Source organism: Syntrophorhabdus sp. (genome assembly GCA_012719415.1).
GTDB lineage: Bacteria > Desulfobacterota > Syntrophorhabdia > Syntrophorhabdales > Syntrophorhabdaceae > Delta-02.
The window spans coordinates 1-56,088 of sequence record JAAYAK010000210.1; the positions used below are offsets into that span (position 1 = coordinate 1).

The following is a 56,088-nucleotide window of genomic DNA, read 5'->3' on the forward strand; positions in this document are numbered from 1 at the left end:
TCTTTTATTGCCACAAAATTCATCTGCCGGGCGTTGCGGGCACCCCTGCGATAGGAGACGAAATCGCCGTCGCCGCAGTAGGTGCACAATCCCGTGTCACAGATGGAATGGACGCCCTCCTCGTGGACGAGGTGCGCGTTCGCGGCCGCAAGGTCGAGGTGCAGCGAGCCGTTGACAGAGGTGAGGACGTCTCCGGGGAAACCCGCGTCGAGGAACGCGTCCGCGACCTCTTTGCCGACCTCGTAGCAACAGCCGCGGATGCAGGGACCCATGAGGGCAAGCATGCGCTGCGTCGCCGCTCCCCGCTCCGTCATCATGCCGACCGCCCGGGAAGCTATCTTCCTGAGGGTACCGCGCCAGCCAGCGTGAACGATGGAGACCATGGGAAAGCCGGGATCGACGAGGATAATACAGAGGCAATCCGCGGTGTTGATCACCCCGGCGATACCCCGTTTGTACAGGAGGATCCCATCGCCCTTCACGGGTCTGTCACCGTTGCCGATCACGTGGATATCGGTTCCATGCTCCTGGCTGAGCCCGACGGCGTCACCCAGGGAAAAGGCGTCGAGGAACGCCTCCGCCTGATGTCCCTTAAGCGGGGACGCAGGCGAGCGCCGGGTAAAGAACCCGTGCACGATACCCGCCTTCGTCAACCCCGGGACATGGTAATACTCCCAATCGTTCCTGCTCTCGCGTACAAATTCCTTCACAGCCCCGTCCCTTCCCTGCAAAACATCGTTTATGTAGTAGTTTACGGGTTTTCTAGCGCCCTTGTCCACGATGTTTTTCGAGAAAATCGACCATGTCCGCGGGAACGGGAGCCTCGATGGTCACGGGTTTCGAGGTCACGGGATGGATGAACTCTATCCGGTACGCATGGAGAAGGGGTCGTAACGCCGACCTCTTCGCCTTTCTGCCGTATGTCTCGTCACCGGCAACGGGATAGCCGGCGTGACTCAGATGGACCCGTATCTGGTGTGTCCTGCCCGTCGCGGGATAGGCCTCGACGCAGGAAAAACCCTTGAGCCTCTCAAGGACCTTGAAGTCCGTCTTTGCCTGCCTTCCCCCGGAATGCAGCACGGCCATCTTCTTTCGCTCCACGGGATGGCGCCCGATATTTCCCTCCACCGTCCAGGAATCGAGGCCGGGCACCCCCTCGACGACCGCCCGATACGTCTTCCGGACCTTCCTGTCTTTGAAGAGCGCCGACAGCCTCTCCTGCGTCCTCTCGTCACGAGCGACGAGAATAACTCCCGTCGTCCCCTTGTCCAGCCGATGCACGATCCCCGCTCTCATCCCCACCACCGTCGTGGCGCCCTCCTCATTTCCCATGACCCATGACCCATCACCCATCACCCGCTTCTCGCCCAGGTATCCCAGCACCGCGTTCACCAGCGTCCCCGAGCTGTGACCGAAAGAGGGATGGACGACCATGCCCGCCGGCTTGTTTATGGCCAGGAAGTGATCGTCCTCGTAAAGGACATCGAGGGGTATCTCCTCCGGCGCCACATCAGGGACCGTCTCCCGCGGAACCTCCCCCTCTATTTGCATGTGCTCCTTCAGGCGCATCGCGGGCTTGGGCGTCCTGCCGTCCACGCGCACGTGGCCGCCGTCGATCATCTCTTTCACCTTCGTTCGTGTCAGGGACAGCCTTTCGGAGAGAAAAACATCAAGCCGCACATCACGTGCGTCGCAGACGATCCTGAAACTATCGGTCATTCTCAAAGGCAGCGGTCACAGCCGCGACGAGATCTCCCTCGTCCTCGGTGAGGACCGTTCTCACGTCGAGTATGAGCCTTTCCCTTTCGATCCGCGCGATGACGGGAAGAGGCAGGCGCCTGAGCTTCGCCTCCAGGGTCGCGATCGTCATCGTTCGGGGCTCGAGGGCGACACCGACGGAAGGGATGACCATATCGGGAAAGCTCCCGCCTCCCACCTCGGAATCGACGTCGATGGTGGAGACCCCTGCGTCGGGGCATTCCTTCCTCAACTGCGAGGCGATCCGCCTCGCCCTCTTCGCGACGGCCCCCTTGTCTTCAAGGATCATCCTGATGGTGGGAATTCCGCCGGCCGCTGAATCGACATCGAGACAGAGAAGCAGCGTCGCCTCGAGGCCGGCAAGGGTGAACTTGTCTGGGCGCAGGGCCCTTGTCATGGGATTCTTCTTCATGGCTTCGAGGCAACCTTCCCCGCCGATCACGATCCCCGCCTGGGGCGCTCCCAGCAGCTTGTCGCCGCTGAAGGATATGACATCGAAACCTTTCTTCAACTCGTCCGGTATCAGGGGCTCACCTGAGGCCCCGAGGCCTTCGAAGTTGTAGAAGAGTCCGCTGCCCGTGTCGTGATAGGTGGGAATATTGTACCTCTTCCCGAGCGCAACGAGCTCTTCCGACGGCACCTCGTGGGTGAAACCGCGGATGCGGTAGTTGCTCGTATGCGCCTTCATGATAAGGCCGGTGTTGTCGCAGATGGCCCGCTCAAAATCCTCGATGTAGGTCCTGTTCGTGGTCCCCACTTCCCTGAGCACGGCGCCGGACTTCTTCATCACGTCGGGTATCCTGAAGGAGCCGCCGATCTCGATGAGCTCGCCCCGGGAGATGATCACCTCTTTGCCCTCCGCCAGGGTATTGAGGATAAGGAAGACCGCGCCGGCATTGTTGTTGACGACAAGGGCATCCTCCGCGCCGGTAAGTCTCCTCAAGACGGACCGGCAATGGTCGTACCGGCTGCCCCGCACACCCTTCTCGATATCGTACTCGAGGTTGGAATAGCCTGTCGCGACACGCATGATGGCATTCACCGCGCGCCTCGCGAGGAGCGACCTTCCCAGGTTCGTGTGGATGATGACACCGGTGGCGTTGATGACCCTTTTCAGCCCCGGCTCGATGAGGGCAGCCGCTCTTATGCCCACGGCGGTCACGATCTCGTCTATGGAAGGCACGACGGCCGCCCGTCCTTCCCTTATGTCGAGACGCAGGGAATCGAGATGCTCGCGAAGGACATCCTTCGCTATGGACTCGGGACAAGCGGAGACAAGGGACGCCCAGCCGGCGCTCTCAAGTATGGAATCCACCTTCGGTATCTGTCGCAGAAGATTGTTTGGCATATCTCAGGTAGGTTGTATCACATGAAGCGATCTTTTACAAACCGTTTTGCCAGCCGGCGAACCGGAGGTCGTCTCAATCGGTCATTTCCACTTTGGCATCGACAATCACGCAACCTTCGCCCTCATCGTAGACGATCACCGGGTTGATGTCGAGATTGACGATGCCCGGGTTTCCCGCGAGAAGTCTCGACACCCGGACGATTACGTCCCTGAGGGCGGGTATGTCTGCCGGGTTTTTGCCACGGGCCCCTTCAAGGATCGCAGCGCCTTTCAATTCCGCGATCATCCTGCCGGCAGCCTCATCATTGACGGGCGCGACCCGAATGGACCTGTCGGCCAGGATCTCGACGTATATGCCGCCAAGTCCGCAGACGACAACGGGTCCGAACTCGTTGTCGAAGCGCCCCCCGATGATGACCTCTCGACCCGGGGGTGCCATCCTTTGGATCAGATATCGCTTTGCGTCCATCGAATTGAGGGCATTCAGGAGGTCTTCGGGGCGCATGATACCGAGCGCCACGCCTTTCGCCTCCGACTTGTGCAGGAGGCTGCCTTCACCCGCCTTCAGGGCCACAGGGTATCCCAGGCGCGCGGCGGCCGCCAGCGCTTCATCACGGCCTCGCGCGGCGGCGTGGTCCGCGATAGGCAGACCCCATTGCGAAAGCAGGGAAAAACACTCCTCGGGATCGAGGAAGCGTCTGCCGGACCCGTCACCGGCCGAAACCCCCGACGGCAGGCGCGCAAAGTCTTCCGGGAAAGCGCAGGATCCGCAGCTCTTCGCCAGATAATGCCCGTAAGACCAGGCAAGGGCCCTCATCGCCTGGTCCACATCGGTGAATACGGGAAGCTCGGCCGCCTCCTTGACGCCGAACCATTCCGCCCTGTTCGTCACGACACAAAGGGCGACCGGCTTGTCATACAGCGGTGTGATCCGCGAGGCGAAACGGAGAAAATCCCTCACCTTGCCGCCGTCACTCTCGGAACTGTAGGTGACAACGAAGACAACCCCGTCCACTCCGTTCTCCTGAAGGGCCATCTCGAGGATGGGGCCGTATTCGTTGAGATCGTAGACATCTCCGATGTCCAGCGGGTTCGTCGCCGCGATGACGTTGAGTTTTTTCTGCGCGATCCCTTCGTAGAAGCCATCGGAGAGGCTGGCAAACTCAAAGCCGTATCGTCTGGCCGCATCGGCGCTCAAAACACCGTGGCCGCCGGACCGCGAGATAAGGGCAAGCCTCCTGCCCTGAAGCACGGGCAGGCTGAATGCTTTGAAACAGTCCACCATCTCCTGAAAATTGGTCACCCTGATGACACCCGCCTGCCGCATGGCCGCGTCGGCCACATCATCGTCACCGGCGAGCGCGGTGGTGTGGAATTTCGCTATCTCACCACTCGACGGGCTCCTGTTGGCCTTGAGGACCACGATGGGTTTGTCCGACGAGGCGGCAAGGCCCATGAACCGTCTGCCGTCGGAGAAATTCTCCAGGTAGAGCCCCACGACACCCGTTCCCCCGTCCCCGAGGATGTACTCGAGTATGTCGTTCTCGTTCGACATGAGTTTGTTGCCGATGCTTACAAGCTTTCGCAGACCCACGTTCTCGACGGAGCAGAGCATGCAGGTATCGTAGAAAACACCGCCGCTCTGTGAGATGAGCGACACCGATCCTTCTTTCATGTATTCCGGGTCGATGATGAAGAAAGGCAGAACGACGCCGATCTCGAGATTGACAACCCCGAAGCAGTTGGGGCCGACGATAGTCATGCCATGCCGCTCTGCTATGGAAAGCACCTCAGCTTCCAGTGCCCGGCGGTCGCCGGAAAACTCGCTGAAGCCACCCGATTCAAGGACCACGTTACGTATCCCCTTCCTCCCGCATGCCTCCAGGGTCTGAGGGGCGTACCGGGCGGGCACGAGCACCACGGCGAGGTCGGGCGCAACCGCCACCTCATCGAGGCCCCCCATTATCCTTATCCCCGCTACCAGGCCGCTAGCCGTCCCGACGGGGTAGATGTCGCCCCGGAACCCGAAGCGGACAAGGTTCTCCACTATGACACGGGCAAGATTGGATTGTGCTTCGGAAACACCGAACACGGCGATACTTTCGGGGTAGAAGAACTTTTTCATCATGAATCCTTACAGAAAGGGTGATCTCAACGCGCCTTAGTATAACCTGCGAGAAGGATGAATACAAGGCCTGTCGGGGCTTGCCGTGTTGACAGCGAAGACCGCCCTCTGTTACCATGGTGCAAAGACCAACCGGGTAACGCCGCCGGCCATTCCACATCGGGAACCACGGTTGTGGATACGGCCGGATAGACCAGAACACACAGGAGCACGGAAGGGAGACATGTCATGACAAGAAAGGAAAACGCCCTTGAGGCATTTGCCAGCGGGCTCAATTGCGCGCAGTCGGTCCTCCTGGCCTTCGCGGAGGAACTGGGGCTCGACCCCGAGAAGGGCTTGAAAATGGCAAGCTCCTTTGGCGGCGGCATGGGGGCGATGGGTCTTACCTGTGGCGCGGTGACGGGCGCTTTCATGGTCATCGGCCTCGACCGCGGGTACGCGTCCAACGTCGACAGGCCCGCCAAGGAGGCCATGTACGGGGCGATACAGGGGTTTGCCCGCGAGTTCACAGAGGCCCACGGCTCCATCGCCTGCCGGGAACTCCTCGGGTGCGATATCTCAAGCCTGGCGGGATATCACGAGGCCCTCGAGAAGGACCTTTTCCATACCCTGTGCCCGAAATACGTGGAAACCGCCGTCCTCGTCCTCGAGAGAACGCTGGGACGGTGAGCATTGAATTACATTGGTATAAAAATGCTTACATTCCCGGCGAAGGGTGATATACTTACATGAGTGTTATGAGAAAGGTGGCTGCGATACTCACGATTATTGTTTGCCTTTCCCTCGTTGCGCCAACCATTGGAGAGGCACGGCGGTATTATCACGGACCGTACAGGGGATGCTGCGGGTGTTCCGGTGACTACTGGGTGCCGGCCGCGGTCCTCGCCGGCACGGTCCTCGCCGGCGCCCTGGTGATCGGTGCCATGAACCAGAGTTCGCGACAGCCGACGCAGCCCACGGTCTCTCAACCGGCATATCGGCCGATCGATAACCGCCAGCCTTACGCCTCCCCCGATCCTGACTTCCTTGCCCGGTACAGTAAGAAGGAGGCCTCCGGCCAGTGGACGATCATCCCCGCCCAGAAGGTGGGAGACACCTGGGTCCCCGCCCACCGCGTATTCGTTCCCGATCCCTGACAAAATGGCTGCATCCGCTTGAGCCGCTCGAACCGCTTGAACGCTAAGAGACGAAAATCACAGCACCGTGGGCATTTCAAGATCCTCGGATCTTTTCACGTTCAAGCAATTTAAACGGCTCAAGCGGTTTGAGCTGTTTTCTCTTTCCTACCGTTCCATGAACTTCATATAGCATTCGCTGTATCGTATGTTGTCGAAATCCTTTTCCCTGGCGACGATGCTCCTGTTCCGCAGCCCCCCTTTCCCGTAGGCCAGATTCAGCCACTCGCACGCTTCCGACACGTTCTTCCTGAGGGATTCCACCCTTGCGAGGAGCATTATCGCGGCAAGGTGGTCCGGTTTTAACTCCACCGCTTTCCGGAGGTCGGCGGCGGAATCGTCGAGACGCTTCATCTCCCTGTACAGGGCGGCCCGGGTCACATAAAGCACCGGACTTGCGGGACTCAGCGCTATGGCCTTTGTGAAATCCTGCTCCGCCCTGTCCGGCCGCCTGTAGAAAACATACGTTAACCCCCTCTGGGAATAGAGGATAACCTGTGTCGGGTCGATCTTTATCGCCTTCGTGAGGTCTTCGATCGCCCTGCCGTACTTCTTCGTCGCGGCATAGATGTCCGCCCTCCCCTGGTAGGCCTGCCAGAAATTCGGGGCAACCTTTATCAGCGCTTCGTAATCGGCCAACGCCTCCTCGTAACGCTTCATCTTCTTCTGCACAAGACCCCGACCGAGAAGGCTCAAAAAGTCCCCGGGGCTCAAGTCAAGCGCCCTCGTATAGTCATCGACCGCCTTCTCGTGCTCCTTCATTGCCGCGTATGTGTTCCCGCGAAAGCATAGCGCCCTGACGTTCTTCGGGTCGAGTTCGATCGACCTCCCCAGGTCTGCCAGGGCCTCGTCGTATCTCTTTTCCACGTAGGATATCATCCCCCTGTGTGCCAGGGCGGCCGAGTTGGTCGGATCGATCTCTATCGCTTTCGACAGATCCGCACGCGCGGCCCCGTAATCCTTCTTCAGCTCATGGATCTGTCCGCGGCCGAGATATGCCGTGTCGGTCTTCGGGTCCATGTCGATGGCGCTGTCGAAGTCGCCCATGGCCTTGCCAGCATCACCCATACCCATATACGCGAACCCCCGCCAGGCATGTTCGCCGGCCAGGGCCTCTTTCGAAAGCCTGCCGGACTCTATGCCTTTGGTGCATTCCTGCACCGCATCGCCGAACCGACCCTGCATAACAAGGTCCCGGCAGGTTCCGGAGGCGCACGCATCCAATGCGGGGAACAGGGCAACACAGACAGCGCAGAAAAACCCTATGACGGCAAACCTCATATCACCCTCCTGTCACGGGCATCGGTCGGGCCCGTTGTGGATACTTTACACCATTGTGCCGGAATATCAAGAAAGATGCCGCTCGCGTTCATTTGGAAGAACGCTTACCCAGGGGAGATATACCCGATCCGGCTGGAAACGAAACGGCTGCCCGTGAACAATAAACTCACGGCCAGCCGCGGAATATGCTGAACTACTTGCCTGTCGCCGATCTAGCTGAAGATACCGACTGCCTTCTGGGCCATAAGGAGAAAAGCCTTCGGGAAGATCCCCATATGCAGAAGGGCCCATATGCAGATGAGCATGACGAGCCCATATCCCGGAGCCTTGTCGGCCGTCCCCGGCTCGCCGATGGTCTCCCTGAAGTACATGTACATCATCACCCTGAGATAGTAGTATGCCGCCACAACGCTGTTGAGGAAACCGATGATGGCCAGCCAGTAATACTGGGCCTTCACCGCTGTGCTGAAGACATAGAACTTTCCCATGAAGCCGGCCAGTGGTGGTACCCCGGCAAGGGACAGGAGAAAGATGCTCATGCACAGCGCTACGAAGGGGTGTCGGGTACCGAGGCCCGCGTAACTGTCGAGGTCGCTGCTGTTCTCGCCCTTCTTCTGCAGAACGATGACCACCGTAAAGGCGCCGATATTCATGAAGGAGTAGGCCATGAGATAGTAGAGCATGCTTGACGCAAGCGTCCTGTCGCCCGTTATGAAAGCGACCAGTATGTATCCGGCGTGGGCGATGCTCGAATACGCCAGCATCCGCTTGATATCACGCTGGACAAGAGCGGTGATATTCCCGACACACATCGTCAGCACCGCCAGCACCCAGATAATCTCCGACCAGCCGAACTGGAAGGGAACGAAGGCGGTGAAGAAGACGCGTATCAGGGCCCCGAAGGCCGCAGCCTTCACACCCGTCGCCATGTAAGCGGTGATGGAGGTCGGAGCGCCCTGGTACACGTCGGGCGTCCACATATGAAAGGGCACCGAGGCTATCTTGAAACCGAAGCCGACGATGAGAAACCCCAGACCTATTATGAACATCGTCGCCGAAAAGGGCTGCTTCATGAGAAAGAACTTCTTGAGCTCGGCCACATCCACAAGCCCCGTGGACCCGTAGATCATTGCCATCCCGTAGAGCAGGAATGCCGTCGCGAAGGCGCCAAGGAGAAAATACTTCAGCGCCGCCTCCACGGACGACAGGTTGCCTCTCAGGAGCCCGCAGAGCACATAGATCGAAAGGGACATGACCTCGAGGCCGATGAAGATCGTGACGAAATGATGCGACGATGTCATGACCATCATGCCGAGAACCCCGAACATCAGGAGCGCGTAGTATTCCCCCGACCCTATCTCTTCCCGGTCAGCGTAGCTGAGGGAAACCACGGACACGAGGACAAGGATGGCTATGAAGAGACCCTTGAAGAAGGTCCCGTAATTATCGATGGTATAGAGCTGGTTGAACACCTCCTGGTTCGCACCCCAGAGGTTCACCGTGAAGTACAGGGCGCAAACGGACCCGACCACGGAAAGCACACCGCATGTCTTCGAGGCGACAGGTCCCCTCGTCAGGCCGCCGACGATAAGCAACAGAAGCCCCCACCCGGCCAGCATGATCTCGGGCATTATCCATCTAAACTCACAGGCAGGTATCATTGAAGCGTCCATTAACAGGCACCCCTATCTTGTCATATTCGTGTTCGTCACTTCCCGGGCCATCTTCGCCGGGACCGTGTTCCCTTCGAGAACCCGCGCCTGGGCACTCTTCTGCTTCACAAAGGCCAGATATTCTGTCACTGACGTGTCCATCTTCTTGAAGAACATCTTCGGGTACACACCCATCAGGATTATGAAGAACACCATGCACGTGAGTATGAGGATCTCGCGGCCGTCAAGGTCCTTCAGGTTCCTGTTCTCTTCCTTCGTCACCACCCCGAACATCACTCTCTGGAACATCCAGAGCATGTAGACCGCTCCCAATATGACGCCGGTGGTCGCGAGCGTACCGTAGACAACGTTATTCTTGAAAGCACCCATCAGGATCAGAAACTCGCCGACAAAACCGTTCGTTCCCGGCAATGCGACGGATGAAAGGGTGATTATCATGAAAAAGGTGGCGAATATGGGCATCACCTTCGAAAGGCCGCCGAAGTCGGCTATCATCCTCGTGTGCCTTCTCTCGTATATCATGCCGACGATAAGGAAGAGGCCGCCCGTTGATATGCCGTGGTTGAGCATCTGGTAGATACCGCCCTGAACCCCCTGCATGTTGAAGGCGAATATTCCGAGCATAACGTAGCCGAGGTGGCTTACGCTCGAGAAGGCGATCAGCCTCTTCAGGTCAGGCTGCATCATGCTGACGATGGCGCCGTAGATGATGCCGATAACCGCCAGTATCGACATGAGGGGAATCGCGTCGATCGCCGCGGCCGGGAAAAGAGGGATTGCGAACCGGATAAAACCGTAGGTCCCCATCTTCAGGAGAACCCCGGCGAGAATGACGCTGCCCGCCGTCGGCGCTTCCGTATGGGCGTCCGGCAGCCAGGTGTGCACCGGGAACATGGGAACCTTGATGGCAAAGGAAAGGGCAAAGGCCCCGAAGAGCCAGTACTGCTTCGCGATGGGAACACTTGCCTTGTAGAGCTCAAGGACGTTGAAGGTGTACACGCCGGTGCTGTTGTAGTAGAAGAAGTAGAGCGTCAGGATCGCAACGAGCATGAGGACGCTTCCCGCCATGGTGAAAAGGAAGAACTTTATGGCGGCGTATATCCTCCGCGGGCCGCCCCATACACCGATGAGGAGGTACATGGGGATCAGCATCAGTTCCCAGAACACGTAGAAAAGCACGAGATCCAGGGCGCAGAGTGTCCCTATCATCGCCGTTTCCAGGAAGAGGAAGGTTATGTAGTACTCCTTGACCTTGTCCTCGATGGCCTTCCAGGAACAGAGCACGCATATGACCGTAAGGAATGTCGTCAGGAGGACAAGCAGAAGACTGATCCCGTCTATGCCCAGAAAGTAGCTGATGCCCCATTCGGGAAACCAGTCCGCCTTTTCAACGAACTGCATCGTCTTCGCAGCGTCATCGAACTTCCAGAAGAGAGGGAGCGACACGGCGAGCTCTATCAGGGAGATGACAAGGGTGAAGACCTTGATGAACTGAGCATTCCTGCGATTGGCAAAAAGCAGGATCACTGCCCCGAGGAGCGGAAAGTATATGAGGAAGCTGAGTATTGGGACCGACATTACCGTCATGAACACACCTTCACAAGATTCTCGAAATAAGATAGCCGATAACGATGATCGCGCCGAATATTATCGCAAACGCATAGCCCTGAACGAATCCGCTCTGTATCTTCCGGATGAGACTGCCGATGCCCGACAGCGCCGCGGCTATCCCGTTTATGATGCCGTCGATGATCGTCTCGTCGAAAAAGTCCTTGCAGACCTTTCCGAGTTTGAACAGTCCCTTCACGAATATGAATCCGTACAGTTCATCCACGAAATACTTGTTGTGCACCAGCGTGAACAGGCCGTGGAACTTCTCCACGAACCTCTTCGGGATATTGGGGTTCTTCATGTAGAACAACCAGGCGATGAATATCCCCAACAGGCCGATGATGATGGCCCCGATCATGAGCTGCATCTCCGCGCTGGTTTCCGCCCCGTGGCCTTCGGCGGCCGAGGCGAACGCCGTGCTCACAATGCCGAAACCGCCTGAATGCGTTGCCGCGGCCGGGGCATGGTGACCGACGACCGGCTCAAGCCATTTCTCTATGTGGTTCGAACCCCCCAGCAGGTGGGGCACGCCGACATAGCCTCCGATGATGCTGAGAACCGCCAGGACCATGAGCGGTATCGTCATGACCTTCGGCGATTCGTGGATATGATGCTTCACCTCTTCTGACGCCCTGCATTCGCCGTGGAAGGTGTTAAAGAACATCCTGAACATGTAGAAGGCTGTGAGCCCAGCGGTGACCGCGCCCAGCGCCCAGAACCAGAAACTGTGGTACCTGCTGAAGGCCATCCAGAGTATCTCGTCCTTGCTGAAGAAACCCGACAGGCCCGGGACGCCGGCTATCGCCAGGCAGGCGATCAAGGTGGTCCAGTACGTGATGGGTATCTTCTTCCGCAGGCCGCCCATCTTCCTCATGTCGAGCTCCCCGCTCATCGCGTGCATCACGCTGCCCGCGGCGAGAAAGAGCAGGCCCTTGAAGAAGGCGTGGGTCATGAGGTGAAAGATGCCCGCGGCATAGGCCCCGGCACCGACGCCGACGAACATGTAGCCGAGCTGGCTCACCGTCGAGTAAGCAAGGACGCGCTTGATATCATACTGCGCGCAGCCTATGGTCGCCGCGAAGAACGCTGTCAAGAGACCCACGACGGTGACAACAAGCAGCGTCGTCGGAGCAAGGACATAGAGGAAGTTCAGCCGGGCGATCATGTAGACGCCGGCGGTAACCATCGTCGCGGCGTGGATCAGCGAGCTGACAGGCGTCGGGCCTTCCATGGCGTCGGGAAGCCACACATACAGAGGTATCTGTGCCGACTTGCCCGTGGCACCCACGAAGAAAAGAAGGGTTATTATCGTTGCCAGGCCAGGACCGAGAAGATGGGCGTTCGCCTGGAGCTCCGAGAATTTCAGAGTCCAGACCCCGGCGGCCCCGAGGGCTCCCACGAGGGTGAACACACCGAGGAGGAAGCCGAAGTCTCCGATCCTGTTCACGATGAAAGCCTTCTTGCCGGCATTGGAGGCGGAATCCTTCTCGTACCAGAAGCCGATGAGCAGGTACGAGCAGAGTCCCACACCCTCCCATCCGACGAACATGAGAAGGACATTGTCACCCGTCACGAGCGTGAGCATCATGAAGACAAAGAGGTTGAGATAACAGAAGAACCGCCTGAACCCCGGGTCGTCATGCATGTAACCCACCGAATATATGTGTATCAGGGACCCCACACCGGACACGACGAGGCACATGATTATCGACAGGGCGTCGATCCTGAAACCGATCTGTGTCTTGAAATCCCCGGACACGATCCAGTCGAAAACGGTCTTCTCGAAGACCCTGCTTTCAGGCGCAAGCTGCAGGAACTGGACGAAGATGGTTGCCGACACCGCGAAGGATGCTATGACCGAAAGGCAGGCAACCCAGGCGGTCAGTGTCTTCGGGAAACGAATCCCGACAAGGCCGTTTATGAGGAACCCGATTGCCGGAAACGCCGGTATAAGCCAGATAAGGTCAGCCATTTAAAACCCCTTCTTTACCCCTTGAGCAGATTAAAATCGTCAACGTGCACCGTGCCCTTCAGCCTGAATATGAGCACGAATATGGCGAGCCCCACCGCCGCCTCCGCTGCCGCAACGGCCATGATGAAGATGACGAAGATGGTCCCGTCCAGTGAATTGAGAAAATTCCCCGAGGTGATGAAGCTCAGGTTCACCGCGTTCAGCATGAGCTCTATGCACATGAAGATCACGATCGCGTTCCGCCGTGTAATGACACCCACCGCCCCCACGGTGAAGAGCACCGCCGAAAGCAGGTAATAGAGGGTCTGCGGTATCTCGGGCAACATTCTCTCCCTCCTAATCCTTTCTTTTCCTCGCAAGCAGTACGGCCCCGACGATGCCTACGAGGAGAAGTATCGAGGCGATCTCGAAGGCGAAGGCATACTTGCCGTAGAGGAGCGTACCCACGGCCCTGACATTGCCAACCTCGGCCATCTTCTGAACGCTCCAAACCCCTTTTTGTCCCGCGTCGCTATACGTGAACACCCCCGCCAGAACCTGCAGGAAAAGCATTATGGTAATGACCCCGCCTATAAGCTTGGCAAAGGAAAGCTTTCTCTTCCACTGCGCGCCCCATTCCAGGTGGATCAGCATTATGACGAAAAGGACGAGCATCATGATCGCCCCGGCATAGACCATGACCTGGGCCACGGCGATGAACGTCGCGTTGAGCAGCACATAGAGGATCGCGACGGAGAAGAAGGTCACGATCAGCCAGAGGGCGCTGTGGATGGGGTTTTTCCTTGTCACCATCATGAGCGACGATCCCGTCGCCACAAGGGCCGCAACAACAAAGATAAACCATTTGAATCCGATACCGATGCCGATCATTTTCTATCCTCATACATGGCAAGGAGTTTCTTCATGTCCAGTACAAAATCCTCTTTCCGGTAATGCGCCTGTTCGTAGTCTTTGCCGAGATTGATGGCGTTCACCGGGCAGGCGTCCTGGCAGAAGCCGCAGTAGATGCATCGCCACGGATCGATCTCGTATCGTATCGGATAGCGTTTGCCATCGAATCTCTCGCCTATCTCCAGCGTGATGCACTGGTTGGGGCAGACCTTGACGCAGAGGCCGCAGGCGACACAGGCCGTTTCCCCGGCCTCGTTCTTCTTGAAGTAGTGTATACCACGCCATCTTTCGGGGACTTCGTGTTTCTTCTCCGGATACTGATAGGTTATGGGCTTTGTGAAGACCCGCGTGAACGTCAGCCTGAGACCTTTGAGAAGGGGCAGTATCTGTTTCATCACAGCACCCCCATTGCCACGAGGGCCGCGGTAACGACAACGTTGGCCAGGGTGAGGGGCAGGAGAACCTTCCATCCGAACTGCATGATGTGGTCGTATCTCAACCTGGGGTATGTCCCCCTCTCCCAGATGAAGAAGAAGATGACACAGAAGACCTTTATCAGGAACCAGATCGGACCGGGCAGCCAGGGCCCCATCCATCCGCCAAGGAACAGGGTGGTAACGATGGCGGCCACGGTGAACATGTGGGCGTACTCGGCGATCATGAACGTCGCGAACTTCATACTGCTGTACTCGATGTTGAAACCGCATGCCAGCTCGCTCTCCGACTCGGGCATATCGAAAGGCGTCCTGTTTATCTCCGCGAGTCCGGCCACGAGGTAGAAAAGGAAGCCTGCCGGGTACTTGATCACGAACCACATCCCTTCCTGCGCCGTAACGATGTCACGGAGATTGAGGGACCCGGCGAGGATGATGGTACCGATGACCGCAAGGCCCAGAGCCACTTCGTAGCTGATCATCTGCGCCGCGGCACGCAGGGCCCCAAGCACACCGTACTTGTTCCCCGATGCCCACCCGCCGAGAACGACGCCGTATTCACCCAGGGTCGCGAGAGCGAGGAGATACAGAAGGCCCGTATCCAGGTCAGCCACGACCAGCTTGATCTGCCTGCCCAGGAAGGTCACGGTGTCTCCGAAAGGGATGACCGCGAACATGGAGAGAGCCGCGAAGAGGGATATTCCCGGTGCAAGCACGTAAAGGGTCTTGTCCGCCTCATCGGGTATGATATCTTCCTTGAAGAAGGACTTGACGCCGTCCGCGATCGGCTGAAGAAGACCGAAAGGCCCCACCCTGTTGGGACCGGGCCTGACCTGCAGACGGCCGAGGAGCTTTCGCTCGAGGAGAGTGGTGTAGGCCACGCACCCCATGAGGACGAGCACCACGACGATGTTCTTGACCACCATTTCAATCAAAGTATAGAGCGATTCCATGCCTTAACCTTTTTTCACCGTCACTGCGATGTGTTTGCCGTATTCGTCGGCAAGTTTCAATATGTCCTGCCTGTTCTTCAGCATCCTGTATTCAAGCACGCCCTTGCCAAGGCCTTCTTTGACCGTGACAGGCTGCTGCAGTGTCCCGTGGTCCGATTCGACGATGACCTGACCACCGTCGGCTATGCCCAGTGCCGCGGCGTCTTCCGGTGATATGAAGAGCCTGTCTCCGGCAACCGCGGGATTCTGGAGGTATACCATCTTCGAGTAGACACCCTGTCCCGCCAGATGATGATGGAAGAAGACATTCCTCAGGACAAGGGTAAAGGGCCGCGCCGGCTTGTCCGCTTCGGCCCTGACCGCTGACGCGAGGCGCGCCTGACCGTTCGTGGGCCTGACCATCGCCCTGCCGCTGTCGTCCGCCACGAGGACCTCCTTCCCGAACAGGACCGTGGATGCCTCCTGTTCGTCCCTGTACAGACCGCCGCCCAGCCGGTCGAGGAGGAGTCTCAGGAAGTCGAATCCAGGTGACGATCCGCCTTCAGCACGCGCCACCTTGCGCATGAAACCGTCTTCCGCGACATAGCTGCCGTCCTTCTCAGCAAAGCTGCCGGAGGGGACGACAACATGCGCGTGCGCGGAGGCGCCCGTCGGGAACATGTCGCAAACCGCCACAAACGTCTTGTTCTTCAATGACTCTTCCACTCTCTTTCCGCCGAGGTAGTGGAAGGGATCGTCCTCATAGATAAAGAGGCCCTCCGCCTCACCCAGAACATCCCCGGAAGAGACGGCATCGGGCAGAACCGAAAGGACACCGACGGCGTTGGACTGGAGCGCGGTGGGCATCACGACCCCCGCCTTCTGAACACCCTTCACGAGGCAGAGGTTGAGGAGTGCTTCCATACTCTCCGTCCTGTCGCTCACACCCGTTCCGAATATGACGGCCACGCGGGAGGCCGCGGCGAAAAGAGCATAGAACTTGTCCACGCTCTTCTCGTCGGCCCCGGTCCGTACTGCATCCCCTTTACCTCCACCGGCACTACCCGGGAAACCTTCCAGACTCCCCGCCTCAGGGTCGTTCTTTTTGTCCGCGATCAGCTGCGACGCGACGGCGTTGAAAAACAATGCGTCGGAGCCCGGGGTGACCTTCACCCACACGTCACAGGCTCTCGTCAGTGCCGTGGGGGAAGGATCGACGACCGCTACCTTCGCACCCTTCATCTTGACCGCCTCCCGTACCTTATTGGCAAGGAGATGGTTGTTGCCGAGAAGATCGGCACCGGCAACGACCACAAGATCACAGCCATTGATCGCATCGTATTCGTAAGGATAGGGAATTCCCATGCGGCGCAGCGCTTCGAGCACCCTGCCCGTATGGTAGTACCCGGCGGTCCCGAACCGGGTCTTCGAGAACGTGCCCGCGATCTGTGAGATCATGTAGGCTTCCTCGTTGGTCGCCCGGGGGGACACGATGAAACCGATCGTCCTACCCTCCTTGTCGAGCTTCGCGAGGGCGGCCGCGGTTGCCTCGACTGCCTCGACAAGGGTGGCTTCTGATACCGCCGCGCCCTGTCTGACGGTCGGCGTCGCAAGCCGTGCCTCGTTGTTGGCGAAGTCGTACCCGAAGCGTCCCATCACACAGAGGGAACCCTTGTTGGGAAGACGCTCCGGACGGGTCACGACCTTCGTCACGAACCTGTCCTCGAACACGTCGAGATCTAGGGAGCAGCCGAAACCGCAGTGAGGACAGGTCGTCGTCTGCCGCTTCGTCTGCCACTTCCTGCTCTTCAGGGGGCTTTCCTGTTCGGTGAGGGCTCCGACAGGACATACGGAGAGACACTCGCCGCAGGATATACAGTCCTCGGGCGTCTTCGGGGCCATGGCCGCTTCTATGCCGCTCCCCGTCAGTTCCAGGACCCTGCGACCGGAGATCTCCCGGCACGCATGGACGCAACGCAGACAGAGCACGCATCTGTCCTCGGAATACCTGATCAGCGCCGTGGCGTAAGGTTTCGCTTTCTTGGGCTCCCGCCCGGCGGTAAGGTCGACGGATTCGATCTTGTGTTCGAAAACGAGGTCCTGCAGACGGCATTCCCCGCCGGAGTCACAGATGGGACAGTCAAGGGGGTGATTGATGAGAAGGAACTTGAGGTATTCCTGACGCATGGCGAAGAGTTTTTCCGACCGGGTCGTGACCGATATGCCCTCCACGGCGGCCGTGGTGCACGATGTCATCGGCTTTTCGTACCCCTCGATCTCAACTATGCAGAGCCTGCAGGAACCAATGGGGAGAAGGTTCTCGTGGTAGCACAGAGTGGGGATGTAGATGCCGTTCTCCCGTGCAGCTTCGAGTATCGTCTTGCCTTTCTCGGTCTTTATCTCTTTGCCGTCTATCTTGAGTGTTATCATTCCCGTTCCCTTCTCAACCAACCGCAATCATGCCTATCCTGTAACAGCGAAGACACCGTGAAGCCTCCGCGATCGCCTCATCGGTCCGGAAACCCTCTTCCACCTCGTCGAAGGTCCACTTCCTGACCTCGGGAGCCATCGGCCGCAGAAGATGTCTCGCACTGTCACCCAGAAGACCGACGTTCTCGTTCTTGTCGTAGACCTTGACATCGCCGAAGAACTTCACGAACTTCTCGCTCATGCGGGCCTTCGGTTTCTCGCCCTTCAAATACTCATCGATCTTCCAGGCGGCGCGCTTGCCGTTGCCGCAGGCGCGGACAAGGACGTCGGGGCCCGTTTCGCAGTCGCCGGCGGAGAACACGCCCGGCACGTTCGTCTCGAAGGTCTCCTGGTCGACCCCGAAGGTGTTCCATTTCGTTATGGTAAAGTCCTCCCTCTTTTCCAGGAAGGAGAAGTCGACGGCCTGACCGATCGCCGGTATGAGTATGTCCGTATCGATCACGAACTCGGAGCCCGGGACAGGGACCGGCCTTCTGCGCCCACTCGCGTCGGGTTCTCCCAGTTCCATGCGGATGCATTCGACGCCGACGACCTTGCCGTCCCTTTCAAGGATCCGTGTGGGGTTGCACAGGTAGTGGAACTCGACGCCCTCTTCCTCCGCTTCGTGGATCTCCACCGGGTCCGCGGGCATCTCTTTCTTCGTACGCCTGTACACCAGGTGAACGTCCGGTTTGCCGACGCGGAAGGATGACCTCACACAGTCCATGGCCACGTTGCCGCCGCCGACGACGACGACCTTCTTTCCCTCGGGATACGGGTCTTCCCCGTTGTTGATGTCGAGAAGATACTTCACGCCGGGGATGAAGCCGCGATACCCCATGTCCTCGCCCTTAACCCCCATGGGTGAAGAGCTGTGAGCACCGACACCGATGAAGACGGCATCGAAATCCTTCCGAATCTGGTCGATGGTTATGTCCTTGCCCAGGGTCACACCGTACCGCATGGTCACGCCGAAGGACTCCACAAAGGCGCCCTCGCTGCCGAGAATGACCCTCGGCAGACGATAATCGGGGATGCCCACCGCCGCCATGCCGCCCGGTTCCCCGAGCTTCTCGAAGACCGTCACGGGGTAACCCATCTGCGCGAGGTAGTAGGCGCAGGAAAGCCCGGCAGGACCGGCGCCGATGACGGCGACCTTCTTGTTCTTGTCTATCTTCGCTTCAACGTTGCGCTTCACGTTCTTTTCCAGCTCAAAGTCCGCCGCGAACCGCTTAAGGCTCTTAATGGAGATCGCCTCGTCGATGTTCGCGCGCCTGCAGTTGGACTCGCAGGGCCGGACACAGACCCTTCCCAGCGTCCCCGCAAGGCAGGTGTTCTCCCGTATCGTCACGAGGGATTCGGTGAACCGCCCTTCGCTTATCGCCTCCACGTACCTCGGGATATCGAGCTGGGTGGGGCAGACGCTCATGCAGGGGGCCGTGACGGACACCTTGTAGTCGCCCGCCTTCGCCTTGCGCCCTTCGGTTATCGACCGCTCGAACTCGGGGCCGAAGAACGAAAGGGCCTGAAGAAGGGGCACGAAACCCGTCTGGCCGATCTGGCACTTGGAGCCGTCCTTTATTCCGGCGGCGATGGCGGGGATCCTCTCAAGGTCCTCTTTCTTCCCCTGGCCATCGGCGATGCCCCTCAAAATGTCCAGAATGACCTTGCTGCCTATCCTGCAGGGCACGCACCGTCCGCAGGATTCTTTCTGGACCGCCTCGACGTACCTGACGGACATGTCGACGATATCCACGCTCTCATCACAGAGGATGATACCGTCCCATCCCATGAAGGCCTTGACGGGAAGACCCTTCTCGAACTCTCCGGGGAGCTTTACCTTGGGGGCTTCGAAAGACTCGCGGGCCTTACCCCTGTTGTCTATTATCTCACCCTGCCAGGAACTGAAGATCACGTCTGCCATAGTCAACCTTTATTTGTCTATTTCACCGAGAACTATGTCGATGCTTCCTATCGCGGCGACCACGTCGGCCACCAGCGATCCCTCGATCATCTTCGACACGGAACCGAGGTTGAGGAACGAGGGCGGACGGATCCTCACCCTGTAAGGCTTTTCCGAGCCGTCGCTGACGATGTAGAACCCGAGTTCGCCTTTTGAAGACTCTATCGACGCATATGCCTCACCCTTCGGCGGTTTGATGCCGTCGGCCATGATCTTGAAATGGCGGATGAGGGCGGCCATGTCCTTCGACACATCAGTCTTTTCCGGCGGCACGTATTCCGGCGCATCGGCCTTGATCGGCCCATCCGGGAGCTTCTGGATGGCCTGATCGACGATCCTCACGGACTGTCTCATCTCCTTGAGACGGACGAGGTACCGGTCATAGATATCGCCTGCCGTGCCGAGGGGTATCTCAAAGTCGAAATCCTCATAGCTCGTATAGGGATACGCTTTGCGGACATCGTAATTGACCCCCGACGCGCGAAGCACGGGACCCGTCACACCGTACCCTATTGCATCCTCGGCACTCAAGGGACAGACGTCTTTCAGTCGCCTCTTCCATATGACGTTCTCCGTGAGCAGTGTTTCGTACTCGTCGATCCTGCGGGGGAGATCGTCGATAAAGGCCTTCGCCTCCTTCAGGAACCCTTCCGGAAGCTCTTCCCTGAGCCCGCCGAAGCGTATGTAGTCGGGCATGAGCCTCGCGCCCGAGACCTTCTCCAGGACCTTGAGGCATGATTCCCTTTCCCGGAAGCCGTAGAAGAGAACCGTCATGGCACCCATGTCAAGGGCGTGCGTCGATACCCACAGAAGATGGGCGGCGATGCGCTGCAGTTCGCTCAGCATCACGCGAATGTACTGGGCCCGTTTCGGTATCTCTATGCCGAGCAGTTTCTCCACGGCAAGGCAGTAGGCCAGGTTGTTGGACATGCCGCTCGTGTAGTCGAGCCTGTCCGTGAGGGGCTGGCCCTGCCAGTAGGTCCTGTTCTCGAAGATCTTCTCAATACCGCGATGGAGATACCCGATGTCAGGGGTGCTTGACACGATGGTCTCGCCGTCAAGCTCGAGCACGACCCTCAGAACCCCGTGTGTGGCGGGATGCTGCGGCCCCATGTTGATCGTCATGTACTTGCTTTCAGCCATTTATGCCTTCTCCAGATCCACCACGAAGGGCTTGTCGAAATCCTTGCCTTCGAGGGGAAACTCCTTGCGCAGGGGATAGCCCTCGAAATCGTCGGGGTTGTATATCCTGCGCAGATCGGGATGGTTCGCGAAAGGCAGGCCGAACATGTCGTAGATCTCCCTTTCCAGGAAATTGGCCGCCTGCCACAGGTCGCTGGCCGTTTCGATGCCCTCGTCGCCCGTTCTCGTCTTCACCACTATCCTCGCGTTGTTCTTCGTCGAGCGAAGGATGTAGACAACCTCGAAGCGCGGCTCTTCCCCTGCGTAGTCCACCGCAAAAAGATCGACGAGCATGTCGAAGAGGAGATCACGGTCGTACCTGAGATGGTCAAGGGCCTCGTGAATGCTGTCCCTGTCGACCATCGCGCTCGGTTCGCCGGGGGGCGTCGGCACGATCTTCACGCCTGCCACCTTATCGGAGAGTATTTTCAGAAACTCGCTGTTATCGCTCATGCGCTCTTCCCGGGCAATGATATCAGAGGTCTGTCCTTGATGGACTCTTTCTGGATCTTCTTCTGAAGCTCTATGATGCCCTTCAGGAGGGCTTCCGGCCGGGGAGGACATCCGGGGATGTACACGTCCACGGGGATTATCTGGTCCACACCCTGTACGACACTGTAGGATTTGAAGATGCCGCCCGACGACGCGCAGGCCCCGTACGCGATGACCCACTTGGGATTCGGCATCTGTTCATAGATCCTGCGTACCACGGGGGCCATCTTCTTCGTCAGCGTTCCGGCCACTATCATGAGGTCCGACTGTCTCGGCGAGGGACGGAAGACCTCGGCGCCGAACCGGGCGATATCGTACTCCGCGGAGCTTGCCACCATCATCTCGAGGGCACAGCAGGCAAGGCCGAATGTGACAGGGAAGAGAGAATTCTTCCTGGACCAGTTGATGGCCCAGTCAAGCGTCGTTACAAGTACGTTCTTTTCTATTCCCATTCCAATGCACCTTTTTTCCAGATGTAGATGTACCCGATGAAGAGTATGAAAACGAAGACCAGCATCTCAATGAATCCGAAGAGCCCGAGGCGACGGGAGATGACTGCCCAGGGATAGAGAAAGATTATTTCGATGTCGAAGACGAGAAAGAGCATGGCCACGATGTAGTACCGGATGGTCATTATCCGGCGCGTCGGGCCGCTCGTCGTCATGCCGCATTCATAGGGGGCAAGTTTTGTTCTGCTTTTCGTTCTGTGCCCGAGAACATGTGAAGCTCCGATTATCACCGCCGCGATGATCCCGGCAAGGCACATCATGACAAAGATCGCTACGTACTCGAGCATGTCTCAGATCCTCTTCGAAGTATGATGCAAAAAAACTTAAAGGTGGAAAATGAAACTGTACGACCCCTTTGTTCACAATTTCACAATGGCAAACTTTACCCAATTGTGAAAGATTTGTCAATCATAAAATACCCCGTTATTCGCTTTTTCTCTGCCTGTCGAAGGGCTGCGAAAACAGGGGCTTATTGCTGTAGAACGTCCATGATATCAATTTGTTACAGATAGACCTCTCGAGGCTCACCGGATGTCGATGTAATCGTAACCTTTCATTTTCTTTATGAAGGTCTCCTTCTTTTCCGCGGGAACGTTGATCCGGTAAACGCCCCTGGGAAGGCTGTATCTTCTCAGATGAAGGTTATTGATCCTGAAGGTCCGGTAGGGAACGTCCATCGCCTTTGCCAGGATATAGGAGTGAAATTCCCGGGTCGCCTCGATGGTCACCTCCGAAAGGACAACGGGCCGGTAAAGGTCCTTGTCGTCTATCTTTATCCCGTAGCGCTCGCGGTTCGAAACGATCTCCTTCAGCGCAAGGACCCTGAAGACATATCGCTCCGTCTCTTCCGGCAGGTACATGTCGAAGAAATCCCTTGTTGCCTGATTTTCGATGACCTCACGGACGCGACCTGGGCCCGCGTTGTAGGCGGACATAGCGAGAAACCAGTCGTTGAACTCGGCATTGAGCTTCTTGAGGTGGGTAAGGGCCGAGCGCGTCGCCTTCTTCACGTTGAAGCGCTCGTCGATATGGTCGTTGACCAGGAGGCCCTCGCGTTTACCCGTTTCCTTTATGAACTGCCACATCCCGGCCGCGTTCGCCCGGGAGACGGCCCTGGGGTTGAGGTAACTCTCCGTCACGGCAAGATAGACGAGATCGGGAGGTACGCCCATCCGCTGGATCTCCTCGCTGATCATGGGAAGGTACTTGTAATAGCGCTTGATGACGACCGTCAGCAGCCCCTTGTTCTCCAGGAGCTGGAACAGCTCGCGCTCAAACCGTTCCCGAACGTCTCCCCTGTATATGGGAACCTTCTTGCCGCAAAGCGTCAGGTTGTCCGGCAGGGCGTCGAGATTGAAAATGTCGGCCTGTCTCTCAAGTCTCATAACGTCCTTTTCGAGATCGCCGACCCGTTTCTCCATCGGGGAGTTCGTCTTCTTCGGCAGGCCCTGGGCGGAAAGCACCGGTACGGCGAAAAGGCAAGCGACGGAAAAAAGGCAGACGAGGACGGAGGGGAGGGTGGCTGGATAACGTGTCTCTCTTCCGGTCTGCCCCATGATCCCTCTCTTCGGTATCACGACTCCTCCCTCACCATCTTCTTAAGGATGGAGACCCTGTTGACCATACGCTCGATGACACGCTTCATCTCCACCTGCACGGCGGCGAGATTGTCGTATTTCTTCCTGTAGACGGCCTCGATCTCAGTCTTCCAGTGATCGACGATCTCGATCTCCTTCCTGTTCATCTCGATGTCGAATCTCTTCCGGAGCTCGCGCATCATCTTCTCATTGATCTCCATAGGTCTCCCTCTCCTTCTTGTTCACGACATACCGGTATATGAGGATGAACAACACAACGAGACCGAGGACCACCGGCACTATTATGGTTTCATACTTCTTGATGTCATCGAGAAAGACAAAAACGACACTGCCGAAGAGATACCCCACAAGGCCCACGAGAATGCTCCAGCAGACGGAGTTGAGGATGCTGAACAGAAGGAACCTGCCTATCCTCATGTTCGTGCAGCCGAGGAGGATGAGGACCACGGCCCTTATGCCCACGAGGAACCGGATGATGAATATGATGAAATTCCCGTAGTGCTTGATGATCCTGTTGGCAAGGGGCACCTTGTTCCTGATGAAATCGAAGCGGTCTACGATGCTCCTTCCGAAACACCTTCCTATGGAGAAGAACGTGCAGTCTCCCGCCAGGGTCCCCGCGAAGGCATAGAACATGACCATGAGAATGTTCATGTATCCCAGCCGGGAAAAGATGCCGCCGAGAAGCACCGTCGTCTCTCCTTCAAGGAAGGTACCGACGAATATGCCTATGTAACCGTATTTTGCGATATACGCTTCCATGCCGTGAAGCGGTCAGCTCCCGCGAATGGTCCTCTGCGAGGCCTCCTCCCGGCGGGTGCGCCCTGTCCTCCTTGTGGTCCTTCATTTTATATAGATGTCATGCAATGGTCAACACAACATTTCGCGTGTCTTTCCGCAAAACGGCCAGGATCGCACCCTGACGCAGGGGCTCAGGAATCCCTGGCCCTCTGTTTTTCGACCATCTTTACAAGGATTATGCCGATCTCGTAGAAAATGTACATCGGTCCCGCAAGGAGGGAGAGGTTGTACACATCGGGGGTGGGAGTGATGAGAGCGGAGGCGACGACGATGCCCAGCAAGGCGTACCGCCGTGTACGCACGAGCATCCTCGCCTTGACGATCCCGAGCTTTCCCAGGGCGAGAAGGATCAGGGGAACTTCGAACGTGGTGCCGAAGGCGAAGACCATCGCCGTGGAAAAGAGGAGGTATCGCTCCACGGAGATCATGGCCTTGAGGGCCTCGCCCTCATAACCGGTGACAAGGAACTTGACCCCTGAGGGCAGCACGATCGTGAGACAGAAGAAGCTGCCCCCGTAAAAAAGGACTATCGCCGCGAAGACCAGGAGGTAACCATAGACACGCTTGATCCTGTAAAGGTCCTTCATCTCGTGCCAGGCAAGAAATATGATAACGGGAAGGGCAAAGAAGATGCCGGCGTAGAGAGCAAGCTGCACCGTGGCGAGAAAAACCTCCTGAATGGTGAGGTAATAGACCTTGATCCCCGTCGCCTTCACGAGAAGGAGGAGCATCTGCTTCGAATAGATGAAGCTGACGATCCCGGCGATGGCGATGAAGGCCAGCGACTTGAGAAATACTTTCCTTACCCCTGTCAGCGCGCCTATGATCTTTTCCCGTTCCATATGGATCCGCTCCGGGACGTACCCAGCGAGATAATGTACTTCAACGCGTCATCCGTTGCCATGTCGAGAAAGAGGAGCTCCTCCTCCCTCGCCATGATGATGTACCCCGATGTGGGGTTCGGCGTGGTGGGCACGAAAACGGCGCAATGCCTGATTCCCCTTATCTCCACCCTGTTCGTGACGAGTCCGATGGCGTACCTCCCCTGAAAAGGGAATTCGATAAGGACGACCTCCTTGAAGGACCTTATCTTGTCCGACGAGAAGGCCTCCATCATGTCCTTGACCGAGCCGTAGATGCTCTTCACGATGGGGATCCTCTTCACCAGCCTTTCTCCACGGGAGAAAAGGGTCTTTCCAAAGTAGTTGGAAACGAGAAGACCCGTCAGGTACGTGATGACGACAAAGATGATGCAGGCCATGCCCGTCACATACACCTCGCGCTGGAATACCTGGAAGAAGATATTCCTCAGGGCGGGGCCGATGAAGCCCTCGATGAAAGATACGACGAGATAGACGATATAGGCGGTGACGATGAGGGGAATAAGAACGAGAAGCCCGGTAATGAACTTCTTTTTCAGGTGCCTTGCCACGCTCATGGTGTCGACATACTATCGTCGGAAAGGAGGAAAGTCAATTAAAAGACCGTTTGGACCGCGTGAGCCGTTTGGACCGCGTGAGCCGTTTCAAGACAAAGAAAAAGGCAATACTTTACCTTAACTTTATATGCCGGGTTCCCTGGCCTCCAGGAACTCTTTCAATGCCTCGGCGGAGGTGAGGGGCTCGAAGCAGGTGGTGGCGATGCAGGGGATGATGACGTTTTCGCCGGGGTCGCCCCAGGTGACGCAGGTGCAAGGGTGATGGGCGAAGAGGGAGGCTTCGGCAAGTCCCGACCCTGCCCCGGCGCGGACCTCAAGCTTGACCATCCGGTAGAAGGCCTCCAGGGCGCAAAAATAATAGGCCCCATGGATCGCCATGGGGGAAGCCTCGGACGAGAAGGCCTCGAGGGCCGACCTCGCGTGATCGCGGTACCTGTCGTCACCTGATATCGCCGCGAGCTTGAGGAGCACAAGGATCGCAACCGCGTTCGCCGATGGTCTTGGTATGTCCTCGATGCCCTTGAGGCGGACCCCTATCACCTCCTCCTCGGTGTCGAAGAAGCCCGCGTCCCTGCCGTCCCGGAAACGTTCAATGCATCGGTCCATGAAAGCCTTTGCGTCGTCGAGATATTTCCTTTCACCCGTCGCCTCGTACGCGGCAATAAGAGCGTCGCAGAAGTACGCGTAGTCCTCGAGGAAGGCGTTCACGCCCTCGGAATGATAGAGCACCCCGTCCAGCACGTTCACGTCCCGGATCCTCTCAAGCGCCAGAAGCGCACGGTCGAGAACCGTTCTGTCGCCGAATGTCCTGTAGGCTTTACAGTAGGCCGATATCATCATGCCGTTGAGAGAGGTGTACAGGGCGGTATCGACAAAGGGTCTTTGCCTCTTCTCCCGCTCGGCGAGCAGCTTCTGTTTTCCTCTCTCTATGATCTCCGCCGTCGTCATGACAGTGAGACCCGTTTCGCCGGCGATGTCGTCGACGGTCCTGCGGACGGAGAGCACCACCTTCCGCGGGTCGTGGTGCACCGCGTTGCGGGCATCGAAAAGATGCGGGAACAGCACCCGGCACTCTTCATCGCCGAGTGTCCGCCTGAGGTCCTCCTCGGTCCACGTGAAGTATCCCCCTTCATCGTCAGGCGTCACGTCGGCGTCCATGCTTGCGTAGAAGCCGCCCCGGGGGTCCGAGAGCTCCTTATCGACAAAGGCGATGATGCCCCGGGCCGTTTCCTTGAGGTATGGGTCACCGAAGAGCCTGAAGGCGTCGCAATAGTTCCTGAGAAGCCAGGCATTGTCGTCGGTCATCTTCTCGAAATGAGGCACAGCCCAACCGCTGTCCGTCGAATAACGGTGAAAACCGCCGCCTATCTGGTCGTGAAAACCGCCTTCCGCCATGGCCGAAAGCGTCTTCTTCAGCATGAGGGCGAGGCCTTCGTCACCGGAGAAAAAAAACCTGCCCAGCAGGAATTCAATCGCACCGGGCATGGCGAATTTCGGGGCGCTTCCGAAGCCTCCGTTGGCCTTGTCGAAGGCAGCTAGCATCCGTTCCGCCGCCTCATCGACAAGCGCGAGCGAGAGAGGCCCCGCCGCTTTCCTCTCTCTCCTGATGGCGTCGAAGAGGATCCCTCCCTGCTCCTCGATCTCGTCCCTCTTCTCCTTGTAGTAACGGCTGATCGCGAGGAGAACCGTCCCGAAGGCGGGCATTCCGTAACGCTCGGTGGGCGGGAAGTAGGTCCCCCCGAAAAAAGGTTTCTTGTCGGGGGTCAGAAAAACGCTGAGAGGCCATCCTCCGCCCTGTCCCATGGCGGCCACCGCCTGCTGGTAACGGCGGTCGACGTCTGGCCGCTCGTCGCGATCGAGCTTGATGGCGATGTAGTGTTCGTTAAGGATCGCCGCCACAGTGTCATCTTCGAAGCTCTCCTTCGCCATGACGTGGCACCAGTGACACCAGATGGCCCCGGAGCTCAGAAAGACGGGTTTGTCTTCCCTCGCCGCCCTGTCAAAAGCCTCCTGCGACCAGGGGTGCCAGTCGATCCTCTGATGCGCTGCATGCCTGAGATACGCCGACCTTTCACGGGCAAGTCTGTTCATGTGTCCTCCATCAACCAGGAGCCGCGGATGCGTCATCGAATATGAGCACGAAAGGACGCAATGTCAATGACGAAGCGCCGGGCGTCATTGTTCCCTTGCCACCCGTTCTCGATCAGGGCATAATGGACAGGAGAAACAACACGACAGGGAGTGTGATCATGGGACAGGGCAAAGATCTTCGGGTGTGTTTCGCGCTTGCCTTTGCGGCGCTCATATTTGTTTCCGTGAGAGGTGAGGCCATGGACCTTATCTTCAAGGACACGCAGTATTCCTTCCAGACCTTGAGGGCGATAGCCGCGACGGCCGGCGGGGCCGCCGATATCGGTGAATGCCTCAAGACAGCGTACCGCATCACGGAAGGAGATGATGAAAGCTGGTACCGCGAGTGGCGTGCCACAGCCGATGAGCGCAGGAAGGCCGCCGACGGTTTCGCGGCACAGGGCAGGGAGATGAGCGCTCATCAGGAATACCTGAAGGCGGCCAATTATTACAGGACGGCCGAGTTCTTTCTCCACAGGAACCCCGAAGACCCCCGCATACTTGCCACCTGGCGCGAAGGACGCGAGAGCTTTATCAGGGCGGCACGGCTTTCCCGAGCGCCGATAGTCCCCGTGGAGATCCCTTTCGAGGGCACGACCCTTCCCGCGTATCGCTGTCTCGTGGATGACCGGAAGGTGAAGCGGCCGCTTCTCATCATCCAGACAGGTTTCGACGGAACCGCGGAGGAGCTCTATTATACCGTGGCCGTCTTCGCCCTCGCGAGAGGATACAACTGCCTGCTGTTCGAGGGGCCGGGTCAGGGACGCGTCATCCGTGAACAGAAGATACCATTCCGCCCGAACTGGGAGACCGTGATCACACCTGTCGTTGATTTCGCCCTGGGACAGGAGGAAACGGACCCCCGGCGCATCGCGATAATGGGGATCAGCTTCGGGGGGTATTTCGTGCCGCGGGCCATGGCCTTCGAGAAAAGGATCCCCTTCTGCATAGTGAACGGCGGCGTCTACGACTTTCACAAGACTGCCCGCCTCACCCCCGAGCTGGAGAAGATGCTCGACTCGGCGGAGGGCTCCGGGGCCATCGACAGGGAGGTTTACGAGAGGATGGAAAAGAGTCCTTCCCTCCGATGGGCGGTCGGCAACGGCATGTTCACCTTCCACGCGAAGACGCCGTCGGAGTGGTTCAGGATGACACGGGCCTACACGCTTGAAGGGGTGACGGACAGGATCACCTGCACGATGCTCGTCGTCGACTCCGAGGATGACAGGGACATGCCGGGCCAGTCACGAATGCTGTACAACGCGCTCAGGTCTCCCCGGGATTACATGCTCTTCACCAGGGAAGAAGGGGCGGAGGAACACTGCCAGGTGGGCGCCTCCCGTATATCGAACGCGCGCATCCTCGACTGGCTGGACAACGCAATGAAAGCAAAACCGATGATGGAGGGAAGCGGGAAATGAAGGCTCAATGAACAACTGCACCGTATCCTGCCGGATGGGAGCTTTGACGCTTTTCGTTCGACTGTCGATCTTCGGCCAATTCGCTCTTGTCTGGTTATTGGGATTTGATCATTGGTTATTCTTTTCCCTGTACGAACACAGCGGCTCTTCCTGGAGGTAATCTCCCGTCTCCTCGTAGGCGCGGGCGCGGCAGCCGCCGCAGATGCGGACATAGCGGCAGGTCGAGCATTTTCCACGATATAACGTGAGATCGCGCAGGCGCCGGAACACCTCGGAGCCCTCCCAGACAGTCCTCACACCGTCCCTTCGCACATCGCCCGAATCGATCTCAAGGTAACCGCAGGGCTGGGCGATGCCTCGGTGAGAGATGAACATGAAGCTCTTCCCGGCAAGGCACCCCGCGCTTTTCGGCGTCTCCCCATCTTCCTTCACGATGCGGTAATAGTGCGGGGCGCAGGTCACCTTCATCTCCAGTTCGCCCCTCTTTTCAATTGCCCGAAGCCGGTGGAGCACCTCCTCATAGGCCTCGGCGGAGAGCTCCTTTCCCTTGAGACCCGTTCCCCTGCCGACAGGCACGAGGAGAAAAACGTGCCAGGCGACAGCCCCGAGGGACCTGACCAACGCATAGATATCGTCGAGGTCATCGACATTGAGCCTCGTTACCGTGGTATTTATCTGGAAAGGCAGACCCGTCAGCTTGAGCATCCCTGCCGCCCCGGTCACGGCCCGGAAGGACCCGTCGACACCACGAAACTTGTCGTGACCGGTTTCGTCCCTTGCGTCGATGCTGAGGCTCACCCTCTTTATACCCGAGGCCTCGAGCCTTTTCGCCGCCCCTTCGTCGACAAGGGTACCGTTCACGGCGATGACCATTCTCAATCCCCTGTCATTGCCATATTCGATGATGTCGAAGATATCGGGCCTCATCAGCGGTTCCCCGCCGGTCAGGATGACCGTCGGCTCCGAGAAGGACAGGATACCATCGATAATGGCCCTGCATTCTTCCGTCGAGAGCTCGCCCTCGTAAGGGCCCGATGCCGCTGACGCGCGGCAGTGCATGCAGGAAAGGTTGCAGTTGCGGGTCAGCTCCCAGGCGACCATCCTCAAAGGGTATGTTCTTTCGCCCATGTACCGATCTCTTTCGCAAAGTAGGTAATGATGATGTCCGCGCCGGCGCGCCGGATGCTTGTCGTGGATTCGATGACCGCCCGCTTCAGATCGAAGGATCCCTTCGCGGCCGCGAACCTGATCATTGAATACTCGCCGCTCACGCTGTACGCCGCGAGAGGTATGTTGAACCTTTCTCTCGCCTGGCTCAAGACGTCGAGGTAAAAGAGCGCCGGCTTCACCATGATTATGTCCGCCCCCTCCTCGATATCGAGAGCGATCTCCCGCATGGCCTCGCGGCTGTTGGGCGGGTCCATCTGGTAGGACCTGCGGTCACCGAACTGTGGGGCCGATTCGGCCGCCTCCCGGAAGGGGCCGTAGAGACAGGACGCATACTTCGCGGCGTAGCTCATGACGGGCACATTGTAGTCTCCGTGAAGGTCGAGCATCTCCCTGATGGCCCGCACCCTGCCGTCCATCATGTCCGAGGGCGCAACAATGTCGGCGCCGGCCATGACGTGGCTGAGCGCGCTCTTTGCGAGGAGCTTCAGGGTCTCGTCGTTGTCGACGTAGCCGTCCTTCACGATACCACAGTGGCCGTGGCTCGTGTACTCGCACATGCAGACGTCGGTGATGATGAGAATGTCGTCGCCGAAGCGGCCCTTGATGGCCCGCACCGCCTGTTGGACGATACCGTTCCTGTCGTAAGCGCCGCTCCCCGTTTCATCCTTCTTCTCCGGTATGCCGAAGACGAGGACGGCAGGCACACCGGCATCAAGGGTCTTCTCCACCTCGCTGAGGACACCGTCGACGGAGAACTGGCTGATCCCGGGCATGGCATCGATGGGAACCTCTCGTTCACTCATCTCCTTCACGAACACGGGGTAGACGAGGCAGTCGCCTGAGAGCGTGGTTTCACGGACCATGCTCCTCAGTTTCTCGTTCTTTCTCATTCTCCTCGGCCGATACGTCGGATAACGCATGACACCTCCTTAACAGATAATCACCAATGACCAAATTCCAATAACCAGGGAAAGAAAAGCCACCAAGGGACCAGACACCAATAACCACGAACTGATAATGACAAATTTACCAGATTCCGATTTACCAGACAACAGTCGCGTCAATGGTCGACCGGCCTGACGGTGATCTGCGTCTTGCCTGGTCATTGATTATTGGTCAATTGGTTATTGTCTGGTTACTGGAATGTGATCATTGATCATTATCGTTTTATTTCTTCATCCGTCAGGTAGCACTGCGGGTCTTCGGACCAGAGGTTGCCCGTTGCCGCCTCCGCGCGGACGCGGAAGTTGCCGGCACAGACATCGAGCCATCTGCATGTCGCACAGCGGCCGCCCACGTACTTCTTCTTTTCCTTGAGCTTTGCCATGACCGGGTCCGTGAGATCCGTCCAGATAGCGCTGAAAGGCCGCTCACGAACGTTGCCGAAACTGTAGTGCCTCCAGAACTGGTCTGCGTGTACATTCCCCTTTTCGTCGACGCAGGCAATACCGAGGCCCGAAGAGTTCCCCTCGTTCATCCTGAGCAGCTCCAGCACCTCAGCCGCCCGGACCGGGTCCTCCTTAAGAAGCCTCAGGTAGACGTAAGGGCCATCTGCGTGATTGTCGACGGTGAGGACCTCCGGCGATCCCCCCTTATCGAAGAGCGCCTTCGTCCTGTCCATGATGAGGTCAACAACGCGGCGCGTCTCATCGTGGCGAAGGTCCTCTTCCATGAGCTTCGATCCTCGCCCGGCATAGACAAGATGGTAGAAGCAAACGCGCTGTATGCTCTCTTCCTCTATGAGGTCGAAGATCTTCGGGACCTCGTCGATATTCCTCTTATTTATGGTGAACCTGAGGCCCACCTTTATACCCGCGTCCCTCGCGTTCCTGATCCCGTCCATGGCACGCGCGAAGGCCCCCTCGACACCACGGAAAGCATCGTTTATCTCGCTCATGCCATCGAGGCTGACACCGATGTAGGACAGCGAGCACCGGGCGAACACCCGCGCCTTTTCCTTCGTGATGAGGGTACCGTTCGTCGATATGACGGCCCTGACGCCCTTTTTCACCGCGTGGTCGATAAGCTCCGGAAGGTCCTCCCTCAACACCGGCTCCCCTCCGGAGAAGAGGATGACGGGCACACGGAAACGAGCCAGGTCATCGATGAGCGCTTTGCCCTCCTGTGTCGACAACTCGTCTCCCCTGTAATCTTCGCCCTCGGCGAAGGCATAACAGTGAACGCACCTGAGATTGCAGCGCTTCGTCGTGTTCCAGACCACGACGGGCCTCTTGTCCTTTGAGAACTGCAGAAGGTGCGAGGGCAGAAGCGACGAATCCCTGCCGTACCTCAGGGGGTCGGAGGCCTCCACGGCCCCGCAGTAGAGTTTGGATATGCCGATCATGGTGCCCTTATTGTGAGCCGAAACGTGAAAAAAGTCAACGCCCTTGTCCCGCACGACAAAGAGCCCAACTTATTGAAAAGCGGCTTTTTCTGTGATATGCTGGTGGCTGATCGGGGCGTGGCGCAGTATGGTTCAGCGCGCTTGCCTTGGGCGCAAGAGGCCGCTGGTTCAAATCCAGTCGCCCCGACCAGAAAACTGGCTTGAACCGCTTGAACCGCTTGAACCGCTTGAACGTCCGAGGCGAATGGAAGCTTCTCACGCGGTATTCGTTTATATCCCGCGATTCTTTCCTTTTTCTTACCCTCAAACGCTCAAGCGGTTCAAGCCGCCTCTTAGTCTATCCACCTCACGAAGCTCTCCAGCTCCTCCCGGGGGGAGGTGAACTCGTTGATGGGGCTTGCCGGGTCGGCGTAGCCGAGGGCGGCGCCGATCACCACGTCCTTGTTGTCGGGAATGTTCAGTATCTCCTTGATATCATCCTCGTAGGCATTGATGAGGCCGATGGGACACGTGGACAGGCCGAAGCTGTGCGCGACAAGGAGAAAATAACCGAGAACAATGCCGATATCTACGAGACGGGCCTCGGAAAAGGCGTTGTCAAGGCAAAAGATGACCGCCGACGGGGCACCGTAGAAGTTGCAGCTTCCCTCGTTCACGAAACGGTTGAAATCCTGCCCCATTTTCTCAAGGTAGGGATTCATCAATATGAAAGACTCGGCTCCCCTCTTATGGAACTCGGCTGAAAGGGGCTTTACGTTCCCGGGGCTGCAGGAGATCTGTTTCTCACGATACAGCTTGACGAGCCTTCGGCTGAGCCTCGCCTTCTCTTCACCCATAACGACGACAAACTCCCAGGGTTGAAGGTTGATGGCCGACGGGGCATGGATGGCAAGCCGCAGTATCTCCTCTATCTGCTCTTTCGAGACTTCATCGGGCTTGAACGCGCGAACACTCTTTCTCACCTTGATGGCTTCGATCAGATCCATGGGGTAGGTCCTCCTTTCTTTGAATGCTAGAGACCTCAGACCGTGAACTCGGTCTGTTTCACCGACGACGAGACTATCGCACGATGAACGATCCTCCCATATTCGTTGACGAGGATGTTGTCGACAAGATCCCTGGCTGCCCTTTCGCAGAGCCAATCGGGAAGGCCTGACATTGCATGGATCAAAAGGCACGCCCTGGTGGTCTCGCTCTCGATCCTGTCCTTGTTCGACCTCTTCCAGAGCCACCGCCGCGTGAGTGCATCACTGTCATCCTTCACGATCACCTCGCCCTTTTCCACAGTCTCCTGCTCGCCCATATCCATGGGGATGAAGGTTTCCGTGCCGCTGGCGAAGGTAAGACTGATATTGCCGTCCACCCCGCTCACGGCGTGCCCGCTGATGGGAGCAAGGTACTTGAGGGCGACCGAGTTGTAGAGGTCGACCAGGGGATTGAAGCGTGGGAACGGTCCCCCTTTGAGGGCCCGCCTGAGAAGGGATTCTATGAAACTCGGATACTTCGTCGGGGCCATGCCCATTTTCTTGAAGGCTTCCCGCCAGGCCTTTATGTTCGGATGGTCCTGCGGACGTTCAAAAGAAAAATGGACTCTCAGATCGTCAACGACTTCCTCGAGTCCATCTTCGCCGTACCTTATATTGTCAATCTCACAAACAACCACACCGACCTGCAACGCAGGAAAAAGGCTGAATAGCCTCTCGTCGATGGTGAAGACCATTATATTTTCTTGGACGCCACGCCTATACGGGCGATAGCCCGAAGCAGTGCCATTTCCATCAGCCGGTATTCCGTATGATCATAAGCCATCGTCTTAAGCATGGTCTCAGCACGTTCCATTGCTTTCTTTGCCCGCTCAACATCTATCTCCTTCGCGGACTCCGCAGTATCAACAAGCAATGTAACCTTGTCGTCGACCACCTCGGCGAACCCACCGCTCGATGCTATATAGGTGGTCTCCGAACCCTTCTTGTACCGGATCTCTCCTATACGAAGGGTGGTGAGGAACTGGGTGTGGCCCGGCATGATACCGAACTCACCCTCGGCTCCCGTGGCCTCCACCACGTCGACTTCATCCTTGACAACCGTTCTCTCAGGGGTAATTATCTCAAGGTTGAGCATAATGTTCTCTTATTCTCCCATGAACTGTTTCGCTTTTTCAACAGCCTCTTCGATGGTACCCACCATGAAGAATGCCTGCTCGGGAAGCTCGTCGTGTTTGCCTTCAACGATCTCTTTGAATCCCCTGATCGTGTCCTTCAGGGCAACGTACCGGCCCGGCTGGCCCGTGAAGACCTCCGCGACGAAGAACGGCTGCGAGAGGAACCTCTGGATCTTTCTGGCCCTGGCAACGGTCAACTTGTCGTCTTCCGAGAGTTCGTCCATGCCGAGGATGGCGATGATGTCCTGGAGTTCCTTATATTTCTGAAGGACCGCCTGAACGTTCCGGGCAACCTGGTAATGCTCTTCACCAACGATCTGCGGGTCGAGGATGCGGCTTGTAGAGTCCAGAGGGTCGACAGCCGGGTATATGCCAAGCTCCGAGATCTGACGGGAAAGAACCGTCGTGGCGTCGAGATGCGCGAACGTCGTTGCCGGCGCTGGGTCTGTGAGGTCGTCGGCAGGGACGTAAATGGCCTGAACGGAGGTGATGGAGCCTTTCAACGTGGAGGTGATGCGCTCCTCAAGCTCTCCAAGGTCTGTTGCCAGGGTCGGCTGGTAACCGACGGCCGAGGGCATACGGCCGAGCTGAGCCGAAACCTCGGAATTGGCCTGGGTAAAACGGAAAATGTTGTCGATGAAGAGGAGCACATCCTGGCCTTCCTCGTCGCGGAAATACTCGGCGGCGGTGAGGGCCGTAAGGCCGATCCTCGCACGGGCACCGGGGACTTCAGTCATCTGTCCGTAAATGAGCGCGCACTTGTCGAGAACACCGGAGCCTTTCATCTCGAGCCATAGGTCGTTTCCTTCCCTGGTGCGCTCACCGACACCGCCGAAGACGGATATACCGCCATGGTGCTGAGCGATGTTGTGGATCATCTCCATGATAACAACCGTCTTGCCGACGCCGGCGCCACCGAAGAGGCCGACCTTACCGCCCTTCGGATAGGGCTCGAGAAGGTCGATGACCTTGACGCCCGTCTCGAGAAGCTCGATCTTCGTATTCTGCTGGGTCAGAGACGGTGCCGGCCGGTGGATCGGGTACGTCATGGCCGTTGTGACATCACCCTTATTGTCGACGGGTTCACCGACGACATTGAGCACCCTGCCCAGGATCTCCTTGCCAACGGGGATCGATATCTGCCCGCCCTTGTAGGTGGCATCCTGGCCGCGCATGAGACCATCGGTGGTGTTCATGGCGATGCACCTGACCGTGTTGTCGCCGACATGCTGGGCAACCTCGAGGATGAGGTTCTCAGCCTTATCGTTGATAGCAGGGTTGGTTACGTAGATCGCGCCGTTTATTGGTGGAAGCTGATCAGGTGGAAACCTGAAATCTACGACCGTTCCAATGACCTGTACAATCTTTCCTCTGACCTCCACGCTGCTCATCTATCTTCCTCCTTAGATTATGTTCCTCGCAAGGCTTCAGCGCCGCCAACGATATCCAGCATTTCGTTGGTTATACCTTCCTGTCTTCTCTTATTGTAGACAAGGGTGAGATACCGCACCATCTCACCGCAGTTGTTCGTCGCGTTCTCCATCGCGCTCATCCGGGCCGCGTGCTCCGACGTCTGGGATTCGACGAGGGCATAGTATATCTTCGTGCTTATGTAGCGGGGGATGAGGGACCCGACGATCTCCATGCGGTCGGGCTCACATATGTAATCGATATACTCGACATCCTCGGGCGTCTTGATGGGGATGAACTCCTCGAAGACGATCTCCTGTTTCACCGGGGACGCAAAATAGGTATAGGAGAGATACACCTTGTCGAACTCTCCCGTCAGGTAAAGTTCTATGATCTCCTCGGCGACGGCGTCCACAAGCTCCTGGTCGACCTTCTTGATGTCAGCCCAGCTCTTCACGACATCCATCTTTCTCTTCGCGAGATAATCCCGGATCTTCCGGCCAAAAACGTAGATGCCCACCCTTTCATAAGCGTCGCGGTTCTGTCTCGAGAAGTTCTCCGCCGTCAAGGCCACGTTCGTATTGAACCCGCCGCACAGACCCCGGTCGGAACCGATGGAGACAATGAGGACCTTTTTGATCTCTTCCCTTGTGGCGAGAAGGGGGTGCGCATCGGCAGGCATGTTCTTGACGACACGTCCCGTGAGCTCCTCCATCTTCACCGCGTAGTCTTTGATCTTCTCGAGGTCCGTCTGGGCACGCCTCAGTTTCGAGGCGGAAACCATTTTCATCGTCCTCGTGATGGTCTGGGTGCTGTTGACACTTCCTATCTTTCTCTTTATATCTCTTAGCGTCGCCACTGAAAGCTCCCTTTAGTAGGTAAATCCTTCCTTGAATTCGTTGAGCGCCTTCGTAAGCTTCTCTTCGATCGACGCGTCGATGGCCTTCTTCTCCCCGATCTCCTGGAGGATACTGGTATACTTGGAATCCATGAAGCGCGTGAGCTCCGCCTCATATTTCTTGAGAGCGCTCTCGGGATAGGTATCGATGAACCCGTTTGCCGCGGCATAGAGAAGGACGACCTGTTTCTCGACGGCGATGGGAACGTACTGGCCCTGCTTGAAAAGCTCCGTCAGGCGTGAACCGCGGGCAAGGAGGGCCTGCGTGGCCTTGTCGAGGTCGGAACCGAACTTTGCAAACGCGGCCATCTCGCGGTACTGGGCCATTTCCAGCCTCAGCCTGCCTGCCACCTGCTTCATTGCCTTGATCTGTGCGTTGCCGCCGACCCTCGATACCGAGATACCGACGTTGATCGCAGGCCTGACACCGGCGTAGAACAATTCCGGCTCCAGGTAGATCTGACCGTCGGTGATGGAGATGACGTTCGTGGGGATATACGCGGAAACGTCGCCCGCCTGGGTCTCAATGATCGGAAGGGAGGTAAGGGACCCGCCGCCATGGGCGTCATCCCACTTCGCCGATCTCTCAAGAAGGCGTGAGTGGAGATAGAAGATGTCCCCGGGGTAGGCCTCACGTCCCGGCGGCCTTCTGAGGAGCAGCGAAAGCTGGCGGTACGCGACGGCATGCTTTGAAAGGTCGTCGTACACGATGAGGGCATGCTTCCCGTTGTCCCTGAAGTACTCACCCATCGCGGTACCCGCGAAGGGCGCGAGGAACTGCAGGGGAGCGGAATCGCTTGCCGTCGCCGCAACCACCGTGGTGTACTCCATGGCGCCGTATTCCGTCAGCAGGTCGACGATCCTCGCCACGGAGAACCTCTTCTGGCCGATGGCCACGTATATGCAGAAAACATCCTTGCCTTTCTGGTTTATGATCGTGTCGAGGGCCACGACGGTCTTTCCCGTGCCGCGGTCGCCGATGATAAGCTCCCTCTGGCCCCTGCCGATGGGGATGAGGGCGTCGATCTCCTTGATGCCCGTCTGCAGAGGTTCTTTAACGGGCTGGCGGACGACGACGCCGGGCGCTATCTGCTCGACGGGCCGGAACTCCTTCGCGTCGATCGGGCCTTTGCCGTCTATGGGGGTCCCGAGGGCGTCGACAACCCTGCCCACGAGGGCCTCACCAACGGGGACCTGGGCGATCTTTCCCGTTCTTTTCGCCAGATCGCCTTCCTTTATCTTGTAATCCTCGCCAAAGATAACGGCTCCGATATTGTCTTCCTCAAGGTTCTGCACCATACCGGTAATGCCATGGGGCAACTCAAGGAGCTCACCGGCCATGGCATTCTCAAGCCCGTATATCCTTGCGATACCGTCGCCCACCGTCATGATGACACCGGTCTCCTGGAGGTCGATCTCCTTTTCAAAACCCGATATCTTCTGCTCTATGATCCTGCTTATTTCGTCGGCCCTGATCTCCATAGACACTACTCCTTCAGTATATTTTCCTGCAACGTGTGCAGTTGTCTTCTCACGCTTCCATCTATTATCGTTCCCTTGATGGCGACCTTGACCCCGCCGATGAGGCTCTTGTCCTCCCGCACCGTCAGCAGGACCTCTTTCCCGAGTCTCGTCCCGAGCTCCTTCTCTATCCTGCCCTTCGCGGCATCATCCATGGGAAACGCCGTCCAGAGGGTGCCCTTGACCTTGCCTTCCTTTTCGTCGACGAGCTCGTTGTAGACATCCCGGATCAGCGAGAGGTACCCCATCCTGTTCTTCTCGAGGAGCATGGTGAACATGCTCGCGAGCGGAGAGGAGACCTGAAGGGACTTGAGGACGTCGCTCAAGACCTCGCGGCGCTTTTCCACCTCAACGAGGGGCAGCACAATGGCCCTTTTCAGGCGCTCCTCCTTGTCGAAAACACCGAGGATGCCTTCTATCTCGGACTGGTATTCCTTGTATTTCCCGTTCTTTTCTCCTACGTTGAACAGACCTTTGGCATATCTCTTGGCAATGGATTGGCTTATCAATTCATGCTCCTCAGTTTTACGATGAAATCTTCCACCAGACTGTCGTGGTCGGACTGGGTGATCTTTTCGGTGATGAGCTTCTCCGCCTGTTCCACGGTGAGACGGGAGATCTCTTCCTTGATCCTCCGGGCCACCTCTTTGTTTTCCTGCTCTGCCGTCAGGCGGGCCTGTTCCCGTATTCTTGCCGCGAAGCCGACGGCCTCGTCGATGATCTTCTTCTTTTCCGCCTCCGCTTCCTGCATCGTCTGTTTCCGGAAGGCCTCCATCTCCCCCTCGAGCCTGTCCATCTTCTCCTGGTACCTGGCCCGCAGGGCCTGGGCCTCGCTCAAGGTCTTCTGCGTCTCCTCGAGCTGCGCCTTCACCGTCTGGTGACGCTTCCTGAGGAAGCCTTTCAGGGGTTTACCGACAAAATAGATGAGTAAACCGACGAGAACAAAAAAATTGAAGAATTTGAATATTAAACTCCAGACCGACTCGCCACCCGGTGCCATCAGATACTCCTTTTCAAGATCTTCTGCGCCGCTTCCATCGAAAGCTTGCCGACATCGCCCTTAAGCGCGTCATAGACCTTCCTGCCTTCCATCTCTATCTCGCTCTTGATCTTCGCAAGCTCTTCGGAAAGTTCGCTCCTCGCCTGCTCGACCACATGTACGGCTTCCTTGTTGGCCTCCGAGATGACCGCATCCCTGCTGCCGATGATGGGTTTTCTCTTCTCCACGAAGGCGGATTCGTAGTTCCTCTCCAGGTCTATCGTGTCCTGCTTTGCCTGCTCGACACCGTCCGTCAATCCCTTGATGGCGCTCTGGCGCTTTTCCAGGGCCTTGAGGACCGGCTTGAAAAGGATGAAATTCAGGATAAAAAGAAGGATCAGGAAGTGAACAAACTGGTACAAAATAGTCGCATCGAAGTTAATCATAGGGAACTTCCTAATTAGATTGGCGTTTAACTATCCGTAGGGTTTTAACACAATTCCCGTGGGCATTTCAATTATTTTTGTTACATATTTTCAATAAATGTTGCCTCCGGGGTCCCAGCCCTGATAGGGGCGTGAATTCAACCGGTTATCAATTCGGAGAGGCGCTCCAGGTCTTCCCGGGAGTAAAACTCGATGATGATCTTACCCCGGTTCCTCCTCATCGTGATGTTCACCTTCGTCTGCAGCGCCTTGACCAGGGTCTCCTCCAGGAATGCCACTGCCGGTTCCTTCGAAGACACCGTCTTCCGTGCCTGCCTTTCCAGTTCCCGGACGGAGGTCCCCTCGCGAAGGACCTTCTCCACGAACCTCTTCTGCTCCCTTTCATTGCCGAGAGACAGGATGACCCGCCCGTGGCCCTGCGTGAGCTTGCCCTCCGCCATGAGCTCCTTCACCCACTCGGGCAGTTTCAAGAGGCGCAGGCAGTTCGTCACGGAACTGCGGTCGACCCCCATTCTCTTCGCGATCTCCTCATGGGTGTACGCGAACTCTTCCACAAACCGCTCGTACACCGCAGCCACCTCCAGGGGGCCCAGGTCCTCTCTCTGGAGATTCTCCATGAGGGCTATCTCCAGTGCTTCCCTGTCGTCGACATCCCGGACCATGGCCGGGACCTCCCTCAAACCCGCCAGAATGGCCGCCCGGTAGCGCCTTTCCCCGGCGATGATCTCGTAGACGTTTTCCTTTCTCTTCAGGATGATAGGCTGGAGAAGCCCCTTTTCACTGATGGACGCCGCCAGCTCGTCGATGCCTCTCTCATCCATCCGGATGCGCGGCTGGGCAGGGTTCGGCACGATCTGGTCGATCGCGATGAGCCTGGTCGTCCCTTTCTCCTCTATGTCCTTGAGTATGGCGGAGAGTCCTCTTCCCAGGGGGTCTTTCTTCACGCCTCGCTCCTCTTTTCAAGAATTTCCGACGCCAGCCGGAGATAGCTCTCGGCACCCCGCGAACTTATATCATAAAGGAGCGCCGGTTTTCCATGGCTCGGTGATTCGCTGAGCTTCACGTTACGGGGGATGACGGTCTGGAAAACGGTGTCGTTGAAGCACTTCGTGACCTCTTCCCACACCCTGAATGAAAGGTTGTTCCTCCTGTCGAACATGGTGAGGAGTATGCCCAGGACCTCGAGCCCGGGGTTGAGCTTTCTCTGAATGATGGAGATGGTCCTGAGGAGCATGGCGAGACCCTCGAGGGCGAAGTACTCGCATTGCAGGGGTATGATGACACGGTCCGAGGCGGCGAGCGAATTTATGGTGAGAAGCCCCAGTGACGGCGGACAGTCGATGAATATATAGGAATAGGTGTCACCCAGCTCCCCGATGGCCTTCTTCAGGGCGTACTCCCGCTCGCTCGTGTCAAGGAGCTCGATCTCGGCGCCTATGAGGTCGGGATGGGCGGAAATGATATCCAGGTAGGGAACCGCGGTGGGCCGGATCACGTCGGCCATCGCCTTCTCGCCGATGAGGACATTGTAAATGTGGCCGGACACGTTGTTGTAAGGGATACCGAAGCCGGACGTGGTGTTGCACTGGGAATCCATGTCGATGATGAGGGTCCTCCGTTCGGATACCGCGATGGACGCCGAGAGGTTAACTGCGGTTGTCGTCTTGCCGACCCCGCCCTTCTGGTTCGCGATGGAGATCACCATGACAGTTTCATTACCATACCACATTACCGGGCACTAGGAAATTCTTTTATATATGAGAAGCCGGTAGTCCCTGGCAACTCCCGGCAAGGAATAGCCGAGGTCCTTCTCGAGCACGTGGCCCGGGAAGGTCCCATCCTCCCGTCTCCTCCCCTTGAGTACGAAAGTCAGCCCTCCCGTCACGAGATGCCTGTCCGACGCCGCGAGGACGGCCAGGGTGGTCCCATAGGCCTTCGCGACGAGACAGTCGGCGTCAAGGGGATCGATCGCCTCTATTCGTCCCTCCACGGGACGGAGGTTGGTGAGCTTAAGGGTACGGCGGACGTGACGCTGGAACTGGATCTTCCTCAAGCTCTTGTCGACGGACAGGACCTCAAGGGATCCGTTGAGAATGGCCAGCGGAACGGCAAGGATACCCGAGCCCGAACCGACGTCGACAAGGCGGCGCCGGTCCATGACGAAGGCATGGAGAAAGAGGGCATCTGCCAGGAGCTCCCGGCAGACACGTTCTATATCCTTGAGGCCCACGAGGTTCATCCTGCGTCCCCAGCGGTCGAGTTCCTCCATGTAGCGCACCAGAGACGCCGATCTTGCCTCGCCGGCGGAGATGGCGAAATGCTCCAATGCCTCGGCTATCAGTCCTTTCAGGTCCACGCTTTAAAGAATAGCATAATTCTTTTTCTTCTGTTATACTGAGCCCATGCGAAAATTCATCTTTGTTTTCATTGCCCTTTTCGTGCTCGTCTCGTGTTCCTCAAAGGCCCCGAAGAAGGCCGAGAACCCCGTCGACCTCTACGTTGCCGGCGTGAACCTCATGAACACGAAGAAGTATGACAAGGCCGTGGAGAAGTTCAAGGCCATCCGCGAACAGTACCCCTTCGACCCCATGGCCCTCGTTGCCGCCGTCAAGCTCGGCGACGCCTATTTCCTGAAGAAGGATTACGTTCTGGCCGCCGGCACCTACGAGGACTATTTCAAGGCGCACCCGGACGAAGAGAACATTCCCTACGTCCTCTTCCGTCTCGGTGAATCCTACGAGAAACTGTCACCCAGCATCGACCGCGACCAGGCGAACACGGTGAAGGGCATCGAAAGGATAACCTTCCTGAGGAACCGGTACCCCACGAGTTCCTACGCAAAGGAGTCCGAACCGAGACTGAAACGGTTCATACAGAAGCTGGCCGACCGGGAACTCTACGTGGGTGAATTCTACGTCCGAACGGCCCAGTACAACGCGTGCGTCATGAGACTCGAGGACATGCTGAAAAGATATCCCGAGTCAAAGAACATGGACAAGGCCCTTTTCTACCTTGTCACCGCCCATCGGGAACTGGGCAACCAGGACAAGAGCGACGAGTACCTCGAACGGCTGCGCAGGGAGTATCCGAAAAGTATCTATTCGCGCTCCACTATAAGGCAGCGCAAAACCCTCAAGATGGTGCGCGAAGAGGAGAAGAAAGCGACTTCACCCGGTACCGCCGCCGCAACGGCGCCCCGGGCGGCCGCCCCCGGTCCTGCCAGGGTGTCCCCGTGGACAACGGGCGTACCCGTGGCGAGCGCGACAACCTCCACTGCCCCTGCCGCCGAAGCGACCGCGGAAACACCACAATACAAGGAAAGGAAGAAAAAGGAGATAGATCTCAGGCCCCCCGAGCCTGTGTCCGGCGCTCCTATATCCCCTGAGCCGGTAAAGGTGGCCGCCGTTGAGACGGCACGACCGGCCGACGCCCCTGCTGCCGCCACTTCCGAAACAAAGCAAGAAGGCGGAAAGCTCCCGGAGGACGCGTCGAAAGAGAAAGGCACGGACAAGGCGCTGGGCTTTCTTGACCGGAAGAAGCCTATAGATATCGTCTCCGATACGATGGAAGGCTTCGACAAGGAGAAGTACGTCTTCTTCAAGGGCAGCGTCGTGGCCAAGCAGGACGACCTTTATATCTATTCCGATACCATGGAGGCCTTCATGAGTGCCGACACCAACGAAATAGATAAGGCGAACGCGAAAGGCAACGTCAGGATCATCAAACAGAACAGGACGGCAACGTGCAAAGAGGCCTTCTTCGATAATCTTAAAGGTGAGATCATTCTCAAGGGGAACGCCGTCGTGACCTCAGGAAAGGACAAGGTCGAAGGTGATGTCGTCACATACTACGTGAACGAAGACCGCGCCGTGGTCACCGCGGAGAAGAGCAAGAAAGCCAAAGTGACCATATACCCCCAGAAGAACTAGGGACCGTTCAAACGGCTCAAGCTGTTCTTTCCGGCAGGAAGGGTATGGGGTCGGATTTGCGGTAGACGAGGGCCTGGCATACCGCTATGGTGTCGTTACCGTCCTTTACCGTTATGTAATATGAAGCCGTCCTGTTCGTCTTGTGTGTTTCCTTCGACTCCGCGAGAAGGAGCGATCCTTTCCTGGGTGGTTTCATATAGGTTATGTTCATGTTGAGGGCAACAGCCACCCTGTCGTGGCTGTTCGACGAGATCTCGAAGGCCTCGTCGATGAGTCCGAAGATGGCCCCGCCATGGGCGTTGCCGTATATATTGTCCATGCTCTCCGTGTAAAACATCTCGCACAGAGCATATCCTTCGCTGACATCCCTGAGGTGTATATCAAGAAGACGCGCGAAGGGCTCCCTTCCAACCTGATCGAAATAGGCACCCCTCTTTCTGTCCTCCATCTCTCACAACACCTTCTTCAAGGCGTTGTCAACGTTGCCCCTGGGCTGCGCACCGACGATGCGTTCCGATTCGGCCCCGTTCTTGAAGATGATCAGCGTGGGGATGCCCCGGACCCCGTATTGCGCCGGTGTCTGAGGGTTCTCGTCAACATTGAGCTTGAGGACCTTCACCCTGCCCTCATACTCACCGGCAAGGGCATCGATCACGGGACCCATCACCTGGCACGGTCCGCACCAGGTCGCCCAGAAATCCACGAGAACAGGGATGTTTGATTCGAGAACCTCGGTCTTGAACTCTCCGTCCGTTACCGCTCTTGCGTTGCTCATGCCTTCCTCCTTGTTCGTTGTCCGCCGCAGGACCCCCTGGCGGGCAATGCTTCTATAATAGTTAAGCCCTTCACCGGTCGTTGTCAACCATGCTCAGTCATCGAGGCACTCCTTCCATTCCTCCTCGGAGATGCGCCGTATCCTGCCGCCGTCGTTCATGTCCCGCACAAGGCCCGCTTCCAGGTATGCCTCATCGGTGTACCCCCTTTCCTCCCAGTAGCCGGACACGTAATGGTCCATAAGGGTGACGCGGATGACGCTCTTCGCCGACTTATATCCCCAGAGGTAGGGCACGAAGGCCCTCACGGGTCCCCCGTAATCCTCCTCGAGACACTCCCCGTCAAATTCGTAGGCGAGGAGGGTCTTGCTCCTGACGGCCGTTTCCACTGGTATGGACGTGTCGTAGATCCTCTTTATCGACCAGAACCGCACAAAGGTAACGGAGGGATGGGCCTTCACGGTGTTCATGATGTCAAGGACCCTGACCCCTCCCCAGTTGCCCCGTACGGTGAAGCGCGTCACGCTCGTCAGGCGCGCATCGACGACCGTCTTCGGCATCTCCCTGAGGTCGGCCCACGTGAACGCCCGCGGCGCGTCACAAAGCCCCGTCACCTCTATCTCCCAGCCTTCCCTGTCAAGGACCCCGGGGTGCCCCTCCGCCCAGAAGATGGGCGTGTTCAATTCTCTCAACCGGCTCATCGCGACCTCCTGCCCTAAAGAGTAATGATAGCCGAATTCCGCGAGTCCGGGAATAGAAAAAGCCACCCGGGAGCAAAGCTCTCTAATGTCTTATAGGTCCTAAGCGTCCTATAGGTCCTATGGGTCTTACAAAAAGAACTTATAGGACCAATAGGACATATACGACTTATAGGACACTTAGGACCTATAAGACACATGAAGGACTCGGCGGCCCCCTTTTCTCTTCCTGTTCCTTTTTGTCCACGATTGTTCTATACTTTCGCCACCATGGTCAAGCTTACGGTAAGAAAGGAGCGCAGCGGGCCCGTCAGGGGGTTTCATCCCTGGGTGTTCTCGAAGGCCCTCGCGTCGATACCGGAAGGCCTCGCGTCAGGTGAGCCCGTGGAGCTCCATGACGACTCCGGCGCCTTCCTGGCATCCGGCTACTTCAACTCCTACGGACAGATATCGGTGAGGCTCTGGGGACACGAGAAGGATGAATCCGTCGGGACGGCTTTTTTCACCCGCAGGATGGAAAGGGCGGGCGATATCCGCCGCCGCTACGTGGAGCGCCCCGGCACGAACGCATACCGCGTGGTCAACGGTGAAAGCGATCTCCTTCCGGGACTCATCGTGGACAGGTACGGTGAATACCTCGTTGTCCAATTCCACACCCGGGGCATGGAGCGGTGGAAGGCCGAGGTCGTGGAGTCCCTCGTGACGGTGTTCGGACCGAGGGGTATCTGGGAGCGCTCCGACGTCTCCGTGAGGAGCATCGAGAACCTCGGGACCGTTCGGGGACTTCTCCACGGCTGCGTCCCCGACACCATAGAGATCCTGGAGAACGGGCTCAGATTCCTCGTCGACGTCAAGGAAGGACAGAAGACGGGGTTCTTTCTCGACCAGCGCGATAAACGCAGCGCCTTCACGAAATACGCGGAGGACAGGGATGTCCTCAACTGCTTCTCCTACACGGGAGGTTTCACGGTCTACGCCATGGCCGGGGGAGCCCGCCGCGTCGTCAGCGTCGACTCTTCGCGGCGCGCCCTCGACCTCGCGAAGGAGAACATCGCCCTCAACGGATTCGATACGTCACGGTGCGAATTCGTCTGTGACGACGCGAAGAGGTACCTCAGGGAACCGGCCTCGCGTTTCGAGACCATCGTGCTTGATCCACCGGCATTCATAAAGGACCGCAGGAAGAGGCAGGAGGGCCTCGCAGGTTACCGGGCGATCAACGAGACGGCCTTAAAGAATCTCTTGCCCGGAGGTATCCTCGTCACATGCTCCTGTTCCGCCCACCTGTCCCTGGGCGATTTCCGCTTCCTTCTGTCCGAGGTGGGGGCGAAGGCAGGAAGACCGCTCATCTTCCTTGAAGCCCACACCCACGGCATAGACCATCCCCAGCTCGTACCGTTCACGGAGGGGGAGTATCTGAAATGTTTCATCCTGAGGGGATGAAACATTTCCCGTTTTAAGTGATCAAGTTTTAAGTGTTAAGCCAAGGGCGAAAACAGAAAGGGTTCCATCTTTTACTTAAAACTTAAAACCTGAAACTTAACACCGTCTTCTACAAATTCACCGCCACTCCCTTTCCCTTCAGGTACTCCTTCACCTGGCGGACCGTGAAGGTGCGGAAGTGGAAGACCGATGCGGCGAGCAGAATGTCCGCTCCGCCCCGCACAACACCCTCGTAGAAGTGCTCGAGAGTTCCCGCTCCGCCCGAGGCAATGACGGGCAGGGTCACCGCGTCCGATATGGCCTTCGTGAACTCGAGGTCATACCCTTTCAGGGTACCGTCGCCGTCCATGCTCGTCGGCAGGATCGTGCCCGCGCCCAGTTCCTGGCAGCGCTTCGCCCATTCCACCGCGTCCTTGCCGACGGGGGTCGTTCCACCCGCCACGACAAGCTCGAAACCCGAGGGCATCGCCGCGTTGCGCCTGGCATCGACAGCGATGACGATCTTCCCGCCTCCGAACCTGTCGGCGGCCTCCTTCACGAGGTTCGGGTCCTTCACGGCGGCGCTGTTCATGGACACCTTGTCAGCCCCGGCAGCAAGCACGAGTTCGATGTCCTGCGTTGTATTGATCCCGCCGCCCACAGTGAGGGGAATGGTGATCACAGACGACACCTCCCTCACCCATTCGAGCCGGGTCTTGCGGTTCTCGACGGTGGCCGCGATGTCGAGCATCGCGAGCTCGTCGGCACCCTCCTTCTGGTAATACGCCGCGTTCTCGACAGGGTCCCCGGCATCCTTGAGGTCAACAAAGTGGACACCCTTCACGACCCGGCCGTTCTTCATGTCGAGACAGGGCATGATCTTCACGGTATTCATTGGCGCGCTCCTCATCTTTTGGCTTTCCGGCCGGGCTTTCCGGCCCTCTGTGTTCGATAATACATATTCGCTTTTTTCGTCCCCTGTCAAGGACCCTTCTTCGGCAGGGACAGGAAACACCTTGCGAGCCCCTGAAAATTCTTGTAAAGTTTACTGACGGGCAACCGATAATATCATTAAAGGCATAATCCACATCTTGCGTCGATCAGAAGGCCTTGGCACACGTGCGATAAGAAAAGAACCGGGAGGTGCGTTCACGTGAAAATCGCAAAACTGAGGAACCTTGGCATTTTCTACAAGATCATGGGCATTTCCGCCGTCGCCATCGTCGTCATCATCCTCTGGAACATCCTCTACCTTCTTCCTCAAATGGAGCGGATCATGCTGAAGGAGAAGCAGAACGCGGTCAAGGATGTCGTCGACGTGGCGTACAGCATGCTCAACGATTATGACAAGAGAGTAAAGATCAACGATATTGAGCTCGGCATGGCGCAGATGGCGGCCATAAAGTCGATCCAGCAGCTTCGCTATCGAGGCGAGAATTACTTCTGGATAAATGACACACAGCCGAAGATGATCGTGAACCCCGTCATGATAGACCTGGAAGGGCAGGACGTGTCGGGTTTTGAGGACCCCAGGACAAAAAAGAAGATCTTCGTCGAGATGACCGCCGTGGCAAAGCAGAAGCAGGCGGGCTTTTATGAGTATAACTGGAAGAAGGCGGGGGCGACGTCCTTTTCCACGAAGCAATCCTACATAAAGTATTTCGAACCCTGGGGATGGGTGATAGGTTCGGGCATGTATCTCGACGACGTGAATCGGGAGATCACGAAATTCCGCTGGATCATCATCGGCACCACCATTATCCTCGCCCTTCTTGTGTTCGGGCTGAGCTATCTTATCGCCAGCAGCATACGCAGGAACCTCAACAAGGCGGTTGACGCCAGCAAGTCACTGTCGGAAGGCGATCTCAGCATCGACGTCAGCACCGATGGTTCGGACGAAACGGGACAGCTCCTGCAATCGATGGAGAACATGATAAGCTCCTTCAACACGATGATCGGAAGCATCAAGTCCTCCGTCGACAACCTCGACACGTCGGTGGAAACCATAAAGAGCCTCGCGGACAAAACATCGGAGGGAACGCGGACACAGGCCGACCAGGCGAACCAGATATCGGTCTCGGCCGAGGAAATGAGCCAGACCATCGTTGATGTCGCAAACAATGCCAGCGGCGTCAAGGACGCCTCGACGAACGCGATGGAAGCCGCAATAACGGGGAAGAAGGTCACTCAGGAAGCCGTCGCCGAGGTCAACAAGGTCCAGCATTCTTCCACCGAGCTGGCAAACACCATCCAGAAGCTCAACCAGCGCGTCAGCGAGGTGGCAAAGATCATAACCATCATAGACGACATAGCCGACCAGACGAACCTCCTGGCGCTCAACGCCGCCATAGAGGCGGCGCGCGCGGGAGAGCACGGACGGGGTTTTGCCGTCGTCGCCGACGAGGTGAAAAAGCTTGCCGAAAAAACGATGAACGCGACAAAGGAGATCACGAACCATCTGACCACGGTACAAAAGGAATCGGAGGAAACGACGAGGTCGATGGAGATCACATCGGCCGAGGTCGAGAGGGTGACGCGGTTCATGCGGGAGGTCGAAGAGTCGCTGGGCAACATCGTCTCTTCATCCGAGCAGGTGCGTGACCAGATCCTGCAGATCGCCACCGCCGTCGAGCAGCAGTCGGCAAGCTCCGAGGAGATAGCGAGGAATATCACCTCCACGTCCGGCATCGCCAAGGAGATCGAGGCGGTATCTGGTCAGGTGATGTTCGAGGTGAACAAACTCGTCGAGATAACACAACTGCTCGGAAACGCTGCGGCCCAGTTCAAAACGAAAGCCTGAAAGGCGGCTTCGAGGGGGTAACAGGGTAACGGGGTGAGCCGCTGGAGGGGATACGGGCATACGGGCTTCTTTCCGTGTGCCCCTTCTTTTGCCTTACAAAAGCCCTTCCTTCCATTTTTCTATCTGCCGCCTCAAAGCCCGTCGGATATCCGCGGACGCCTCCTTCCATATCGGCCACGCCTCGACATTGGGCTCCACGCTGTTTCCCCGGATACCTGATGCGGCAAGGTCTTCGGTTATGCGGGAACCGATGGAACTGCGTATCCTTTCGAGTTCCCCGAGGCACTCCCGTTGAATGGCCAGCAAGTCTCTGCGGGCCTTCTCGTCGACCATGAAACAGATGAACGAGAACAGGGGAGCCATGCCGGCAACATCGTCCCCGGCTTCAAACTCATCGGTAAGGATGTCGAGGGCCATCTTTCGCTTCTGGATGCTGTCACATTCAAGCGCGTCAAGCTGGGCTTTTGTCTCGTCATCACCGGAAAGGCCCTCACGGTAACGCCGGTAGATCGTCATCATCCCGGCGGCAAGTTCTTTGAGGGCGAGAGACCGCTTTTCCCTGTCGTCCATGACAAGGTCCTTCGTCTTCTCCATGGCCAATTCAATGGCGCTCTTTATCTCCGCCATGATCACCCTCCCAGGTCTATCCTCGAGGCATCGGTGCCATCATAGTATTGGGGGCTGTACTCGACGACAAGGGAATCCTCGATACCTTCGAACCGGTGGCCGACACGGGTCCCGACACGGACCTTCATGCCCTTTTCAAGGAGGCAGGTCTCTTTCCCGCCGCCGTCAAGGTCGGCAAAGACGGCCTTGATAGTACCCCGAACGACATAAAAGACCTCTTCTTTGCGCTCGTGATAATGGCCGCCGCGAAACTGTCCCCTGCGCAGCTCGAAAAAAGCCAGGTGACCGATGTCTTCCCGCCAGGATATCTGCACGAACTCGCCCTTCTCGTCGACCCAGCGCTTCGCTCCGGTGAGTTCCTTATCTTCGGGGAGGTACTCGATGATCACCCTGTCCATCGTCACGCCCCGCCCGGCTGGTCCCGCAGCGGTCTCATCCCTTTTTCGAGATATTTCTTTGCTAGGTCGATATAGAGCTGCTTTCCCCTGTCCCAGAATTCCATGTCTTTCGGGGCGATCTTCCTGATCACGCGCATGGGGTTCCCGCCGACGACGACGCCCGCCGCCACCATCTGCCGCATCCTGATGACGGTCCCCTCGGCAACGATGGTGCCCTCGCCGATCTCGCTCTCTATGCTGACGACCGCTCCCATGCCGATAACGGCCGAATCACCTATCTTCGCGGCGTGTATGACGGCTCCGTGGCCGATGGTCACCCTCTCTCCGATGCGGCAGTACCTGCCGGGGGGCGCGTGGACCACGACCCCCTCTTCCACTGCCGTTCCGCTTCCCACCACGATGGAGCCATAGTCACCCCGGAGAATGGCCCCATGGCCTATGTAGCAGTTGTCACCTATCATAACATCGCCTATCACATGGGCGATGTCGCTCACATAGCTGTCCTTGCCGACCGTCGGCCTTCGTCCGTCGTATTCGTAGAGCATGTCCTGTCCTGCCTTCCCTCCATCCCAAAAAGCTCACGTGCCGTCGGGTGTCTTCTTTTCAGGTTCGCCTGCCTTCTTGTCCGGTGTATCCCCTTTCTGCTGCGTAGCGTCCTTCTGCTTGTCCGATGGTCTCGCCTTCTCGTCGTCCACCTTGAGCGCGGCCTCAATCGCGGGGAAATTCGCGCCGATCACGAGGTCCTTGCCGTTGATGATGAACATCGGGGTGCCGTTCACCCCGATCTGGCCCCCTATCTGCTTGTGGGCATTGAGCAGGTCCGTTGCCTCCTGCTTCTTGCACACCGTGTACTTCTGCGTGTCCAGCCTGCCTTTCATCGCCTCCTCGTAGGCCTTTGCCCTGTCGGAGGAGCAGAAGACGTACCTGATCTTGTTCTCGGCATCCCTGTGGGAAGGCAAGGGGAAGAAGAAAACGTACCGCGTCAGGTCCTTTCTGGATTCAAGGTATGACGCTGCACGGCGGCAGTAAGGGCAATCGGGATCGGTGAACTCTATGACCGTCTGCTTCCCGTTTCCTATCCTTATCGCCTTGTCGAGGGGGATCTTCCTGACGTTGGCCACGAGCATCTCCGACTTCCTGTCTTCCGTCAGGTTCCTGCCCCTCCCGTCGATGATCTCGCCGACGAAGAGGAGTCCCTTTTCCTCGAAGAAATAGATGATGTCCCCGCCCTTTGAAACCTCATAGAGACCCTTGACGGGTGTCGGGCGCATGGAATCGAAGGGTATCTGCGGATAGGCCTTCTTGAATGCCTCTTCGTAAGCTTCGGCACACAGGCCGGCCGTCACGAAAAGCAGGGAAAGGCCGATCCCGATCATTGCCATACACGGAAAAAAATGTTTCTTTCTCACGGTTCCTCCAAGCGGAATTGATCGTCAAATATACCATCCGCGATGGGCAATTTCCATGAATAATTCGCCCGGCGCCCATGGGGCATGACGGGTCCTATCGGTCACCCTCCAGCAACCCCACCACTCCCCGTATATCATCGAAGATGTGGTCGGCCCCGGCATTAACGAACTGCGCGCGGGATGTCCTGCCGGTGAGCACCCCCGCCGTAAGGGTCCCGAAGGCCCTGCCCGCTTCTATGTCCGTCGGATGGTCGCCAACAAGGACGGCCTCCCCGGGCGGGATCTGAAGGACCTCGAGGGCCAGGCGCACGTGCTCGGGGTTGGGTTTCACGTAGCGCGTGTCATCGCGGGTCACAACCGTGTCGACATGGCCGGCGAGATCGGGGAACACGGTCTCGATCACCTCGATGCAGGTCCGTGTGATTATTCCGACCTTCACCCCTTTCGACCTCAATCGAAGAAGTGTGCCTTTTGCGTATGGATAAAGAGACTTGCCCCGTGCGGCCTCCACTTCGAGAAGACGCAGTTCCTGAAAGGCTCTCTGCCGGAACCGGGGACCTTCTTCGGCGAGGGCGTCCGCGACGGCATGGATCATCTCGAGGATGTACTGGTCCGCCTGAGAAGCAAGGACGGACTCATCGACGTACTCCCTGGCCGTCTCCTCCACCTTCGCCCTGAGAAGGGAAAAATCAAGGGTAAGAGGGGTCAGCGTGCCGTCGAAATCGAATATCGCCGCGCGCATCATGGATCAGGAGACCCGCCTGTTCCGGGGGACAGTGATGCAACCTTCATCTGCTAGAGGTCTTTGAGACAGTCCGTCGCGGCGGCAACACCCTTCCCCACTGTGAAGGCGTAGCCAAGGTCCCTGAGTGCGAACTCGATGGCCGCGACGGCCGTTATGACATCGTACTTGTCGGCGTAGCCAAGGGTCGCCAGGCGGAATATCCGCCCCTTCAACCGGTCCTGTCCGCCGGCGCCGGTGACACCGTACTTCTTCCAGAGGGTCTTGTATATCGCCTGGCCGTCGATGCCTTCCGGTGCGCAGATGGCGGTCACCGCCGGAGAGGGATTCTTCGAGAATATCTCGAGACCGATCGCGCGAGCTCCTTCCCGGGTCGCCCTGGCGAGCATTTCGCTCCTGCGGTACACATTCTCCAGGCCTTCTTCCGTGAGGATCCTCAAGGACTCTCTCAGACCCACGATCAGTGAGATGGCGGGAGTGAAGTTTGTCTGGTTCTTTTTCAGGTTGTCCCGTTCCTTCGCCCAGTTAAAGTAGAACCTCGGCATCCGGGAGGTCTTGTTGAACTCCCAGGCCTTGTCGCTGACCCCGGCGAAGGCCAGTCCAGGCGGGAGCATAAGGGCCTTCTGGGAACCGCCGATCAGGACGTCGATACCCCACTCATCCATGGGCAGGGGGAAAACCCCCACACCGGTTATCCCGTCGACGACCATGAGCGTGCCCGGGCACTTCCTGACGATCGCGGCAACCTCCCTGACGGGAAACATGGTCCCCGTGGATGTCTCCGTGGCCTGCATGTAGACCGCCTTCGCATCGGGGTTCTCCTTGAGGGCCTTTTCCACTGCTCCCGGCTCGAGGACGTCCCCCCAGGGGAGATCGATGTTCACGCATTCCACGCCGTAAGCGCCGCAGATCTCCGTCCAGCGTTCCCCAAACTTGCCGCTGCGGACCACAACGGCCTTGTCTCCCGGCGAAAGCATATTCGTCACGGCGCCTTCCATCGCACCCGTACCCGATGAACAGAAGATGAGCACCTCGTTCCTGGTGCCGAAGAGGTGCCTCAGGTTCTCCCTGACCTCATCCACCACCACTTCGAACATGGGGTTTCGGTGGTGGACCATCGGCTCCGCCATCTTCAGGAGCACCTCCGGGGGGATCTGCGTCGGGCCCGGAGCGAGCAAGTACCGTTTAAGCATCATCAATCTCCTTAATTTTAATGCTAGTTTCTAACAAATTCGTCTCGAAACCGTCAAGCAAAATGATATTACAAAAGGTCGACCGTTTATGCTATATTTCACCTATACGATCCGTCCCGCCGTCACGGGGAACAACAGGAGGTAACGATGACCCAGGGTCCGTACAGCGATACAGTGATGGACCATTTCGAGCATCCCAGGAACATGGGCGAGATAGAGAGGGCCGACGGCATGGCGCAGGTGGGCAACCCCACATGCGGTGACGTGACGAAGATCTTTCTCAAGATAGAGAACGACCGCATTGTCGATGTCAAGTTCAAGACCTTCGGCTGCGCGGCCGCGATCGCGTCGAGCAGCATGACGACGGAGCTCATCAAGGGAAAGACGATCGATGAGGCGCTCGCGATCACGAACGAGATCGTCGCGCGGGAGCTTGGCGGGCTTCCCGAGGCCAAGCTGCACTGTTCGGTCATGGCGGAAGAGGCCCTCAGGGCCGCCATCGAAGACTACAGAAAGAAACAGGGGAAACAGGGCGATCCATGACGGAATTCCATGTCAGAACATCGAAGAGGATCGAGGCCCTGAACATAACCGACCAGGTCGTGAACGCGGCCAGGGGAAAAACCGGAAGGGTCCTTCACGTCTATACTCCCCACACAACGTGCGCCGTTACGATAAATGAGGATGCCGATCCCGATGTCATGCGCGACGTTATCGAGGCACTGGACAGGATGGCACCCGCCGCGCATCCCTACCGGCACAGGGAAGGAAACTCCGATGCCCACATCAAGGCCGTTCTCGTTGGGGCATCGGTGAGCATTCCGCTTTCCGGGGAGATGCCCGCCCTGGGGACGTGGCAGGGGATCTTTCTCATGGAATTCGATGGACCGCGGGAGCGGAGGGTCCAGGTCACGGTGGCTTGAGAAGGCACGGCGATCGCCGGAAGAACGATAGATGGAGAAAACAATGACAAGACTGAGAACGATGTGCGCGATAACACTGTGTCTCGTCCTCTTCGGGGCCCTGGCAACGGGGGCCTTCGCGAAGAATGAAAAGGTCTCGACACCCAAGGAGTACGGGGCATACATCAAGACAAGCAAAGGGCTCGTCAGGCTCTTGCCCAACATCGTCTTCGATGAGAATGGGGTCATTTTCGTGGAGTCCAACAATCCCGCCCATTTCTTCCTCAAGGATTTCCAGTATTTCGTCCTCTATGGCAAGTACGAGATGAGCGTGCTCACCGTGAACCCCATGGGGTTCTATCAACCGTCGGCGCTCGGCAAACCGCGTTTCGCCTTCGGCAAGGACATCGAGATCGACGTCAGGCCCCAGGGCAAGGACATGTACATCATCAAACCGAAGGGACTGCTCGGCAGGGGATACTACAGCATCTGGATCAACGATACGGCATGGGATTTCATGCTGGATTAAAACCGGCTTGAATGGCTTGAACCGCCTGAGCCGCTTGACAGCCTGTTGACAAGGTCATTTCTGAAGGTGGTTCGTGCTCGTTCGTCATTCCGGCGAAGGCCGGAATGACGTCGAAAATGAGTTCAGCTGTTGAGCGTTTAGAGACAAAAAAAGACCCCTGTGGTGCTCGGTCACACAGGGGTCATTCTTTTTCCAGCGTTCAAGCGGCTTAAGCCATTCAAGCGGTTCAAGCCGGTTTTTTTGGAGGCGGCATCCGGATTTGAACCGGAGAATAACGGTTTTGCAGACCGTCGCCTTACCACTTGGCTATGCCGCCATTGAACTCAAGGACCAGGCGAGCCGCGTCGGCAACTCGTGAGGCGTATGCGGTTTTTTGGAGCGGGCGTCTTCACCCGCTTCGGTTTTTTGGAGCGGGCGTCTTCACCCGCTTCGGTTTTTTGGAGCGGGAAACGGGATTTGAACCCGCGACTTCAACCTTGGCAAGGTTGCACTCTACCGCTGAGTTATTCCCGCGCGTGTTGTTTCTTATAATAC

Annotated in this window: 58 protein-coding genes and 3 tRNA genes; 10 read left to right on the forward strand and 51 right to left on the reverse strand. The window is 57.6% G+C overall.

The annotated features are described in order from the left end of the window. From GXX82_12240 to GXX82_12255, 4 genes are all read right to left on the reverse strand, one after another. A partial coding sequence (locus GXX82_12240) for a polyphenol oxidase family protein (GenBank protein ID NLT23808.1) occupies nucleotides 1-710 on the reverse strand: 710 nt, incomplete at its 3' end. A 52-nt stretch (nucleotides 711-762) separates the two neighbouring features. Next, nucleotides 763-1,719, reverse strand: a complete 957-nt coding sequence (locus GXX82_12245; GenBank protein NLT23809.1) for an RluA family pseudouridine synthase — start codon at nucleotides 1,717-1,719, stop codon at nucleotides 763-765. Then, a complete protein-coding gene (locus GXX82_12250) occupies nucleotides 1,709-3,106 on the reverse strand; it encodes an L-seryl-tRNA(Sec) selenium transferase (GenBank protein NLT23810.1) in 1,398 nt (465 codons plus the stop codon). The genes GXX82_12245 and GXX82_12250 overlap by 11 nt, the downstream gene beginning before the upstream one ends. A gap of 73 nt (nucleotides 3,107-3,179) precedes the next feature. Next, entirely contained in the window at nucleotides 3,180-5,234 is a 2,055-nt protein-coding gene (locus GXX82_12255) for a hypothetical protein (protein NLT23811.1), read from the reverse strand. Between the two features lie 225 nt (nucleotides 5,235-5,459). Between GXX82_12255 and GXX82_12260 the strand changes: the two genes are divergently transcribed. Then, nucleotides 5,460-5,900 (forward strand): C_GCAxxG_C_C family protein, encoded by a 441-nt coding sequence (locus tag GXX82_12260; GenBank protein NLT23812.1) that lies wholly within the window; start codon nucleotides 5,460-5,462, stop codon nucleotides 5,898-5,900. A 59-nt stretch (nucleotides 5,901-5,959) separates the two neighbouring features. Beyond that, nucleotides 5,960-6,367, forward strand: a complete 408-nt coding sequence (locus GXX82_12265; protein NLT23813.1) for a hypothetical protein — start codon at nucleotides 5,960-5,962, stop codon at nucleotides 6,365-6,367. A 147-nt stretch (nucleotides 6,368-6,514) separates the two neighbouring features. Here GXX82_12265 and GXX82_12270 read toward each other — a convergent pair whose 3' ends face one another. The 20 genes from GXX82_12270 to GXX82_12365 all read right to left on the reverse strand — a co-directional run bounded on the left by GXX82_12270 (nucleotide 6,515) and on the right by GXX82_12365 (nucleotide 27,743). Beyond that, nucleotides 6,515-7,687: a tetratricopeptide repeat protein gene (locus GXX82_12270; protein NLT23814.1), complete on the reverse strand. Its 1,173-nt coding sequence runs from the start codon at nucleotides 7,685-7,687 to the stop codon at nucleotides 6,515-6,517. Between the two features lie 212 nt (nucleotides 7,688-7,899). Beyond that, nucleotides 7,900-9,348, reverse strand: a complete 1,449-nt coding sequence (locus GXX82_12275; protein ID NLT23815.1) for an NADH-quinone oxidoreductase subunit N — start codon at nucleotides 9,346-9,348, stop codon at nucleotides 7,900-7,902. A gap of 24 nt (nucleotides 9,349-9,372) precedes the next feature. Beyond that, nucleotides 9,373-10,938, reverse strand: coding sequence for an NADH-quinone oxidoreductase subunit M (locus GXX82_12280; GenBank protein ID NLT23816.1), 1,566 nt, complete (start codon nucleotides 10,936-10,938; stop codon nucleotides 9,373-9,375). A 19-nt stretch (nucleotides 10,939-10,957) separates the two neighbouring features. Then, complete coding sequence (gene nuoL / locus GXX82_12285; GenBank protein NLT23817.1) at nucleotides 10,958-12,943, reverse strand: NADH-quinone oxidoreductase subunit L; 1,986 nt, start codon at nucleotides 12,941-12,943, stop codon at nucleotides 10,958-10,960. Nucleotides 12,944-12,957: 14 nt separating this feature from the next. Next, complete coding sequence (nuoK, locus tag GXX82_12290; GenBank protein ID NLT23818.1) at nucleotides 12,958-13,257, reverse strand: NADH-quinone oxidoreductase subunit NuoK; 300 nt, start codon at nucleotides 13,255-13,257, stop codon at nucleotides 12,958-12,960. A 22-nt stretch (nucleotides 13,258-13,279) separates the two neighbouring features. Next, complete coding sequence (locus GXX82_12295; GenBank protein ID NLT23819.1) at nucleotides 13,280-13,813, reverse strand: NADH-quinone oxidoreductase subunit J; 534 nt, start codon at nucleotides 13,811-13,813, stop codon at nucleotides 13,280-13,282. Beyond that, nucleotides 13,810-14,229, reverse strand: a complete 420-nt coding sequence (locus GXX82_12300; GenBank protein ID NLT23820.1) for an NADH-quinone oxidoreductase subunit I — start codon at nucleotides 14,227-14,229, stop codon at nucleotides 13,810-13,812. The genes GXX82_12295 and GXX82_12300 overlap by 4 nt, the downstream gene beginning before the upstream one ends. Further along, the gene (nuoH, locus tag GXX82_12305; GenBank protein ID NLT23821.1) at nucleotides 14,229-15,221 is read right to left on the reverse strand and encodes an NADH-quinone oxidoreductase subunit NuoH; all 993 of its coding nucleotides are present in this window, start codon (nucleotides 15,219-15,221) and stop codon (nucleotides 14,229-14,231) included. The genes GXX82_12300 and nuoH overlap by 1 nt, the downstream gene beginning before the upstream one ends. Before the next feature lie 3 nt (nucleotides 15,222-15,224). Beyond that, nucleotides 15,225-17,630, reverse strand: coding sequence for a molybdopterin-dependent oxidoreductase (locus GXX82_12310; GenBank protein ID NLT23822.1), 2,406 nt, complete (start codon nucleotides 17,628-17,630; stop codon nucleotides 15,225-15,227). 13 nt (nucleotides 17,631-17,643) lie between these two features. Beyond that, nucleotides 17,644-19,593 (reverse strand): FAD-dependent oxidoreductase, encoded by a 1,950-nt coding sequence (locus GXX82_12315; GenBank protein ID NLT23823.1) that lies wholly within the window; start codon nucleotides 19,591-19,593, stop codon nucleotides 17,644-17,646. A 9-nt stretch (nucleotides 19,594-19,602) separates the two neighbouring features. Further along, on the reverse strand, nucleotides 19,603-20,775 hold the full coding sequence (gene nuoD / locus GXX82_12320; protein ID NLT23824.1) for an NADH dehydrogenase (quinone) subunit D: 1,173 nt from the start codon (nucleotides 20,773-20,775) through the stop codon (nucleotides 19,603-19,605). Next, a complete protein-coding gene (locus tag GXX82_12325; protein ID NLT23825.1) occupies nucleotides 20,776-21,267 on the reverse strand; it encodes an NADH-quinone oxidoreductase subunit C in 492 nt (163 codons plus the stop codon). Further along, a complete protein-coding gene (locus tag GXX82_12330; protein NLT23826.1) occupies nucleotides 21,264-21,758 on the reverse strand; it encodes an NADH-quinone oxidoreductase subunit B in 495 nt (164 codons plus the stop codon). The genes GXX82_12325 and GXX82_12330 overlap by 4 nt, the downstream gene beginning before the upstream one ends. Then, complete coding sequence (locus GXX82_12335; GenBank protein NLT23827.1) at nucleotides 21,749-22,102, reverse strand: NADH-quinone oxidoreductase subunit A; 354 nt, start codon at nucleotides 22,100-22,102, stop codon at nucleotides 21,749-21,751. Before GXX82_12335 ends, GXX82_12330 begins: the two co-directional genes overlap by 10 nt. A gap of 237 nt (nucleotides 22,103-22,339) precedes the next feature. Then, nucleotides 22,340-23,392 (reverse strand): lytic transglycosylase domain-containing protein, encoded by a 1,053-nt coding sequence (locus tag GXX82_12340; GenBank protein ID NLT23828.1) that lies wholly within the window; start codon nucleotides 23,390-23,392, stop codon nucleotides 22,340-22,342. Then, on the reverse strand, nucleotides 23,389-23,613 hold the full coding sequence (locus GXX82_12345; protein ID NLT23829.1) for a hypothetical protein: 225 nt from the start codon (nucleotides 23,611-23,613) through the stop codon (nucleotides 23,389-23,391). The genes GXX82_12340 and GXX82_12345 overlap by 4 nt, the downstream gene beginning before the upstream one ends. After that, on the reverse strand, nucleotides 23,600-24,175 hold the full coding sequence (locus tag GXX82_12350; protein NLT23830.1) for a DedA family protein: 576 nt from the start codon (nucleotides 24,173-24,175) through the stop codon (nucleotides 23,600-23,602). The genes GXX82_12345 and GXX82_12350 overlap by 14 nt, the downstream gene beginning before the upstream one ends. Before the next feature lie 170 nt (nucleotides 24,176-24,345). Further along, nucleotides 24,346-25,056, reverse strand: a complete 711-nt coding sequence (locus tag GXX82_12355) for a preprotein translocase subunit TatC (protein ID NLT23831.1) — start codon at nucleotides 25,054-25,056, stop codon at nucleotides 24,346-24,348. Then, the gene (locus GXX82_12360) at nucleotides 25,035-25,652 is read right to left on the reverse strand and encodes a DUF502 domain-containing protein (protein NLT23832.1); all 618 of its coding nucleotides are present in this window, start codon (nucleotides 25,650-25,652) and stop codon (nucleotides 25,035-25,037) included. Before GXX82_12360 ends, GXX82_12355 begins: the two co-directional genes overlap by 22 nt. A gap of 123 nt (nucleotides 25,653-25,775) precedes the next feature. Continuing rightward, the gene (locus tag GXX82_12365; GenBank protein ID NLT23833.1) at nucleotides 25,776-27,743 is read right to left on the reverse strand and encodes a thioredoxin domain-containing protein; all 1,968 of its coding nucleotides are present in this window, start codon (nucleotides 27,741-27,743) and stop codon (nucleotides 25,776-25,778) included. Between the two features lie 239 nt (nucleotides 27,744-27,982). Here GXX82_12365 and GXX82_12370 point away from each other — a divergent pair, with 239 nt between their 5' ends. Further along, nucleotides 27,983-29,203, forward strand: coding sequence for a prolyl oligopeptidase family serine peptidase (locus GXX82_12370; GenBank protein NLT23834.1), 1,221 nt, complete (start codon nucleotides 27,983-27,985; stop codon nucleotides 29,201-29,203). A gap of 108 nt (nucleotides 29,204-29,311) precedes the next feature. On the opposite strand, the gene GXX82_12375 is transcribed toward GXX82_12370, so the two are convergent. From GXX82_12375 to ahbC, 3 genes are all read right to left on the reverse strand, one after another. Next, entirely contained in the window at nucleotides 29,312-30,331 is a 1,020-nt protein-coding gene (locus GXX82_12375; protein NLT23835.1) for a radical SAM protein, read from the reverse strand. After that, nucleotides 30,307-31,293, reverse strand: coding sequence for a porphobilinogen synthase (hemB, locus tag GXX82_12380; protein NLT23836.1), 987 nt, complete (start codon nucleotides 31,291-31,293; stop codon nucleotides 30,307-30,309). Before hemB ends, GXX82_12375 begins: the two co-directional genes overlap by 25 nt. Nucleotides 31,294-31,532: 239 nt before the next feature. Further along, entirely contained in the window at nucleotides 31,533-32,717 is a 1,185-nt protein-coding gene (gene ahbC, locus GXX82_12385; protein ID NLT23837.1) for a 12,18-didecarboxysiroheme deacetylase, read from the reverse strand. 111 nt (nucleotides 32,718-32,828) lie between these two features. Here ahbC and GXX82_12390 point away from each other — a divergent pair. Continuing rightward, nucleotides 32,829-32,907: transfer RNA gene (locus GXX82_12390), tRNA-Pro, on the forward strand. A 142-nt stretch (nucleotides 32,908-33,049) separates the two neighbouring features. On the opposite strand, the gene GXX82_12395 is transcribed toward GXX82_12390, so the two are convergent. From GXX82_12395 to GXX82_12450, 12 genes are all read right to left on the reverse strand, one after another. After that, nucleotides 33,050-33,703: a nitroreductase gene (locus GXX82_12395; GenBank protein NLT23838.1), complete on the reverse strand. Its 654-nt coding sequence runs from the start codon at nucleotides 33,701-33,703 to the stop codon at nucleotides 33,050-33,052. A 35-nt stretch (nucleotides 33,704-33,738) separates the two neighbouring features. Then, a complete protein-coding gene (locus GXX82_12400) occupies nucleotides 33,739-34,380 on the reverse strand; it encodes a hypothetical protein (GenBank protein ID NLT23839.1) in 642 nt (213 codons plus the stop codon). A gap of 56 nt (nucleotides 34,381-34,436) precedes the next feature. After that, nucleotides 34,437-34,838: a F0F1 ATP synthase subunit epsilon gene (locus GXX82_12405; GenBank protein NLT23840.1), complete on the reverse strand. Its 402-nt coding sequence runs from the start codon at nucleotides 34,836-34,838 to the stop codon at nucleotides 34,437-34,439. 9 nt (nucleotides 34,839-34,847) lie between these two features. Next, a complete protein-coding gene (atpD, locus tag GXX82_12410; protein NLT23841.1) occupies nucleotides 34,848-36,269 on the reverse strand; it encodes a F0F1 ATP synthase subunit beta in 1,422 nt (473 codons plus the stop codon). A 17-nt stretch (nucleotides 36,270-36,286) separates the two neighbouring features. Next, nucleotides 36,287-37,147: an ATP synthase F1 subunit gamma gene (gene atpG / locus GXX82_12415; protein NLT23842.1), complete on the reverse strand. Its 861-nt coding sequence runs from the start codon at nucleotides 37,145-37,147 to the stop codon at nucleotides 36,287-36,289. A gap of 12 nt (nucleotides 37,148-37,159) precedes the next feature. Next, entirely contained in the window at nucleotides 37,160-38,668 is a 1,509-nt protein-coding gene (locus tag GXX82_12420; protein ID NLT23843.1) for a F0F1 ATP synthase subunit alpha, read from the reverse strand. Between the two features lie 5 nt (nucleotides 38,669-38,673). Next, a complete protein-coding gene (atpH, locus tag GXX82_12425) occupies nucleotides 38,674-39,216 on the reverse strand; it encodes an ATP synthase F1 subunit delta (protein ID NLT23844.1) in 543 nt (180 codons plus the stop codon). After that, nucleotides 39,213-39,707: an ATP synthase F0 subunit B gene (locus GXX82_12430; GenBank protein ID NLT23845.1), complete on the reverse strand. Its 495-nt coding sequence runs from the start codon at nucleotides 39,705-39,707 to the stop codon at nucleotides 39,213-39,215. The genes atpH and GXX82_12430 overlap by 4 nt, the downstream gene beginning before the upstream one ends. After that, nucleotides 39,707-40,132, reverse strand: coding sequence for an ATP synthase F0 subunit B (locus tag GXX82_12435; protein ID NLT23846.1), 426 nt, complete (start codon nucleotides 40,130-40,132; stop codon nucleotides 39,707-39,709). The genes GXX82_12430 and GXX82_12435 overlap by 1 nt, the downstream gene beginning before the upstream one ends. A 137-nt stretch (nucleotides 40,133-40,269) precedes the next feature. After that, entirely contained in the window at nucleotides 40,270-41,076 is an 807-nt protein-coding gene (locus GXX82_12440) for a ParB/RepB/Spo0J family partition protein (protein ID NLT23847.1), read from the reverse strand. Next, nucleotides 41,073-41,837 carry a ParA family protein gene (locus GXX82_12445; protein ID NLT23848.1) on the reverse strand — a complete coding sequence of 255 codons (765 nt, stop codon included), beginning with the start codon at nucleotides 41,835-41,837 and terminating at the stop codon, nucleotides 41,073-41,075. The genes GXX82_12440 and GXX82_12445 overlap by 4 nt, the downstream gene beginning before the upstream one ends. Nucleotides 41,838-41,870: 33 nt before the next feature. After that, nucleotides 41,871-42,488 (reverse strand): methyltransferase, encoded by a 618-nt coding sequence (locus GXX82_12450; protein NLT23849.1) that lies wholly within the window; start codon nucleotides 42,486-42,488, stop codon nucleotides 41,871-41,873. Between the two features lie 46 nt (nucleotides 42,489-42,534). Between GXX82_12450 and lptA the strand changes: the two genes are divergently transcribed. Then, entirely contained in the window at nucleotides 42,535-44,061 is a 1,527-nt protein-coding gene (lptA, locus tag GXX82_12455) for a lipopolysaccharide transport periplasmic protein LptA (GenBank protein ID NLT23850.1), read from the forward strand. A gap of 16 nt (nucleotides 44,062-44,077) precedes the next feature. Here lptA and GXX82_12460 read toward each other — a convergent pair whose 3' ends face one another. The 3 genes from GXX82_12460 to GXX82_12470 form a co-directional block, all read right to left on the reverse strand. Continuing rightward, nucleotides 44,078-44,509 carry a PaaI family thioesterase gene (locus GXX82_12460; GenBank protein ID NLT23851.1) on the reverse strand — a complete coding sequence of 144 codons (432 nt, stop codon included), beginning with the start codon at nucleotides 44,507-44,509 and terminating at the stop codon, nucleotides 44,078-44,080. Nucleotides 44,510-44,512: 3 nt separating this feature from the next. After that, the gene (gene trxA / locus GXX82_12465) at nucleotides 44,513-44,836 is read right to left on the reverse strand and encodes a thioredoxin (GenBank protein ID NLT23852.1); all 324 of its coding nucleotides are present in this window, start codon (nucleotides 44,834-44,836) and stop codon (nucleotides 44,513-44,515) included. 93 nt (nucleotides 44,837-44,929) lie between these two features. Next, nucleotides 44,930-45,535 carry a molybdopterin-dependent oxidoreductase gene (locus tag GXX82_12470; protein ID NLT23853.1) on the reverse strand — a complete coding sequence of 202 codons (606 nt, stop codon included), beginning with the start codon at nucleotides 45,533-45,535 and terminating at the stop codon, nucleotides 44,930-44,932. 195 nt (nucleotides 45,536-45,730) lie between these two features. Between GXX82_12470 and GXX82_12475 the strand changes: the two genes are divergently transcribed. Beyond that, on the forward strand, nucleotides 45,731-46,975 hold the full coding sequence (locus tag GXX82_12475; GenBank protein NLT23854.1) for a class I SAM-dependent rRNA methyltransferase: 1,245 nt from the start codon (nucleotides 45,731-45,733) through the stop codon (nucleotides 46,973-46,975). A gap of 109 nt (nucleotides 46,976-47,084) precedes the next feature. Here the strand turns inward: GXX82_12475 and hisF are convergent, their stop codons facing one another. Further along, a complete protein-coding gene (gene hisF / locus GXX82_12480) occupies nucleotides 47,085-47,849 on the reverse strand; it encodes an imidazole glycerol phosphate synthase subunit HisF (protein ID NLT23855.1) in 765 nt (254 codons plus the stop codon). 258 nt (nucleotides 47,850-48,107) lie between these two features. Between hisF and GXX82_12485 the strand changes: the two genes are divergently transcribed. Then, on the forward strand, nucleotides 48,108-49,754 hold the full coding sequence (locus tag GXX82_12485; protein NLT23856.1) for a methyl-accepting chemotaxis protein: 1,647 nt from the start codon (nucleotides 48,108-48,110) through the stop codon (nucleotides 49,752-49,754). Nucleotides 49,755-49,847: 93 nt separating this feature from the next. On the opposite strand, the gene GXX82_12490 is transcribed toward GXX82_12485, so the two are convergent. The 6 genes from GXX82_12490 to GXX82_12515 form a co-directional block, all read right to left on the reverse strand. After that, on the reverse strand, nucleotides 49,848-50,381 hold the full coding sequence (locus GXX82_12490; protein NLT23857.1) for a hypothetical protein: 534 nt from the start codon (nucleotides 50,379-50,381) through the stop codon (nucleotides 49,848-49,850). Between the two features lie 2 nt (nucleotides 50,382-50,383). Further along, the gene (locus tag GXX82_12495) at nucleotides 50,384-50,779 is read right to left on the reverse strand and encodes a hypothetical protein (protein NLT23858.1); all 396 of its coding nucleotides are present in this window, start codon (nucleotides 50,777-50,779) and stop codon (nucleotides 50,384-50,386) included. Between the two features lie 2 nt (nucleotides 50,780-50,781). Then, nucleotides 50,782-51,324: a gamma carbonic anhydrase family protein gene (locus tag GXX82_12500; protein ID NLT23859.1), complete on the reverse strand. Its 543-nt coding sequence runs from the start codon at nucleotides 51,322-51,324 to the stop codon at nucleotides 50,782-50,784. A gap of 33 nt (nucleotides 51,325-51,357) precedes the next feature. After that, nucleotides 51,358-52,188 carry a DsbC family protein gene (locus tag GXX82_12505; protein NLT23860.1) on the reverse strand — a complete coding sequence of 277 codons (831 nt, stop codon included), beginning with the start codon at nucleotides 52,186-52,188 and terminating at the stop codon, nucleotides 51,358-51,360. Between the two features lie 94 nt (nucleotides 52,189-52,282). Further along, entirely contained in the window at nucleotides 52,283-52,933 is a 651-nt protein-coding gene (locus GXX82_12510) for an HAD family hydrolase (GenBank protein NLT23861.1), read from the reverse strand. A 50-nt stretch (nucleotides 52,934-52,983) separates the two neighbouring features. Then, a complete protein-coding gene (locus tag GXX82_12515; GenBank protein ID NLT23862.1) occupies nucleotides 52,984-54,123 on the reverse strand; it encodes an alanine--glyoxylate aminotransferase family protein in 1,140 nt (379 codons plus the stop codon). A 147-nt stretch (nucleotides 54,124-54,270) separates the two neighbouring features. Between GXX82_12515 and nifU the strand changes: the two genes are divergently transcribed. Genes nifU through GXX82_12530 form a run of 3 tightly spaced genes read left to right on the forward strand, consistent with a single transcriptional unit; the run spans nucleotide 54,271 to nucleotide 55,554 of the window. After that, nucleotides 54,271-54,666: a Fe-S cluster assembly scaffold protein NifU gene (gene nifU, locus GXX82_12520; GenBank protein NLT23863.1), complete on the forward strand. Its 396-nt coding sequence runs from the start codon at nucleotides 54,271-54,273 to the stop codon at nucleotides 54,664-54,666. Further along, on the forward strand, nucleotides 54,663-55,046 hold the full coding sequence (locus tag GXX82_12525; protein ID NLT23864.1) for a YjbQ family protein: 384 nt from the start codon (nucleotides 54,663-54,665) through the stop codon (nucleotides 55,044-55,046). The genes nifU and GXX82_12525 overlap by 4 nt, the downstream gene beginning before the upstream one ends. Nucleotides 55,047-55,089: 43 nt before the next feature. Beyond that, nucleotides 55,090-55,554, forward strand: a complete 465-nt coding sequence (locus GXX82_12530; GenBank protein NLT23865.1) for a hypothetical protein — start codon at nucleotides 55,090-55,092, stop codon at nucleotides 55,552-55,554. 241 nt (nucleotides 55,555-55,795) lie between these two features. Here GXX82_12530 and GXX82_12535 read toward each other — a convergent pair. Next, nucleotides 55,796-55,870: transfer RNA gene (locus tag GXX82_12535), tRNA-Cys, on the reverse strand. Between the two features lie 122 nt (nucleotides 55,871-55,992). After that, nucleotides 55,993-56,067, reverse strand: a tRNA-Gly gene (locus GXX82_12540). Nucleotides 56,068-56,088: the final 21 nt, after the last annotated feature.

What these genes read in the sequence shown, in the direction of transcription:
- GXX82_12245 (NLT23809.1), bottom strand. Translation starts at nt 1,719, where the DNA reads ATGACCGATAGTTTCAGGATCGTCTGCGACGCACGTGATGTGCGGCTT.
- GXX82_12250 (NLT23810.1), bottom strand. Translation starts at nt 3,106, where the DNA reads ATGCCAAACAATCTTCTGCGACAGATACCGAAGGTGGATTCCATACTT.
- GXX82_12255 (NLT23811.1), bottom strand. Translation starts at nt 5,234, where the DNA reads ATGATGAAAAAGTTCTTCTACCCCGAAAGTATCGCCGTGTTCGGTGTT.
- GXX82_12260 (NLT23812.1), top strand. Translation starts at nt 5,460, where the DNA reads ATGACAAGAAAGGAAAACGCCCTTGAGGCATTTGCCAGCGGGCTCAAT.
- GXX82_12265 (NLT23813.1), top strand. Translation starts at nt 5,960, where the DNA reads ATGAGTGTTATGAGAAAGGTGGCTGCGATACTCACGATTATTGTTTGC.
- GXX82_12270 (NLT23814.1), bottom strand. Translation starts at nt 7,687, where the DNA reads ATGAGGTTTGCCGTCATAGGGTTTTTCTGCGCTGTCTGTGTTGCCCTG.
- GXX82_12275 (NLT23815.1), bottom strand. Translation starts at nt 9,348, where the DNA reads ATGATACCTGCCTGTGAGTTTAGATGGATAATGCCCGAGATCATGCTG.
- GXX82_12280 (NLT23816.1), bottom strand. Translation starts at nt 10,938, where the DNA reads ATGTCGGTCCCAATACTCAGCTTCCTCATATACTTTCCGCTCCTCGGG.
- nuoL (NLT23817.1), bottom strand. Translation starts at nt 12,943, where the DNA reads ATGGCTGACCTTATCTGGCTTATACCGGCGTTTCCGGCAATCGGGTTC.
- GXX82_12295 (NLT23819.1), bottom strand. Translation starts at nt 13,813, where the DNA reads ATGATCGGCATCGGTATCGGATTCAAATGGTTTATCTTTGTTGTTGCG.
- GXX82_12300 (NLT23820.1), bottom strand. Translation starts at nt 14,229, where the DNA reads ATGAAACAGATACTGCCCCTTCTCAAAGGTCTCAGGCTGACGTTCACG.
- nuoH (NLT23821.1), bottom strand. Translation starts at nt 15,221, where the DNA reads ATGGAATCGCTCTATACTTTGATTGAAATGGTGGTCAAGAACATCGTC.
- GXX82_12310 (NLT23822.1), bottom strand. Translation starts at nt 17,630, where the DNA reads ATGATAACACTCAAGATAGACGGCAAAGAGATAAAGACCGAGAAAGGC.
- GXX82_12315 (NLT23823.1), bottom strand. Translation starts at nt 19,593, where the DNA reads ATGGCAGACGTGATCTTCAGTTCCTGGCAGGGTGAGATAATAGACAAC.
- nuoD (NLT23824.1), bottom strand. Translation starts at nt 20,775, where the DNA reads ATGGCTGAAAGCAAGTACATGACGATCAACATGGGGCCGCAGCATCCC.
- GXX82_12325 (NLT23825.1), bottom strand. Translation starts at nt 21,267, where the DNA reads ATGAGCGATAACAGCGAGTTTCTGAAAATACTCTCCGATAAGGTGGCA.
- GXX82_12330 (NLT23826.1), bottom strand. Translation starts at nt 21,758, where the DNA reads ATGGGAATAGAAAAGAACGTACTTGTAACGACGCTTGACTGGGCCATC.
- GXX82_12335 (NLT23827.1), bottom strand. Translation starts at nt 22,102, where the DNA reads ATGCTCGAGTACGTAGCGATCTTTGTCATGATGTGCCTTGCCGGGATC.
- GXX82_12345 (NLT23829.1), bottom strand. Translation starts at nt 23,613, where the DNA reads ATGGAGATCAATGAGAAGATGATGCGCGAGCTCCGGAAGAGATTCGAC.
- GXX82_12350 (NLT23830.1), bottom strand. Translation starts at nt 24,175, where the DNA reads ATGGAAGCGTATATCGCAAAATACGGTTACATAGGCATATTCGTCGGT.
- GXX82_12355 (NLT23831.1), bottom strand. Translation starts at nt 25,056, where the DNA reads ATGGAACGGGAAAAGATCATAGGCGCGCTGACAGGGGTAAGGAAAGTA.
- GXX82_12360 (NLT23832.1), bottom strand. Translation starts at nt 25,652, where the DNA reads ATGAGCGTGGCAAGGCACCTGAAAAAGAAGTTCATTACCGGGCTTCTC.
- GXX82_12365 (NLT23833.1), bottom strand. Translation starts at nt 27,743, where the DNA reads ATGAACAGACTTGCCCGTGAAAGGTCGGCGTATCTCAGGCATGCAGCG.
- GXX82_12370 (NLT23834.1), top strand. Translation starts at nt 27,983, where the DNA reads ATGGACCTTATCTTCAAGGACACGCAGTATTCCTTCCAGACCTTGAGG.
- GXX82_12375 (NLT23835.1), bottom strand. Translation starts at nt 30,331, where the DNA reads ATGGGCGAAAGAACATACCCTTTGAGGATGGTCGCCTGGGAGCTGACC.
- hemB (NLT23836.1), bottom strand. Translation starts at nt 31,293, where the DNA reads ATGCGTTATCCGACGTATCGGCCGAGGAGAATGAGAAAGAACGAGAAA.
- ahbC (NLT23837.1), bottom strand. Translation starts at nt 32,717, where the DNA reads ATGATCGGCATATCCAAACTCTACTGCGGGGCCGTGGAGGCCTCCGAC.
- GXX82_12395 (NLT23838.1), bottom strand. Translation starts at nt 33,703, where the DNA reads ATGGATCTGATCGAAGCCATCAAGGTGAGAAAGAGTGTTCGCGCGTTC.
- GXX82_12405 (NLT23840.1), bottom strand. Translation starts at nt 34,838, where the DNA reads ATGCTCAACCTTGAGATAATTACCCCTGAGAGAACGGTTGTCAAGGAT.
- atpD (NLT23841.1), bottom strand. Translation starts at nt 36,269, where the DNA reads ATGAGCAGCGTGGAGGTCAGAGGAAAGATTGTACAGGTCATTGGAACG.
- GXX82_12420 (NLT23843.1), bottom strand. Translation starts at nt 38,668, where the DNA reads ATGGAGATCAGGGCCGACGAAATAAGCAGGATCATAGAGCAGAAGATA.
- GXX82_12430 (NLT23845.1), bottom strand. Translation starts at nt 39,707, where the DNA reads ATGGCACCGGGTGGCGAGTCGGTCTGGAGTTTAATATTCAAATTCTTC.
- GXX82_12435 (NLT23846.1), bottom strand. Translation starts at nt 40,132, where the DNA reads ATGATTAACTTCGATGCGACTATTTTGTACCAGTTTGTTCACTTCCTG.
- GXX82_12445 (NLT23848.1), bottom strand. Translation starts at nt 41,837, where the DNA reads ATGGTGATCTCCATCGCGAACCAGAAGGGCGGGGTCGGCAAGACGACA.
- lptA (NLT23850.1), top strand. Translation starts at nt 42,535, where the DNA reads ATGCGAAAATTCATCTTTGTTTTCATTGCCCTTTTCGTGCTCGTCTCG.
- GXX82_12460 (NLT23851.1), bottom strand. Translation starts at nt 44,509, where the DNA reads ATGGAGGACAGAAAGAGGGGTGCCTATTTCGATCAGGTTGGAAGGGAG.
- trxA (NLT23852.1), bottom strand. Translation starts at nt 44,836, where the DNA reads ATGAGCAACGCAAGAGCGGTAACGGACGGAGAGTTCAAGACCGAGGTT.
- GXX82_12470 (NLT23853.1), bottom strand. Translation starts at nt 45,535, where the DNA reads ATGAGCCGGTTGAGAGAATTGAACACGCCCATCTTCTGGGCGGAGGGG.
- GXX82_12475 (NLT23854.1), top strand. Translation starts at nt 45,731, where the DNA reads ATGAAGGACTCGGCGGCCCCCTTTTCTCTTCCTGTTCCTTTTTGTCCA.
- hisF (NLT23855.1), bottom strand. Translation starts at nt 47,849, where the DNA reads ATGAATACCGTGAAGATCATGCCCTGTCTCGACATGAAGAACGGCCGG.
- GXX82_12490 (NLT23857.1), bottom strand. Translation starts at nt 50,381, where the DNA reads ATGGCGGAGATAAAGAGCGCCATTGAATTGGCCATGGAGAAGACGAAG.
- GXX82_12495 (NLT23858.1), bottom strand. Translation starts at nt 50,779, where the DNA reads ATGGACAGGGTGATCATCGAGTACCTCCCCGAAGATAAGGAACTCACC.
- GXX82_12500 (NLT23859.1), bottom strand. Translation starts at nt 51,324, where the DNA reads ATGCTCTACGAATACGACGGACGAAGGCCGACGGTCGGCAAGGACAGC.
- GXX82_12510 (NLT23861.1), bottom strand. Translation starts at nt 52,933, where the DNA reads ATGATGCGCGCGGCGATATTCGATTTCGACGGCACGCTGACCCCTCTT.
- GXX82_12515 (NLT23862.1), bottom strand. Translation starts at nt 54,123, where the DNA reads ATGCTTAAACGGTACTTGCTCGCTCCGGGCCCGACGCAGATCCCCCCG.
- nifU (NLT23863.1), top strand. Translation starts at nt 54,271, where the DNA reads ATGACCCAGGGTCCGTACAGCGATACAGTGATGGACCATTTCGAGCAT.
- GXX82_12525 (NLT23864.1), top strand. Translation starts at nt 54,663, where the DNA reads ATGACGGAATTCCATGTCAGAACATCGAAGAGGATCGAGGCCCTGAAC.
- GXX82_12530 (NLT23865.1), top strand. Translation starts at nt 55,090, where the DNA reads ATGACAAGACTGAGAACGATGTGCGCGATAACACTGTGTCTCGTCCTC.